The sequence below is a fragment of the Butyrivibrio sp. VCD2006 genome (genome assembly GCF_000423925.1).
Taxonomy (GTDB): domain Bacteria; phylum Bacillota; class Clostridia; order Lachnospirales; family Lachnospiraceae; genus Butyrivibrio.
Genome location: NZ_AUIX01000002.1, coordinates 230,685 through 288,355 on the forward strand (window position 1 = coordinate 230,685; position 57,671 = coordinate 288,355).

At 42.1% G+C, this 57,671-nt stretch carries 54 protein-coding genes and 1 other annotated feature (2 of these 55 cut by a window edge); of the genes, 49 read left to right on the forward strand and 5 right to left on the reverse strand.

The genetic code is table 11. The features are described 5' to 3' along the window. From G586_RS0102515 to G586_RS0102670, 29 genes are all read left to right on the forward strand, one after another. A protein-coding gene (locus tag G586_RS0102515) for a hypothetical protein (RefSeq protein ID WP_026526427.1) crosses the window boundary here: on the forward strand, positions 1 to 366 show its 3' portion. The gene continues 117 nt to the left of window position 1, outside the view; 366 of the gene's 483 nt are visible here — the last part of the coding sequence; its start codon lies beyond the left edge, outside the window; the stop codon is at positions 364 to 366. Positions 367 to 832: 466 nt separating this feature from the next. Further along, positions 833 to 1,792 carry a hypothetical protein gene (locus G586_RS0102520; protein ID WP_026526428.1) on the forward strand — a complete coding sequence of 320 codons (960 nt, stop codon included), beginning with the start codon at positions 833 to 835 and terminating at the stop codon, positions 1,790 to 1,792. 48 nt (positions 1,793 to 1,840) lie between these two features. Continuing rightward, on the forward strand, positions 1,841 to 2,377 hold the full coding sequence (locus G586_RS0102525) for an NUDIX hydrolase (RefSeq protein ID WP_026526429.1): 537 nt from the start codon (positions 1,841 to 1,843) through the stop codon (positions 2,375 to 2,377). A gap of 60 nt (positions 2,378 to 2,437) precedes the next feature. Then, entirely contained in the window at positions 2,438 to 3,001 is a 564-nt protein-coding gene (locus G586_RS0102530; protein ID WP_026526430.1) for an HD domain-containing protein, read from the forward strand. Positions 3,002 to 3,008: 7 nt separating this feature from the next. Continuing rightward, the gene (locus tag G586_RS25945) at positions 3,009 to 3,176 is read left to right on the forward strand and encodes a hypothetical protein (RefSeq protein ID WP_155834009.1); all 168 of its coding nucleotides are present in this window, start codon (positions 3,009 to 3,011) and stop codon (positions 3,174 to 3,176) included. A gap of 1 nt (position 3,177) precedes the next feature. Beyond that, a complete protein-coding gene (locus G586_RS0102540) occupies positions 3,178 to 4,074 on the forward strand; it encodes an ornithine carbamoyltransferase (protein ID WP_242831954.1) in 897 nt (298 codons plus the stop codon). A gap of 127 nt (positions 4,075 to 4,201) precedes the next feature. Next, the gene (locus tag G586_RS24545) at positions 4,202 to 7,765 is read left to right on the forward strand and encodes a hybrid sensor histidine kinase/response regulator (RefSeq protein WP_051204442.1); all 3,564 of its coding nucleotides are present in this window, start codon (positions 4,202 to 4,204) and stop codon (positions 7,763 to 7,765) included. Positions 7,766 to 7,843: 78 nt separating this feature from the next. Further along, positions 7,844 to 8,245: a DUF3237 family protein gene (locus G586_RS0102550; protein ID WP_026526432.1), complete on the forward strand. Its 402-nt coding sequence runs from the start codon at positions 7,844 to 7,846 to the stop codon at positions 8,243 to 8,245. A gap of 410 nt (positions 8,246 to 8,655) precedes the next feature. Further along, positions 8,656 to 9,210, forward strand: coding sequence for an AAA family ATPase (locus G586_RS0102555; protein WP_026526433.1), 555 nt, complete (start codon positions 8,656 to 8,658; stop codon positions 9,208 to 9,210). Between the two features lie 113 nt (positions 9,211 to 9,323). Continuing rightward, positions 9,324 to 10,154: a class I SAM-dependent methyltransferase gene (locus G586_RS0102560; protein ID WP_026526434.1), complete on the forward strand. Its 831-nt coding sequence runs from the start codon at positions 9,324 to 9,326 to the stop codon at positions 10,152 to 10,154. 73 nt (positions 10,155 to 10,227) lie between these two features. Then, complete coding sequence (locus G586_RS0102565) at positions 10,228 to 10,992, forward strand: deoxynucleoside kinase (RefSeq protein ID WP_026526435.1); 765 nt, start codon at positions 10,228 to 10,230, stop codon at positions 10,990 to 10,992. Positions 10,993 to 11,142: 150 nt separating this feature from the next. After that, positions 11,143 to 11,667: a GNAT family N-acetyltransferase gene (locus tag G586_RS0102570; protein WP_026526436.1), complete on the forward strand. Its 525-nt coding sequence runs from the start codon at positions 11,143 to 11,145 to the stop codon at positions 11,665 to 11,667. 612 nt (positions 11,668 to 12,279) lie between these two features. Then, positions 12,280 to 12,699: a hypothetical protein gene (locus tag G586_RS26865; RefSeq protein WP_242831955.1), complete on the forward strand. Its 420-nt coding sequence runs from the start codon at positions 12,280 to 12,282 to the stop codon at positions 12,697 to 12,699. 86 nt (positions 12,700 to 12,785) lie between these two features. Further along, on the forward strand, positions 12,786 to 14,009 hold the full coding sequence (locus G586_RS24550; protein ID WP_196811534.1) for a MutS-related protein: 1,224 nt from the start codon (positions 12,786 to 12,788) through the stop codon (positions 14,007 to 14,009). Between the two features lie 17 nt (positions 14,010 to 14,026). Beyond that, positions 14,027 to 14,698: a MerR family transcriptional regulator gene (locus tag G586_RS0102590; protein ID WP_026526440.1), complete on the forward strand. Its 672-nt coding sequence runs from the start codon at positions 14,027 to 14,029 to the stop codon at positions 14,696 to 14,698. A 270-nt stretch (positions 14,699 to 14,968) separates the two neighbouring features. Further along, positions 14,969 to 16,153, forward strand: a complete 1,185-nt coding sequence (locus G586_RS21535) for a haloacid dehalogenase-like hydrolase (RefSeq protein WP_196811535.1) — start codon at positions 14,969 to 14,971, stop codon at positions 16,151 to 16,153. A 48-nt stretch (positions 16,154 to 16,201) separates the two neighbouring features. Next, positions 16,202 to 16,450 (forward strand) — a binding site (T-box leader). A 138-nt stretch (positions 16,451 to 16,588) separates the two neighbouring features. After that, the gene (locus tag G586_RS0102605) at positions 16,589 to 18,331 is read left to right on the forward strand and encodes a proline--tRNA ligase (RefSeq protein ID WP_026526442.1); all 1,743 of its coding nucleotides are present in this window, start codon (positions 16,589 to 16,591) and stop codon (positions 18,329 to 18,331) included. A 1,057-nt stretch (positions 18,332 to 19,388) separates the two neighbouring features. After that, entirely contained in the window at positions 19,389 to 20,192 is an 804-nt protein-coding gene (locus G586_RS24555) for a hypothetical protein (RefSeq protein ID WP_051204446.1), read from the forward strand. 132 nt (positions 20,193 to 20,324) lie between these two features. Next, entirely contained in the window at positions 20,325 to 20,945 is a 621-nt protein-coding gene (locus tag G586_RS0102615) for a class I SAM-dependent methyltransferase (protein ID WP_026526443.1), read from the forward strand. Positions 20,946 to 21,004: 59 nt separating this feature from the next. After that, positions 21,005 to 21,658 (forward strand): HAD family hydrolase, encoded by a 654-nt coding sequence (locus G586_RS0102620; protein WP_026526444.1) that lies wholly within the window; start codon positions 21,005 to 21,007, stop codon positions 21,656 to 21,658. Positions 21,659 to 21,853: 195 nt separating this feature from the next. Then, on the forward strand, positions 21,854 to 22,390 hold the full coding sequence (locus tag G586_RS0102625; protein WP_026526445.1) for a GNAT family N-acetyltransferase: 537 nt from the start codon (positions 21,854 to 21,856) through the stop codon (positions 22,388 to 22,390). An 11-nt stretch (positions 22,391 to 22,401) separates the two neighbouring features. Then, positions 22,402 to 22,842, forward strand: a complete 441-nt coding sequence (locus G586_RS0102630) for a GNAT family N-acetyltransferase (protein WP_026526446.1) — start codon at positions 22,402 to 22,404, stop codon at positions 22,840 to 22,842. 7 nt (positions 22,843 to 22,849) lie between these two features. Next, positions 22,850 to 23,470, forward strand: a complete 621-nt coding sequence (locus G586_RS0102635) for a TetR/AcrR family transcriptional regulator (RefSeq protein ID WP_026526447.1) — start codon at positions 22,850 to 22,852, stop codon at positions 23,468 to 23,470. A 166-nt stretch (positions 23,471 to 23,636) separates the two neighbouring features. Next, positions 23,637 to 24,425, forward strand: a complete 789-nt coding sequence (locus G586_RS0102640) for a CPBP family intramembrane glutamic endopeptidase (protein ID WP_035772209.1) — start codon at positions 23,637 to 23,639, stop codon at positions 24,423 to 24,425. Positions 24,426 to 24,761: 336 nt separating this feature from the next. Next, positions 24,762 to 25,094 (forward strand): DUF3795 domain-containing protein, encoded by a 333-nt coding sequence (locus G586_RS0102650; protein WP_026526449.1) that lies wholly within the window; start codon positions 24,762 to 24,764, stop codon positions 25,092 to 25,094. Positions 25,095 to 25,243: 149 nt separating this feature from the next. Further along, complete coding sequence (locus G586_RS0102655; protein WP_026526450.1) at positions 25,244 to 25,708, forward strand: RNA polymerase sigma factor; 465 nt, start codon at positions 25,244 to 25,246, stop codon at positions 25,706 to 25,708. Between the two features lie 104 nt (positions 25,709 to 25,812). After that, positions 25,813 to 27,045 carry a hypothetical protein gene (locus G586_RS0102660; RefSeq protein ID WP_026526451.1) on the forward strand — a complete coding sequence of 411 codons (1,233 nt, stop codon included), beginning with the start codon at positions 25,813 to 25,815 and terminating at the stop codon, positions 27,043 to 27,045. A 503-nt stretch (positions 27,046 to 27,548) separates the two neighbouring features. Next, complete coding sequence (locus G586_RS0102665; RefSeq protein ID WP_026526452.1) at positions 27,549 to 28,808, forward strand: MFS transporter; 1,260 nt, start codon at positions 27,549 to 27,551, stop codon at positions 28,806 to 28,808. Between the two features lie 93 nt (positions 28,809 to 28,901). Then, entirely contained in the window at positions 28,902 to 29,246 is a 345-nt protein-coding gene (locus tag G586_RS0102670) for a phenylpyruvate tautomerase MIF-related protein (protein WP_026526453.1), read from the forward strand. 147 nt (positions 29,247 to 29,393) lie between these two features. On the opposite strand, the gene G586_RS0102675 is transcribed toward G586_RS0102670, so the two are convergent. The 3 genes from G586_RS0102675 to G586_RS21545 form a co-directional block, all read right to left on the reverse strand. After that, positions 29,394 to 30,431, reverse strand: a complete 1,038-nt coding sequence (locus tag G586_RS0102675) for a hypothetical protein (protein WP_026526454.1) — start codon at positions 30,429 to 30,431, stop codon at positions 29,394 to 29,396. Positions 30,432 to 30,516: 85 nt separating this feature from the next. Next, complete coding sequence (locus G586_RS0102680) at positions 30,517 to 31,950, reverse strand: MBOAT family O-acyltransferase (RefSeq protein WP_026526455.1); 1,434 nt, start codon at positions 31,948 to 31,950, stop codon at positions 30,517 to 30,519. Between the two features lie 82 nt (positions 31,951 to 32,032). After that, positions 32,033 to 32,731 carry a flavin reductase family protein gene (locus G586_RS21545; protein ID WP_051204455.1) on the reverse strand — a complete coding sequence of 233 codons (699 nt, stop codon included), beginning with the start codon at positions 32,729 to 32,731 and terminating at the stop codon, positions 32,033 to 32,035. 280 nt (positions 32,732 to 33,011) lie between these two features. Here G586_RS21545 and G586_RS0102690 point away from each other — a divergent pair, with 280 nt between their 5' ends. From G586_RS0102690 to lgt, 9 genes are all read left to right on the forward strand, one after another. Continuing rightward, positions 33,012 to 34,922, forward strand: coding sequence for a hypothetical protein (locus G586_RS0102690; RefSeq protein WP_207640715.1), 1,911 nt, complete (start codon positions 33,012 to 33,014; stop codon positions 34,920 to 34,922). After that, positions 34,919 to 35,371: a hypothetical protein gene (locus G586_RS0102695; RefSeq protein WP_026526457.1), complete on the forward strand. Its 453-nt coding sequence runs from the start codon at positions 34,919 to 34,921 to the stop codon at positions 35,369 to 35,371. The genes G586_RS0102690 and G586_RS0102695 overlap by 4 nt, the downstream gene beginning before the upstream one ends. 49 nt (positions 35,372 to 35,420) lie before the next feature. After that, positions 35,421 to 36,056, forward strand: a complete 636-nt coding sequence (locus G586_RS0102700; protein ID WP_026526458.1) for an endonuclease III domain-containing protein — start codon at positions 35,421 to 35,423, stop codon at positions 36,054 to 36,056. Positions 36,057 to 36,066: 10 nt separating this feature from the next. Next, positions 36,067 to 36,921, forward strand: coding sequence for a putative ABC transporter permease (locus G586_RS21550; protein ID WP_051204448.1), 855 nt, complete (start codon positions 36,067 to 36,069; stop codon positions 36,919 to 36,921). A 14-nt stretch (positions 36,922 to 36,935) separates the two neighbouring features. Then, a complete protein-coding gene (locus tag G586_RS0102710) occupies positions 36,936 to 38,228 on the forward strand; it encodes a M18 family aminopeptidase (RefSeq protein ID WP_026526459.1) in 1,293 nt (430 codons plus the stop codon). 87 nt (positions 38,229 to 38,315) lie between these two features. Next, the gene (locus G586_RS0102715) at positions 38,316 to 39,602 is read left to right on the forward strand and encodes an SseB family protein (protein ID WP_026526460.1); all 1,287 of its coding nucleotides are present in this window, start codon (positions 38,316 to 38,318) and stop codon (positions 39,600 to 39,602) included. A 137-nt stretch (positions 39,603 to 39,739) separates the two neighbouring features. Then, positions 39,740 to 40,627, forward strand: coding sequence for a chemotaxis protein CheX (locus G586_RS0102720; protein WP_026526461.1), 888 nt, complete (start codon positions 39,740 to 39,742; stop codon positions 40,625 to 40,627). A 31-nt stretch (positions 40,628 to 40,658) separates the two neighbouring features. Next, positions 40,659 to 41,021 carry a response regulator gene (locus G586_RS0102725; RefSeq protein ID WP_026526462.1) on the forward strand — a complete coding sequence of 121 codons (363 nt, stop codon included), beginning with the start codon at positions 40,659 to 40,661 and terminating at the stop codon, positions 41,019 to 41,021. 18 nt (positions 41,022 to 41,039) lie between these two features. Beyond that, the gene (gene lgt / locus G586_RS0102730) at positions 41,040 to 41,792 is read left to right on the forward strand and encodes a prolipoprotein diacylglyceryl transferase (protein ID WP_026526463.1); all 753 of its coding nucleotides are present in this window, start codon (positions 41,040 to 41,042) and stop codon (positions 41,790 to 41,792) included. Between the two features lie 59 nt (positions 41,793 to 41,851). Here lgt and ymfI read toward each other — a convergent pair whose 3' ends face one another. After that, positions 41,852 to 42,598 carry an elongation factor P 5-aminopentanone reductase gene (gene ymfI / locus G586_RS0102735; protein ID WP_026526464.1) on the reverse strand — a complete coding sequence of 249 codons (747 nt, stop codon included), beginning with the start codon at positions 42,596 to 42,598 and terminating at the stop codon, positions 41,852 to 41,854. Positions 42,599 to 42,800: 202 nt separating this feature from the next. Here ymfI and trxB point away from each other — a divergent pair, with 202 nt between their 5' ends. The 5 genes from trxB (at position 42,801) to G586_RS0102760 (ending at position 49,928) form a co-directional block, all read left to right on the forward strand. Next, positions 42,801 to 43,736 carry a thioredoxin-disulfide reductase gene (trxB, locus tag G586_RS0102740; protein ID WP_026526465.1) on the forward strand — a complete coding sequence of 312 codons (936 nt, stop codon included), beginning with the start codon at positions 42,801 to 42,803 and terminating at the stop codon, positions 43,734 to 43,736. Positions 43,737 to 43,952: 216 nt separating this feature from the next. Then, entirely contained in the window at positions 43,953 to 45,257 is a 1,305-nt protein-coding gene (locus G586_RS0102745; RefSeq protein ID WP_026526466.1) for a C40 family peptidase, read from the forward strand. Positions 45,258 to 45,907: 650 nt separating this feature from the next. Beyond that, positions 45,908 to 46,591, forward strand: coding sequence for a GntR family transcriptional regulator (locus tag G586_RS0102750; RefSeq protein WP_035772211.1), 684 nt, complete (start codon positions 45,908 to 45,910; stop codon positions 46,589 to 46,591). Positions 46,592 to 46,802: 211 nt separating this feature from the next. Continuing rightward, a complete protein-coding gene (uxuA, locus tag G586_RS0102755) occupies positions 46,803 to 47,876 on the forward strand; it encodes a mannonate dehydratase (RefSeq protein WP_026526468.1) in 1,074 nt (357 codons plus the stop codon). A 6-nt stretch (positions 47,877 to 47,882) separates the two neighbouring features. Continuing rightward, complete coding sequence (locus tag G586_RS0102760) at positions 47,883 to 49,928, forward strand: alpha-glucuronidase family glycosyl hydrolase (RefSeq protein WP_026526469.1); 2,046 nt, start codon at positions 47,883 to 47,885, stop codon at positions 49,926 to 49,928. 140 nt (positions 49,929 to 50,068) lie between these two features. Here the strand turns inward: G586_RS0102760 and hpf are convergent, their stop codons facing one another. Next, positions 50,069 to 50,599 (reverse strand): ribosome hibernation-promoting factor, HPF/YfiA family, encoded by a 531-nt coding sequence (hpf, locus tag G586_RS0102765; RefSeq protein ID WP_026526470.1) that lies wholly within the window; start codon positions 50,597 to 50,599, stop codon positions 50,069 to 50,071. A gap of 500 nt (positions 50,600 to 51,099) precedes the next feature. Here hpf and G586_RS0102770 point away from each other — a divergent pair, with 500 nt between their 5' ends. The 6 genes from G586_RS0102770 to G586_RS0102795 form a co-directional block, all read left to right on the forward strand. Continuing rightward, on the forward strand, positions 51,100 to 52,275 hold the full coding sequence (locus tag G586_RS0102770; RefSeq protein WP_026526471.1) for an acetyl-CoA C-acetyltransferase: 1,176 nt from the start codon (positions 51,100 to 51,102) through the stop codon (positions 52,273 to 52,275). 129 nt (positions 52,276 to 52,404) lie between these two features. After that, positions 52,405 to 53,199, forward strand: a complete 795-nt coding sequence (locus G586_RS0102775; protein WP_026526472.1) for an enoyl-CoA hydratase-related protein — start codon at positions 52,405 to 52,407, stop codon at positions 53,197 to 53,199. Between the two features lie 210 nt (positions 53,200 to 53,409). Further along, entirely contained in the window at positions 53,410 to 54,285 is an 876-nt protein-coding gene (locus G586_RS0102780) for a 3-hydroxyacyl-CoA dehydrogenase family protein (RefSeq protein ID WP_026526473.1), read from the forward strand. A gap of 180 nt (positions 54,286 to 54,465) precedes the next feature. After that, positions 54,466 to 55,626, forward strand: coding sequence for an acyl-CoA dehydrogenase (locus G586_RS0102785; RefSeq protein WP_026523489.1), 1,161 nt, complete (start codon positions 54,466 to 54,468; stop codon positions 55,624 to 55,626). A 113-nt stretch (positions 55,627 to 55,739) separates the two neighbouring features. Beyond that, entirely contained in the window at positions 55,740 to 56,531 is a 792-nt protein-coding gene (locus tag G586_RS0102790) for an electron transfer flavoprotein subunit beta/FixA family protein (protein WP_026526474.1), read from the forward strand. Between the two features lie 173 nt (positions 56,532 to 56,704). Further along, positions 56,705 to 57,671, forward strand: the 5' portion of a protein-coding gene (locus G586_RS0102795) for an electron transfer flavoprotein subunit alpha/FixB family protein (RefSeq protein WP_026526475.1). 80 nt of this gene lie beyond the right edge of the window; 967 of the gene's 1,047 nt are visible here — the first part of the coding sequence; the start codon lies at positions 56,705 to 56,707; its stop codon lies beyond the right edge, outside the window.

Here is a 57,671-nt window from a genome sequence, read left to right on the forward strand (position 1 = left end):
CTTTTATTAGCTGCTCCGGTCATAGTAGCTCTTATCTTCGCTGTGCTTTTTTGCACAGTCTTAAAAGGACGATTGATAGAGAGAACTTCGCATGCACTTATAGTTCTTTGCTTATGGCTTTATGGAAGCGCTTTTTATGTTAATGTCCTAAAATTCTTCAAAAACAAAAGCATATTGATTTTAAGTATCCTGTGGATGATCGTGTCAGTTGCATTTGCGATATTCCTTACACCTTTGGACAGATACTGCGATGTTATGTTTGCATCTATTCATGAGTTTACTTATGTTTTGGGCGGCGTAATGATCGCTCTTTGGTATTTTGCTATTGTTAGAAACCATGGGAGTCAAACCAGAGTGTGTGAATGAAGTTAAAGTTCAAAATTTACAAAAAGTCGTGCAGCCGGACAAGCTTCATAGAGTAAATGCTACACGACAAAGCTTGATATTTGTGAAAAGACGTGCAGCCGGACAAGCTTCATAGAGTAAATGCTACACGACAAAGCTTAATATTTGTGAAAAGACGTGTAGACGGACAAACTTTAGAGAGTAAAACCTACATGTCAAAATGAATAATTTGAAAAAAGACATGTAATCCTATATGCCCTATAAGAGGAATACTACTTGTCAAAGATAACAATCAGCAACAAGGCAAGTAGTTCGACACGCCCCATAAGAGGAATACTACTTGCCCAAAGATGAGAATCAGCAAAAAGACAAGTAGTCAGGCACGTCCCATAAGAGAAATACTACTTGTCCAAATTCAAACTTTATAGAAAGACAAGTAACCCACGAACTACAACATAGTTATTTAGAGGAAAATTGAAGAAACACCATGCTAGAAGATTCAATTTTTATAGAGGCAATTAAAAATGGCAATTTAGATGTAATTCGGCAATTCCCCAAGGCGGATCTTCATAATCACTTCGTCCTTGGCGGATGCAGAGAATTCATCCAATCTAAAACAGGCTATGAAATTAAACCTATATCAAAAACACTAAGCTCCATGAGCGAGATGGACGCCTGGAGTGCACAGTATATTGGCAATCGCTTTAACAGTACGGAGGGGCGAAGGCTCCTGATTGAGGCAACCTTCGAGCAGGCAAGAAAAGACGGAGTAACCATATTGGAAATCGGTGAAGACGTATGGGGACTTGGCGCTTTTTTCCATGACGATATAGAAGAGCTGATTGCGGCATTTCAGGAAGCAAACGCAAAAATCGCTTCTGAAATTGAATTGAGGTTACAGATCGGTCTATCCAGGCATTGCGGGATCGATTACCTGGAAGATTGCCTAAAGCACTTCTGGGGACATAAGGAGTTTTATTCCATTGACTTATATGGCGACGAAATGGCGCAGCCTATAGACAAGTTTATTCCAATCTATGAAAAGGCTGCTGAAAATGGCCTTGTTTTAAAGGCCCATGTAGGTGAATGGGGAACCGCGGAGGATGTAAGAACCGCTGTAGAATTGCTGCATTTACATGAAGTTCAACACGGCATAGCAGCAGTGCTGGATGAAAGTGTTATTGATTATCTTGCTGAGAAAAAAATCAGGTTAAATATTACTCCTACAAGCAATGTCCTCTTAGGCAGAGTTTCCGATATGAAGGACCATCCCATAGCACAGTTATACAGAAAAGGAGTAGACGTAACCATAAACTCAGACGATGTACTGATTTTTGATTCTGATGTTTCAAAGGAATATTTACGACTGTACCGGTCGGGGTGTTTGACAGCTGAGGAGCTGAACGACATTCGATTGAATGGACTTAAGGAAAGAGTGCTCGTATGAGTTAAAGATGAATGCCGGAAGAATTACGAGAATTAAAGAGGGAACAATATGGAAAAATGGAAACAATTGGGGCGGGAATACATTATAAACAACAAGTGGGTTAAGCTTGCTAAAGACAAAGTATTATTGCCGAATGGCCATAGCATGGATGATTTCTATGTTTTTGAAAAAAAGAATGTATCCATAATTGTGGCGATGGATGAGGACAATAATGTTCTGATTAAAAAGGAATATCGCTACCCTGTGGATGAATTTCTCTATGAGCTGCCGGGCGGAGTGATAGAGGATGGCAGTGCGCTTGATACTGCAAAAAGAGAGCTGCTTGAAGAAACAGGCTACGAATCTGACGATTGGACAAAGCTTCTTTCGGGATATGATTACCCCACCAAAGACACCAACATGGTAAACATATTTCTTGCAAGGAACATAAGAAAAGTGAGTTCCCAAAAGCTGGAAGAATCCGAGGACATTGAATTTAAACTTGTTCCGTTTGAAGAAGCAATTGATATGTGTATCTCAAACAAGATAAAAGTAAATGGGACAATTGCAGGACTTTTGCTGGCTGAAAAATGTATCGCCAAATAAGATTTTAGCCAAAAACAGAACAGATGATTATTTACAAAACTATGAGTTAGGAGGAGATGAATGAAAGCAAGGGAGTATTTGGATATTTTACATGTAGCTGAGAGATTAAAGGATACACCAAGGCATTGTACGACCACAAACCGCAGAACGGAGAGTGTTGCTGAACATAGCTGGCGTATTTCGCTTATGGCATTTCTTTTAAAACACGAGTTTTCGGATTTGGATATAGACAAGGTTGTGAGCATGTGTCTGATCCACGACCTTGGAGAATGCTTTACCGGAGATATTCCGACTTTTATAAAAACGGACAATGATAGAGAGGTCGAGGATTCCCTTCTGAATAAGTGGGTAAAATCTCTTCCTGAGGAATTATCAAAGGATATAGCTGAGTTATACGAGGAGATGGATGCACAGGAGACAAAAGAGGCAAAGCTTTACAAAGCTCTTGATAAGCTTGAAGCGCTCATTCAGCACAATGAATCTCCGCTTGATACATGGGCTGATAATGAGTATGAGCTCAACAAAACATACGCTTTTGATACAGTTGCGTTCTCCGACTGGCTCACAGAGCTGAGAAAAGAAATCTTGGATGATACGCTCAAAAAGATTGAAGCTGAAAAATAAATACACGATGGATAGAGGTTCAAAAATGGATGAGATAAAGCTTGCAGAGCCTACCGCTGAATATGCAGATGATTTGTGGGAATTCAGACAGGAAATTATAGAAGCTGATGCGGATAGCGATGATCTGTCTGAGATACCTGCTGTGATAAGGGATGCTGAGAGTTGCGGAAAATAATTTGAACATAATAATATACTCCCATGGTATTGAAACTGTAACCAGTGATTTGAAAATGAAAAGAGGTTGGGAAATGCAATCCTTCATAAGGCTAACGGATTTTAAGAAAGATGAACTGCTACAGATTTTCAAAATAGCGGACAATATCGAAGAGTATAGAGGCTCTCTCGAAGGAAAAACAATAGTGATGTTTTTCCCCGCAAGCAGCATAAGAACAAGAGTTACCTTTGAAAAAGGCATATATCTTCTTGGTGGTCAGACAATACTTTTTGACCCTTCGACTTTAGACAAGAAGGAAGATATCAAAGATGTATGCGGGTATCTTCAAAACTGGGCTGACGCTGTTATCGTGCGGTACAAGGACATCAATATGCTTGAAAAGATGTCCGCTGCCATGAATGTTCCCGTTATAAATGCCATGACTGACGACAATCATCCCTGCGAGATGATGTCTGATCTCTATGCTCTGTCGAAGCGGAGAACAAGCTATCTTGACGATGAATACTTGTTTGTCGGACCTTCGGGGAATATAGGAAAGGCATGGAAGGAAGCATCAGAAGTCTTCGGCTTTTCTCTATCCCAGTGCAGCCCTGACGAATACGCGGTTCCGGGTGTAAGGCACAGTAACTCTTTACAAGAGGCCATTATAGGAAAAGATGTAGTCTGCACAGACTCCCTTTCTCAGGCCATCCTTAATGATTTTGAAGATTATCAGATTACGAAGGGCGTCTTAGAGCAGGCAAACAAAGGAGCAATCCTTAATCCATGTCCGCCCTTCTATCGCGGCGAAGAAGTATCCGCAGACGCAATTGATTCTGACTTTTTTGTTGGATATGAGTTTAAAGATAGTCTTTTGAAGGTGCAGCAGGCAATACTTATTTATTGCATGTCAAAATAGCTTTAACCAAATGGCCGTTTGGTTTTCAATTTGGTTATGAAAAAGTTATGGAATTATCATAAAATACAGGTTTTCGATAAATTATAATTAACGTGTAACACTATGCGAAAGGAAACATATAGTTACAATGGATTTAGATCTTATCGAAAACGTCATAATGCTGATGGCGGCAATCATAGGATTGCTGCTTACTTTATATAAGTATCTAAAGATTCCTAAGCGCGGATGGTTCTACATTTCCGTGTTTTTCATGATGCACTTTTTAAGTGACTATTACTGGACTATTTATACCCTTGTTATTGGCAATAATCCGGATGTATCTGAGTTCATGGCCTATTTTGGCTGGAATGTGGGATATGCTGTTCTGTTGGTTGCGGTGCTAAATATGCGCCTTCCTGAGGTTAAGGGCTATTTTCATCCTCTGATGCTTATCCCTATTCCGATAAATTTTATTCAATTTCTGATATATATTCCCTATGGCGGACTGATTAATAATATCTGGGAGGGTGGTCTTGCGACAGCCATAGCCTGCACTTGTATGCAGTCTTTGCTTTACTGGTACACTCACAGAAAAGATGGCTTCAGTTTCCCCTGGACTCACGGAGCAGGCCTTCTTTTTATCACATTCGAATATGGAATGTGGACCTCGTCATGCTTTGACTGGCCATTTCTTCCTTTCAGCATGTATTACATTTTTGCATTGTGCGAATCAGTTGTTCTTGTGCTCATTTCAAGGGCGATTTCCAAAGACTATGAAAATCGGGGGCTTCTTAACTATGAGAAAAGTGCTCTTGAAGCAAAACTCCAGCGGTATCTTCAGATAATTGTTTCCTCGATTGTACTTTTTGGGTCAATCGGCGGCTATAATGTGGCTCTTCTTATGAAAAGAGCGTTTCCTGAGGGTGGTGGCGATAAGAATATCTATGGTTCGATTGCCATTACACTTTTTGGTATATCTATTCTTCTTGTCTCGCTGATTTTCATAGTGATAGTCATGACAGCAATGAAATACAAGAGGGATGAGGATCCGGCTAAGCACAATTCTGCTATAGGAAAAATGCGCAGTAGGTTTGATTTTGTTTTCACCATACTTATAACGCTGGGGTTGATGATTTTTTCCGTGATATATACTTCAAGGCTTTTCTATAGTGTCTCAGTTGATGGGCTTATAGAGGATGGAGAATCAAAGGCCGGATCAATCGCTACGGATTTGGAAAACTATGTCGGAGTGGCCAGATCTGTTCTATGGGTTACAGCGGATACCGTTGAGCTTATGGTGAAAAACGGTCTGTCCAATGAGGAGATACTCGATTATATTGTCAGGCAGACGCAAAATCAGTCCGAGCAGTTCGACGAGAATTTTACAGGACTTTATGCGTATATAGACGGCGAATATATGGATGGCTCAGGATGGATACCACCTGATGACTACAATGTTGAAGTTAGGGACTGGTATAAATCTGCAGTAGATGCAAAGGGTGAGACCATCATTGTTTCGCCATATGTTGATGCCCAGACTCATTCAGTTGTATTAACAATATGTAAGCTTCTTGACGATGGAGGAAAAGAGGGAGACTACCATAAAAGGCAGGTTGTGGCTCTTGACCTTGTGGTAAATCACGTTCAGGAAATTACAGATAATATCAATATAAGCGGAAAAGGCTATGGAATGGTTGTAGGAAGTGATGGCATGATAATTTCCCATCATGACCACGAAAACAATGGCCAGAACATAATAGATAAATATGGAGAGGATCTGTTTAACTTGATCTCCGGCGCTGACAATGCTTCCGTGGAGGCTTCATTTGAAGGTGAGGCATATACTCTTTTCATACATGATGTCATAGGGCAGTGGTATGTAGTTATAGTCGTAAGTGATGCTGAGTTATATAAAGAGGTCTACTCACAGCTTGCAGTGAATATTGTTGTTTCACTGATCATTTTCGTACTCATTTCATTCTTCTATTATCTGAGCTATAAAACCGAGCAGATAAACAGCATAAAGGTGGAAGAGCTTAACAGAAACAGGCAAAAGCAGGAATATGAAGCGCAGGTTCTGATGCTTGAAAAGCAGTCGGCAGATGAGGCCAATAAGGCTAAGAGTCGTTTCCTTGCGGACATGTCCCATGAAATCCGCACACCGATAAATGCAATACTTGGCATGAATGAGATGGTGCTGCGACAGGCAAGAGATAAGAGTATCGTTAATTATTCCAGAAATATCAGAATCTCAGGAAACAATCTGCTGCAGATAATAAACAGCATTCTCGATTTTTCCAAAATCGAAGACGGCAAAATGGAAATCATTCCGGTTCCTTATAGCCTTGGAAAAGAGATAATCTATTTAGAGAGCTCAATTCGTGAAAGAGCAGAGGGAAAAGGACTGGAATTTATAGTTGATGTGGATCCTTCACTCCCAAAGATGCTTTACGGAGATGACGCAAGAGTAAATCAGATCATCATGAATTTACTTACCAATGCTGTGAAATACACGCATGAGGGATCTGTCAGATTCTCTGTCAGCTCCAGGAAAATTGAGGGAGACAACATACTTCTATATGTTGAAGTCAGGGATACCGGTATTGGAATCAAAGAAAGCGATATGGGTAAGCTGTTTGAATCCTTCGAGCGTCTTGACCAGGTTAAAAACCGCAATATCGAGGGCACTGGCCTTGGAATGCCTATTACTACGAGCCTTCTTAAACTCATGGGAAGTGAGCTTAAGGTTGAGAGCGTATATGGAGAGGGCTCGGTTTTCAGTTTTGAATTATGGCAGAAAATCGAGGATGCTGCGCCTCTTGGCGATTACACTATCGCGGTAGTGGATGTGGCAGAGGATTTTGAGGAAGAGGATTATCTCTATGCACCTGATGCACGTATTCTCGTGGTGGATGATACCAGGATGAACCTGCTCGTGGTGACAAGTCTTCTCGAGCGTACAGGTATTGCTATTGATACTGCAATCAGTGGAAAGGATGCTATAGCGCTTGCAGATAAGAACAGGTATGATTTGATCATTCTTGACCAGCGCATGCCTGTAATGGATGGAACCCAGACCCTCGCTGCCATACGCTCCTTAGAAAATCATATGAATCTGGAGACACCTGTTGTCTGCTTCACCGCAGACGCTATAAGAGGTGCAAAGGAACGCATTCTTGCGGATGGTTTCCAGGATTATCTGTCCAAGCCTGTAAAGGGAATAGATCTTGAAAATATGATCCGCAAATATCTTCCTTCAGAGTTTATCAAGAGTCCGCCTGTGACAGAAGAAAATGATGAAGCCGTTATCGAGTTTGCCGGATCAACATCTATGGTTGAAAAACTGTCCGAAGCTGGCTGTGATACTGAAAATGCAATGGATTTTTGCGGCGGTGAAGAGGAGTTCTATCGTGAGATACTTGAAGACTATTTGAATTCTGCAGATGAACGCAAGGAAAAGATAGCTGAGGCTTACAAAGCAAAAGATTGGAAAAACTATTCCATATACATTCATGCGCTAAAGAGTTCCTCCAGGACTATCGGTTTTAACAGGCTTTCCGAATTCGCAAAGGAGCTCGAAGCTGCCGCAACTGCTAATGATGAAGATGAGATTAACAGGCAGCATGATACTGTAATGGCAATGTTTGATGAGGTTTTAGCTGTTATACATGATTGTTGTTATGACGATGCGGCATCTGATAAACTTAGATAGAACGTATCGCGATGATCGTATCTATCGTATTTGGCAGGACTAAGGAAGATATGAAACTGCGTTTATGGAGGAGGGAAAATGAAAAAGGAAGAATTGACGATAAACGTCAGAATTACAGGGGTTAACGAAGTAAAAGGACATGTGGGAACCGCAAGGATGATACTCTTTGACGGGGATGTCGACTGCGATAATTTTAAAGGGAAAATCCTTCCCGGAGGCGTAGACACTCAGAAAGAGATACCTGGAGAGACCTTTAAACTATCTGCAAGATATGTTCTTGAGGGCACCGATTTTGAAGGAAAGGAATGCCATATTTTTATAGAAAATAACGGCGAGCTTGGCGAAGACGGAAGCCTTCACACAGTTCCTAAAGTGTTTACAGACAGTGAAGCTCTTTCGTACCTTGAGAATAAGGATCTTTTCGGAACAATTGAGGATATTGAAGGTGGCGTGAGGATTCACATCTTTTCTGAGGGGTAAGAGTTAATAAGATTTATCTGGTAAGCAGGATTTATGAGATAGTTTGGATTTTAAGGTAAATTTTGCATATTTAGAGTTGACTAATTTACGTATTTTTGATAATTTTAATTTTGTGTTACAAATCTAAAAGAAAGCGAGGTTAATCAAGATGTTTGGTGTAGCAAATAGAAATTCAAATGAATACAGTATGATGACCTCGGTTTGTGCTTTCTGATTTTAGATTTTGATAAGCTGTCTTTAACCGTGGCTGATTGGCTGCGGTTTTTTTATCGGTTTTGATGCAGTCCTCAAGGGATAACTACTCTGTGAGTTAGTGCATTTTCTTTTAAGACAAAATCCCACAACTTAAGGTTCCCATACAAAGCAATAGGCCGATTACGGCATTAATACAATTTTTTGGAGGTGACAAAATGGCAAAAATAATATTCGTTTCAGGAGCTTGCGGCACCGGTAAATCAACATTTACGGATGCCTATGCAAGACACCTGGTAAATCAAGATAGAAAAACCGCATATGTGATTCATGGAGATGATTTCCATGCGGGATTTGTTGAGGTCGAAGATAAGGACGATTTCTTTGTGAACGGAGAGGCTTCCGATCAGGTGCAGTGGGAGGATATTCTTAAGTTCAACTGGGATTGCATAATTGCAACAGCTGACAGGGCACTTAAGGACGGGATGGATGTCCTGATTGACTATGTGATTGAGAACGAATTTTCCAGAGTTAAGGCACTTGCTGAATCGAACAATGCAGAGCTCTACTACATTGTCATTACTGCTGATGAAGACGAGCTTGAAAGAAGAATCCGCATCCGTGGTGATCTGGACATGATCGAGAGAGCTAAGTTTTTAAAAAGAGAACTTGATGCAATGCCGGAAAACGCAGGCCACATTTATGACAACACAGAGAAATCCACGGAGGATATGATTAAAGAAATTGAGCTGAAGAAATATAAAATTGTTTAATAATGCTCATCCGACAATATTGAAAAGATCTTAATGAATCACAGTTAATAGCATAAGAAATGAAAAATTCTAAACAAAAATAATTAGCACACAAGAATTACTTGGAGGAATTGATGAGTTATAACTGGATTAATGCAAAAGATTATAATATGAACTGCTTTTTATTATTTGACCGCTGGGCTTTAAAATGGATATTTACAGATTGTGGAGCAAACGAGTGGTTCTCCTATGGAGACAGAGACTATAAGCTGGACATGGCGAAGGCGCTTCACATGTATCCTCATGTGGAGTGGTATGTGAGAAATAAGGCGCCCGAATGCACAGTCTTTCTTGATGAGATTAGCAAGATCCCTTATGGAAACTGGACTGAGGCTGAGATGAAGGAAGCTGAGGCTGCCATACTTCAGGCCCACGAGACATTTGTGGTTTATGCTTTCCCTGAAGTTATGAATGAGGTTAATTATATTCGCAACTGGGATGAGAAATATTTGTATGAACTGGTTGACCTGACTGACAAGATCGTTCTGGACGTTGGTTCCGGTACGGGGCGCCTTGCCTTTGCCGCAGCGAAGAAAGCAAAGAGAGTCTACGCCAGCGAGCCCTGCGATTGCCTCAGGGAATACATGAGAGATAGGATAAAGGCTGAAGAAATCTCTAATGTTAAGGTACTGGACGGAGAGGTTTTGAGCCTACCTTATGAAAATGACACCTTCGATGTTGTTCTTAGCGGACATGTAATTGGCGATTTTTATGAGGAAGAAATTGCTGAGATTACCCGCATCACGAAGGACGGCGGCTGGCTTGTTATCTGCAATGGTGATGATGAGTTTAAGCGAAGCGGTCCTGATAGCGAACTGACATCAAGAGGCTTCGAATGGTTCTGCCATGAGAGCGTTGAAGGCGGGATTATCTACAACTACAGGAAGCAGGTAAATAAGAAGTAAATGCAATGAGCTATTGTGGCATGGGGAGTAATTGAATTAAATGCAACGAACGATTGGGGAAGGGGGACTTTTAATGAACTATTTTGTGGAAGGACTTCAGGGAAGCGGAAAGAGCACACTTGTAAGAAATCTGTCGGAAAAATATCCGGATTATAAAGCTGTATGTGAAGGCGATTATTCTCCGGTGGAGCTTGCCTGGTGCGCTTATGTGAACAAAGAGACCTACAATGCTATTCTTGAAAAATACAATGACATCAGGGATGAAATCGAGGAAAAAAGCTTTGCGGAAGATGACCACATGATTATCTGCTATACAAAGATTATTACGGACATTCCGGGATTTCATAAGGATCTTGAGAAGTACGAAATCTATAACGGGAATCTCTCGCCGGAAACTTTTAAGGAGATTATCCTAAGGAGACTTCGAAATTGGAACGGAGATAAGAATATTTTTGAGTGTTCCATTTTCCAAAATATTGTTGAAGATATGATCCTGTTCCAAAATTGCAGCGATGAGCAGATTGTAGATTTCTACAGAGAAGTAAGAAAAGCGCTCACAGGAAAAAAGTATCAGATAATGTATCTTCAGGCAGATGATGTCGCATCCAATATTGATGTCATAAGAAAAGAGCGGTCGGATGACAAAGGAAACGAGATGTGGTTTCCGATGATGATGCAATACTTTGACAACTCTCCTTATGCAAAAGAAAAAGGAGTGTCAGGCAGTGCGAGCCTTATTGAGCACTTCAGGCACAGACAGGAACTGGAGCTAAGGATCTGCAAGGAGATATTTGCCGGAAAATATACACTGCTTAAGTCGAAGAATTACAGTTTGTGAATTTCCTGGAAAATTTCAGCTTATAGAAAACTTGGGAAAAGGACAAATATACTACACTACACAATAGTCACAAATCTGCCGGATTGAATGTTTTCATGCTAAAATAACCTGTGAATCAATTCGAAGAAATTTGCGAGATGAGGAGCAGAGATGAAAAGCTTTGAAATTAATACCGGGAGGTTGACGCTAAAGCCTCTTGGCAGGGAATATCTTGAGACAACAAATGCGTATGCCCTCGACAGAGAAAGCGTAAAATACATGGAGTTTTTGCCCTACGATGATTCGAATGAAACGCTGGAATTCTTAAAGAGGGCTGAGGCAGAGTGGGCCAAGGATGTTCCGAATACCTATGAATTTGCCATAATCCATGAGGGCAGACACATAGGTGGGCTTAGCGTTTACTACTTGGGCGACATTGTGGAGCTTGGATGGATTTTGAATAAGGAAAGCAAGGGCCATGGATTTGCCGCCGAAGCCGCGCTTGGAGCAATAGATTATTTTTCAAAAAGCAGAGGAACAACTCACTTTATTGCCAGTTGCGATATAAGAAATGCCGCGTCCTACAAGACAATGGAAAAGATCGGAATGACAAGGAAGTGCCGTTATGAGGGAAGAAAAAACAGAGCCTCTGACGAAATCGCCTCCGGTTACAAGTATGAACTTATTTTGAATTAAGAATATGGGACCTTCAAAAGTCGCACTAAAAGCTGACTTTTGGAGGTCTCATTTTTTTCTGCAAGGCTACACGTCCTTTTAAGATTTAAGCCTTTTGCCGTGTATTGTTTTCTTCCAGAATTGGCCAAGGATACACGACCTTTTATAGAATTAAGCCATATGACGTGTATTGCTTCACCTTCAGAAAGGGCCTGTGATACACGGTCTTTATGGATTTTGACTATATGACGTGCCATACTCCTCTTCAGAATGAGCCGAGGCTACACGACTTTTATGGATTTGAAGCTTATGACGTGCCATACTATAAAAAATACCTGTCTACTTGCCTTTATGTTGATTCATTCCTTTGGACAAGTAGGAATCCCATTACAAATCTGTCTAGTTTACTTGCTTTTGCATTGATTTTTACCTTTGTATAAGTAGGAATCCCCTAAAAAATCAACCTAATCTACTTGTCTTTTCATTGATTTATGCATTTCGATAAGTAAAAATCCGCATAAATACTTGACTCTTCACTTGGTTCATAGTTTAGATTCATCGGTATAGAGAGCAAAATGACAGGAAAAAAAGTCATGAATAAGCCAAAAAGCAAAATACAAATCTTCGCACAAGATGACAAAAAACTATGATAAGGAAGGTACAAAAATGTTTGATCTGATTTGGGGAAAAAGAAATAATGCGGATACATTTGGAAAGGATCCGACTAAGGACGCAGTTCATTATATGAGGAAGGAGCGACTTAAGCAGATTGCAATTTACCACAACAGGATAGGTGAGGGTACATGCATCGACGACATAACCTGGAATGATCTTGATATGGATGATGTTTTCTTCAGGATAAATAATACGAAAAGCTTCATCGGAGAGCAGGTCTTATATCACCGACTCCATTTTATTGATGAATCCCATTTGAAGCCTTCTTCGGAAGATGCAAAAATAGATAATACAAAAAAGGATAATGCAAATCTTTACACACAAAATTCCAATGAAATAAGTAACCTGAAAAAACTCGAAAAATGGCTGATTTCCTAACTCTGAACCAGGTGCAGAGATGTGAAATAGAGAAAAAACTACGTAATATAGGCAAAAAGCAGACGGCATATTATATGATGCAGTTGATGTCATATTTTGAACCGTTTGGCAAATATCAGGTCCTTCTTTTTAAGATTCTGCAGCTGACACTTGTGGCATCACTGATCGGATGGCTAATTACGATGTCAGATATGCTGATGATTCTATTTATTACAACAGCCTGCGTGAACCTCGTCATCTATATGTTTGAGAAAAGTAGAGCTGAGGCCATGGTCGGTTGTCTTGAGGAAATCTGCATCCTTCTCGAGACCTGTGACAGCTTTAAGAATAAGGAAATTATTCCCGGGGACTGGATGAGTAAGGATGCGCTTATAGATATGAAGAACCTTCGGAGCCTTAGATTTTTCGCAGGGAGATTTGTATCAAAAAAGCTCGGCGCAGAACTTGGCTTTGAAGCAATGCTTGGTGATTATCTTCTTGGAGTAACGCTGTGGGACCTGACTTCATATAACAAAATAGTGAGACTAATCAAGGAAGATGAAGCCGCAATAACAAGACTCTTTGAGTTTGTGGGCGAGATTGACATGGCAATTTCCGTCGCGTCCTTCAGACAGAGCCTGGAAGTGTGGTGCCGTCCGACATTTGCAGAGGGCAAAGATAAAGCTTCATTTGAAAACAAATCCATGGAAATTCAGGGCCTTATCCATCCGCTCGTATCGGGAGCTGTTCCCAATTCGATTTTACTGGATCGCAATTCCTTCATCATGGGGGCCAATGCTTCGGGGAAATCGACCTTTATCAAAGCCGTAGCAATTAACATAATCCTGGCACAGACAATACACACCTGTACGGCAGAGAGTTTTGTGCTACCGCGAATGAAGGTCATGACTTCAATGGCAGTGCGAGATGATGTTCAAAGCGGAGAAAGCTACTATGTCAGAGAGGTTAAGTACTTAAAGCGCATGCTGGATGTGGCAGCCGATGACATGCCGGTGTTTTGCGCAGTCGATGAGATTTTAAAGGGGACCAACAAGAATGAACGACTGGCAGCATCGGAGGCTGTTCTGAGATATCTCTCTGATAAAAATTGTATAGTAATGGTCGCAACTCATGACTATGAGCTTATTGAAAGACTTCAGGGAGAATTCGACTGCTATCATTTCAGATGTATCCTTTCTGACGATGGCGTAGAATTTGAATACCTTATTCATGAAGGCATCGGCGGGGAAACTAACGCGGTAGCGCTGCTTGATTATTACGATTTTCCCAAATGTGTGGTAAACTTTGCAAAGAAAAAAATTATTGTTTAATGAGGAGAATTTAGGGTATGACAATAAGTGAAGTGGCGAATCTTTTAAATATAGATCAGAGTACGGTACGTTTTTATGAGAGAAAGGGACTGATAAATCCCGCAAGAAGAGAGGACAGTAAATATCGCGATTACTCAGGAGAAGATGTAATGAAGCTAAAGCACATCATGCTTTATCGCAAGCTGGATTTTTCAATCGAAGATATACAGACACTTCTCTCTGAGGACGCAGATGTTCAGGTAATGCTGATGGAACGCAAACAGAAGCTCGAAGACCTTAAGGAGCAGATTATGGGCTCTCTTGCTCTGTGTGAAAAAATGATAGCCGATAGTGCCGACGCGGACATGGAAGTTGATTATTACCTTTCCTACGTTCACGAGGAGGAGGAAAAGGGTCAGATCTTCCCGGAGATTGTGTCTACGATTGACCTGATTGCGGATAACATGAACATGGAGCGCTATCTGGGACTGCCTTTTGTGTCCTGGATGCTGCAGCATGATACCGTAAGAAGAATCATTGTTGTGGTGGCAATTTTAATTCTTGTGGTTTTCCATGTGGTCAATATTGTAAGGAGCATTATAGAAGTCGCAGCGGGAAGTGGCAGTGTTGCGAAGCTTATAATATGGTGCATTTATGGAGTGGCAATGGTTTCAGTATTTTTAGGACTCACAAGAAAGAATAGGACTTAAGAATAAGCCTGTATAGCTAAAAATTCATACAAGTAATTTATCAAATTATCATCGTGTCAGTACACTGATAATAGACGGAAGTAGTTAGCGGATAAGCTGATTGCTTCCGTTTTTTGTTTATATTTTTTTTATTTAAGGTTTATAAGTGGTTTTCTATTTGACACCCCTTTTTATGGGATAATAATTATTGTTTATGGGTTTCCTATAATGACAGATTTTTACGATTGCAAGGAAAAACTAAAACACATTTTTTATGAAAAGGGGAGAATGATGAACGAAAAAAGACAAACATCAACACTGGAAGTAATTACTATTATTTTGATTATCCTGATCGTGGTGGTTGGAAGTATTTACACCATAGCGATCAATCCGGTAAAACCTCAGCAGTCTGCTGCAACAAAGGCTTTCAAACAAGGAAACGGGGATCCGCTATCTTATTGGACTGATGATTCGGAGACCAAGAAGCAGCTGCTGTCTTATATGGAAGCTATTACGGATGAGAGCAGTCCGGACTTTATTCCTGTTGAGCGAAGGGTCGCAACCTTTGATCTGGACGGAACACTGTTTGGTGAGACGAATCCGATCTATTTTGATCACAGTCTGTTGCTGTATCGTGTACTTCAGGATCCTGATTATATTGACAAGGCTTCGGATACCGAGAAGGAGACCTGCTATGAGATGCTCGAGGGTATCCGCGAAGACACTTATCCTGAAGGAATGGATATAAAGCACGGACAGGGAGTTGCTTCTGCTTTTGCGGGAATGACAGTGGATGAGTTCGTTGATTATTGCGAGGAATTCAGAAAGCAGCCCGCACCGGGATATGACAATCTTCTGAGAGAGGATATGTTCTACAAGCCTATGCTGCAGATCGTCGAGTTCCTGCAGGCCTATGACTTTACAGTATATGTAGTCAGCGGAACTGACAGACTTATCCTCAGGGGAATTGTTGATGGAAAAATTGACATCCCTTACAGTCAGGTAAAAGGATCCTGTGAAACTTTAGTTGCGACGAACCAGAATGGCGAAGACGGACTTTCCTATGTATTTACAGGCGATGATCAGGTCATCCTTGGTGGTGATTTCATCATCAAGAATCTTAAGATGAACAAGGTTTCTCTCATCGTACAGGAGATTGGCGTTCAGCCTGTTCTTGCCTTCGGAAACAGCAGCGGCGATACCAGCATGCTCAACTATGCAGTATTTAACAACGATTACAAGTCAATGTCCTTCGCACTTTGCTGCGACGATCTTGACAGAGAGTACGGAAACCTTAAAAAGGCTGAAAAAATGCTCGATCTTTGCAATCAGTACGGATGGACTCCGATTTCCATGAAAAATGACTGGAGCACCATATACGGCGAAGACGTTAAGAAGAATCCCGATAATGGCCTTGATTTCTACTATGATTACGAGATAGATGAAGCGCTTGATGACGTTGCTGATGCAAGCTGAATTAAGAAAAGAGGGTTGATTTTTTCAGAATATGGATTAAAATATTTTTCAAATGCTAAGAACAGAAATAGTAGGTATCTTGAGACCTTCAGAGAGGAGCCGGTTGGTGAGAGGCTTCGGTTTTCGGATATTGAACCCGTCTGGGAGCAGCAGAAGGGGAAGCTGATTTTTATCAGAAAACTTCTGACGGAGGTCACCGTGATCATAGACATGTGAGTGCTGGCTCACAATGAGGTGCAGGCTTTTATGATAGCCTGAATTTAGGTGGTAACGCGGATATTATTATTCGTCCTAAGTATACAAAATAGTATGCTTAGGACGTTTTTATTTGCGTGAAAAGCAGAGTCATGCAGATTCAATTATCAATATGCTTGCTTAATTTGATAATCCTTAGCATACATAACCTCATTATTATTTCGAAAGGAGCTATGTATTATGAAACTTAGCAAATTAGTAGGAGTGAGATTTAAGGAAAAGCCCGCTTACTGCGTAATCGACAGCCACGCCTTCAGTCTTCGTGGCGGTTATGTAAAGCGTGTATCAAACGGTATTTTTTCACTTTACACTCCCATGAAAAAGGTTACTCAGAACATTGAGAAAATCTTAAGAGAGGAAATGGATGCTGTAGACTGTCAGGAAGTAATGTTTCCTGTAGTTCTTCCCGGTTCACTTTGGGAGGAGTCAGGACGCTATACAAGTGTCGGTGAGGAGCTCCTTAGATTCAAGGATCGTAATGATACACCCATGGTACTTGGTATGACTCATGAGGAAGCAGCTGTTCATCTTGCAAGAGAGTATGGCAGCACCTATGCAAACTATCCGTTTTCAATTTTCCAGATTCAGACAAAGTATCGTGATGAAGCTCGTCCGAGAGCAGGTCTTATCAGAGTGCGCGAGTTCACTATGAAGGATGCTTATTCCTTCCACACTTCTCAGGAAGACCTTGAGCAGTACTACGACAGAATGGCAAGAGCTTATGACAGAATTTTCGAGCGCGCAGGTGTTCCTGATGTTATCTCAGTTAAGTCTGACTCAGGTATGATCGGCGGTAGCGTATCTCACGAGTATATGCTTCTTACAGATGCAGGTGAGGACTCAATCGTTCTTTGCGATGACTGCGGATACAGCGCAAACATGGAAGCTGCCGACACTACAGTTGACAATTCCGGATGCACACCCGCTGCTGAGCTTAAGAAGGTTCACACTCCCGGCTGCAAGACCATCGAAGAGGTTTGTGCATTCCTTCACAGCAAGGTTGAGGAATCCTGCAAGGCAGTTGTTTACCAGATCAATGCTACAGATGAGTTCGTAGTAGTGTTCATTCGCGGTGACTATGAAGTAAACGAGACAAAGCTCACTAACTATCTTCACGAGGAGGTTCACCCCGGCGAGATCACTGAGGACTGCGGTCTTGTTGCAGGTTACTGTGGACCTTATCAGCAGAATGCTAAGTGCAGGATAATTTACGATAAGTCACTTGAGGGAATTGAGAACCTTTGCTGCGGTGGTAACGAGACTGACTACCACTACACAGGCCTCAACATTAAGAGAGATATCGGAGATGTTGAATACGTTGATGTCAGCAAGATCCGTGATGGCGATATCTGCCCCTGCTGCGGTAAGAAGACAATCAGAATCAGCCGTGGTATTGAGGTTGGTAACATTTTCCAGCTTGGTACAAAGTACTCAAAGAGCATGGAAATGACTTATACAGATGAAGATGGAACATCCAAGACTCCTATCATGGGTTGCTACGGTATCGGCGTTGGACGTCTTGCAGCAAGTATCATGGAAGCAAGTCACGATGAAAAGGGACCTATCTGGCCCATCACTGTTGCTCCCTGGAAGGTACACGTTTGCTGCATGAGAAGAGACGATGATGCCTGCAGAGAAGCTGCTGATAAGATCTACGAAGAGCTTACAAACATGGGGGTAGACGTCCTCTATGATGACAGAGATGTCCGCGCAGGTGTAATGTTTGCTGATGCTGACCTCCTTGGTGTTCCCGTTCGTGTGATCGTTGGACCCAAGGCCCTCGCAAATGGTGAGATCGAGCTTTGCACAAGAGACAAGAGCGTACAGCTTTCCGTTAAGAAGGAAGACATCATCGCTGAGACCAAGAAGCTGATGGATTCTCTTTATGAGGAGATTAACTCTAAGGTGAAGAGCAGAATTTAATTTGTGTTCATGTAACACTTATGAAGAAGAGCCCTGGCTTTCACTAATACTGCGAAAGTCAGGGCTCTTTTTATTTAATAAGAAATTCCTATTTTTATGGAATGCACTTCTGTACTGGATATCTTGTGAAAGGGGGATTTTTTGAAGGCTTGTTTGGGGTTATCACAATTTAATCTTTTGTTGACAATTCTTGGATTTGATAATATAGTGTTCGTTAGCCTTTAAGGCATTCTTGATTTATTCAATACGACATATGAAGTTTGATTTCGTCGTGAATTTCCATTATTTGTGAACTATGGCTGCTAGGTTGATTAGGGGAGAAGGAGCCTTGGTTTGCTATTTTACTTATGCTGTTGTGTACGCATAAACCTTGCTGTTATTTGTGCGCTAATCTGTAATGTCATGCAGATAGTGTGCGTAATATTCTGCTGGTTTGTAGTGAAGTGAACTGACTTATAGTCTGCTGGCTTGTTAAAGTCCGTTGGTTTGTGGAGAAGAAAGTTGGTTTGTGAAGAAAGTAGGTCGGTTTGTGAAGAAATCTGTTGGTTTGTGACGTGAAATCAATACCTGATAATTTAATTTGGGAAGGATTTGATTGGGATTTGATCAGGATACTGAATTAAGCGGGTAGAGAGCTAGGATTGCACGACAAAAGCAGGAAATTGTAAAAAGACGTGTATCCATGAGCAGTTCATGAGCTTAGGTTGATGCAAGGGATACACGGCATATGACGGAAAATTATAAAAGGACGTGTATTCATGAGCAGGTCAAGAGCTTAGGTTAATGCAAGGAATACACGGCATATGATGAAAAATTATAAAAGGACGTGTATCCATGAGCAGGTCATGAGCGTAGCGTGATACAAGGGATACACGGCATATGATGAAAAATTATAAAAAGACGTGTATCCATGAGCAAGTCAAGATCATAGCAGGATACAAGGAATACACGGCAAATAAAGGGAAATAGTAAAAGACGTGTAATTCCTATCAAGAACAAAAACGAAAATAGAAGAAAAACAATAAAAGTAATGAATTAAAGGAATGAAGTATAGGATATGGAGAATTATAAAGAAAAAATCGGCAACCAATTAAAGGAAGTAAACCAGTTAATTGTCAAGTCTGATAGGCGTTTAGCCAAACTAAAAGATCTTCCGGATCAGAGGATTATAACATGCAAGAGGGGCAATGGAAGTGATCAATATTACTGGATAGATAAAGCTTCTAAAAAACGAAGATATGCCAAGGTAAGTGAGATAGCCACGTTAAAGAAAATAGCTCAGAGAGACTATGATCAGAAGGTCAATGCTAAATTAAAGCAAATCAAAAAGAATCTCGAGAGCCTCTCAATGCAGGATGATATTTCAGAAATAGAAATGATATTCAAAAACATGGCAGAAGGCAGGAAAAAGCTTGTAGTCCCAATAATTGAAACAGATGAGCAGTTTGTAAAAAGATGGAAAGAAGTAGAGTATGAACCTATGGGATTCAAGGATGGCGCAGCAGAGTTCTGTTCGGATAATGGAATTTGGGTAAGATCAAAATCAGAACTGATGATAGCAAATGCGTTGGAAAAAGCAGGAATACCGTTCAGATATGAGTATCCGATCAAGCTTAAAAGTATAGGAAATGTCAGACCTGATTTCATGTGCCTCAATGTTAGGACAAGAAAAGAGATATTTTGGGAGCATTTTGGAAGAATGGATGATGAGGGTTATGTAAACAGGAATGTTCCGAAGATTGCTGATTATGCACATAGTGGATATTTTCAGGGAGAAAATATGATCATGACATTCGAGACTTCTCAGCATCCGCTCAGTTCCCGTACAATAAAACTTATGATAGAGCACTATCTTTATTAGTGATCGTGACATATTAGTAGCGGAATAATGAGCAAAACATGATATAATTTAGTTTGTTTTATATTGTGAGGCGAGGATTGGCTATTACGTATAAAAAGCCGATTAATTGCACTCGAATTGTTGGGAGGATAAATGTTAGATAATAAAGGTTTTAATTTGTGGGCAGATGAATATGACAAGGAAGTAGGTCTGTCAGAGGAGGATAACAGCTATCCATTCGCCGGATATAAAGACGTACTTGGTGGGATTTTCTCCGAGATAATGCAAAAGAAAAATGCCACAGTGCTCGACATAGGATTCGGTACGGGAACTCTTACTACCAAGCTCTACGAAAATGGATGCACGGTCTATGGACAGGATTTTTCGGAGAGAATGATTGAGCTTGCTTCAAAAAAGATGCCCGGTGCACAGCTCTATCAGGGCGATTTTTCGAAAGGTCTTGCGGAGCCGCTGACTCACAACACCTATGATTTCATCACGGCGACTTACTCGATACATCATCTAAATAATGAGCAGAAAGTGGTATTCCTGAATGAGCTTATGGCTCACTTGAATGATGGTGGCAAGATTCTCATAGGTGACGTTGCCTTTGAGACCAGAACGGAGCTTGAAAAGTGCGCTCAGTCCGAGGGTGATGACTGGGATGATGAAGAGATTTACTGCGTTGCAGAGGAACTTAGAAAAGAGTTTCCGCAGGTAAGCTTTAAGCAGATTACATATTGCTCCGGAATTATTGAGATTCCGAAAAAGTGATGCGCCTAATAGAGATTGCATGAGGAGATCATTAGGGTCTACCTTTGAGGAGGATTAGTATGAAAAATTTTGATGCTGTAGTTTTTGACATGGACGGAGTTATTTTCGACTCCGAGAGAGCAACGATGGATTGCTGGCTGGAGCTGGCTAAAAAGTATAACATTGAGAATCTTGAAGAGCCGTTTCTTGCCTGCACCGGCACAACCAATCAGAGAACAAGAGAGATAATGATGGAGGCCTATGGCGAGGATTTCCCTTATGATACTTTCGCAAAGGAAGCTTCAGTAATGTTCCATGAAAAATATGATGGCGGCAAGCTCCCTATGAAGAGCGGTGTTCATGCACTTCTTGACTATCTGCAGTATCAGGGAAAAAAGATTGCCCTGGCGTCATCAACTAAGAAGCAGACTGTAGTTAACGAGCTTAGAGATGCAGGAATCCTCGACTATTTTGATGAGATTGTAACAGGTGACATGGTTACGCACAGTAAGCCGCATCCTGAGATTTTCCTTCTTGCCTGCGAGAAGATTGGAGTGAAGCCAGAAAATGCCTACGCTATAGAGGACTCTTATAACGGAATAAGATCAGCAAATGCCGGCGGACTTCGTCCAATAATGGTGCCTGACCTTCGTCCCGCAGACGATGAGATGAAAGAACTTGCTGAGGTCGTTCTGAAGAGTTTGGATGAAGTAGTGAAGTACTTTGATGAGTGAAGTTTTGGATGAAGTGAGATGTATCTAAGATGCGGAAATTGGATGAAGTGAGATGTACCTAAGATGTGGCAATTAGGATAAAAACAAGATGTAACTGAGCTGTGAAAATTATAAAAAAGAAGCAGGCTCATTATGCCAAGTGTATAGTGTTTTCTTGTGGGAAATGAGAAATTATATAGATATGGGGGATATTGTATGGATTTTAGTTTAAGAAAAATCACAGATGCTGATGAGAAGAAAGCTATCGTGCGCCATGTACTTGAGGCGCTTCCTGATTGGTTCGGGGTTCCTGAATCAAGAGAGAACTACATTGCTGAGAGCGTTGAAGAGATAATGGTTGCAGCTGAGGTTGATATTACCGAGTCAGGCTCAGACAATACATCTGCTACAAATGATAATGCTCCGTATATAACAACTACCGGCAAAAAGGCAGCAGGCTTTCTATGCCTTAAGGAGACCGGCAAGGCCACAGTTGAAATCGCTGTCATGGGCGTTCTTATGGAATATCATCGCAGCGGAATGGGACGCGCGTTGTTTGAGGAGGTCCGCAGGATTGCGATTGAAAGCGGTTACGAATTCATGCAGGTGAAAACTGTTGAGATGGGTCATTACGATGACTATGATGCAACGAACAGATTTTATCAAAGTCTTGGCTTCAAGGAGCTTGAGGTCTTCCCGCTCCTTTGGGATGAGCTTAATCCTTGCCAGATTTATATTATGTCATTGAAATGATGGGGACTGAAATGGAATTTAGAAAATTGGCAGGGCAGGATCTACAGTCACTTCTTGAATTATACAAACAGCTTCAACCGGATGATGACTTTTCGTCTGTAGAAAACAGTCAAATCATCTGGCAGGAAATTGAGAATAATTCGGATATTCAGTATTTTGGAGCGATTGATAATGGTAAGGTGGTATCTACTTGCTTTGCAGTATACATACCGAACCTTACAAGAAACAATCATGGTATCTGTTTTATTGAAAATGTAGTAACAGATAAGGATTACAGGAATCAGGGATTGGCCTCAAAAGTTATTGATATGGCAATATCTTTCGCGAGAGAAAAAGGCTGCTATAAAGCTATTCTTCAAAGCGGTAAATCGCGAACGGAGGCCCATCGGTTTTACGAAAACAAAGGATTTGACGGGGATTCAAAAAAGGCATTTGATATGCGTCTGATTTGATAAAGCTATGAGAATTGTAAAAACTGCCGAGGAAAGAAAAAACGAAATACTGGATGTCGCTGAGGAGCTTTTTGCTGAAAAGGGGTATGATAACGCGAGCACAAACGATATCATAGCCAGGATCGGCATCGCTCGAGGGACGCTGTACCATCACTTTGGTTCAAAGGAAGAAATCCTGGATGCGATAGTTGACAGGATGACCAGAGAGGGGATAAACAGCGCCAAAGGCATTGTAAAAGACAGTAGTCGTCCCATCCTTGAGAGGCTCACAGGTGTGCTTGGTTGCCTGCAAGCAAAAAGTAGCGGTAAAGAAGCAGTAATGGAGCAGATGCATAAGCCTCAGAATGCTCTTTTACATCAAAAGATGCAGGAACGCCTGATAAATGGTGTTGTCCCACTTATCACCCAACTGATTATTGAAGGAAACGAGAGTGGCATCTTTGACACAAAGTATCCAAACGAAGCTGCTGAGATGATCATGGTATATGGGAATATCGCCTTCGATGATAATGAAAATCTCACACCGAGGCAGAAGAAACAAAAGGGCAAAGCATTCATTTATAATATGGAAAAAATGCTTGGAGCAAAGTCAGGAAGTCTTGAAAAAACACTGCTGCAATTTTTCTAGGTAAAGACAACATCCGTGCATAATCACACCTTATAAGTGTAACGAGAGGAGCACAAAAACCAAATATGTATTATAGAGTCAGGTAACAAGTGGGACTTACAGGCAAAAAGGTAGGTCCCAATTATTTGATAATTCAACCGACAATCTGTCGGTAAGGAGGGATCGAATGGAAAAGCAAGTAAAAAGGTATGTAGCCCTGAGCTATATTGTGTTCTGGTTTATGGTGCTGGGACTTTGCGGAACGGCGAGTATGGTGTTTCACTGTCCGCCGGTTGTAATGAGGATTTTGTCGAATGTCTGCGCATGGGCACCGACATTTGTGCTGCTTGCAGGATTCAAATATTTTTGCAAAGGTCAGACAATCGTAGGCTTTTACAAAAAAGCCTTTGGCGGAAGAGTCAGCTTTGTGACTCTCGCAGCTGCAGCAATTATAACTCTCTGCGCGACACTTATAACGGTGCTTATACTGTCCTTGCTTCAGGGAAAACCATATGCCGAATACTGGAGCCTTGGAGCTTATCCATTCTGGGCATCATTTCTTTTCTCAATAACAACAGGACCTACAGGAGAGGAATCCGGCTGGAGAGGGTACCTTCGTCCGCACCTTAATGAAAAGTACACCTTTTTTAAAGCATCTGTGATCCAGGGAGTTATATGGGCATTCTGGCATACAGTACTCTGGTTTGTGGATTCTGATTACATGGGAATCCAGATGATACCCTATGTCTTGTCCAATGTCATTGTAATGACGGGACTTTGCTTTATCATGAACTATTTTATGGAAAAGAATGACAACCTGATTTATGGCATAGTGATCCATTTCTGTTTTAATTTCCTGTATTGCTTTTTGCAGGTTGACATATGGTTCTACGTCGTTTTGTCAGCTATTTACATTTTGATAATTGCATTGATTACTTTAATAAAGAAAACTGAGAGAGGTCATGATGAACATTGAAGAAAAAATTGAAATATTCAAAAAGGAGCTTATCAGCCTTCTTTCGGAAACTGAGGAAATTTGCGGCATTGGTCAGACCGGTGATATATGAAGATGCGATCGAAGCTTCTATATTGGAATTACGTGCTTTGGCGGAGGAACTTAAGTCCTGCTGGAAAAGTAAACCTGTGTAAAACTAAGTGACTTTAGTGTAAATGCGCATAGTCTTTATTTTGTATGATATCTTGAATGTCAAAATAGGAATCCGTATTGGCTGCGGGTTTCGCAAGAAAATGATTGAGAATGCAATTATTTTTAGAAGGAAAAACTTTATAATTTTATGGTAGGAGGCTTATGATGAAAGAACTGATAGCGTATTGTGGACTGGACTGCGGGGCCTGTGAAGCCCGCAAAGCAACTCTTGAAAGTGATGACGAGCTGCGAAGCAAGGTTGCAAAGGAGTGGACTGAACTCAACCAGGTTGAAATCACTCCTGAGATGATCAACTGCACGGGCTGCCGCGTTGCAGGAGCTAAGACACCGTTTTGCGATAAGCTCTGTCCTATAAGACAGTGTGCAATGGGAAAAGGCTATGAAACCTGCGGTGATTGCAGTGAGATGGAAGGCTGTGAGAAGCTTTCAATGATTACAGGCAATAATGCAGAGGCTAAGAATAATTTGAAGAAATAAAAAATTTATAATTTTTCCCAACACTTTCATGATCTCAAACGTTATATATTCAGAAGCGCGTATTTAACGGTATACAGAATGAACTGATAACCACGCTGCGCTTTTAAGAAGTGTGGAGGAGAGGGCTGCTGAGCTGGGCCGGAACTTAAATGTACAGGGAAATTTCAGATTTATATGAAAAACTGAATGATGAACTGATCCGTTGGTGCAGCTACATGACAGGAGACCGATATGCGGCTGAGGAGCTTGTCCAGGAAGGGTTTGTCAGGGCGATGAAAAATGAGGATACGCTCAAAACCATGGATGATGCCAGGAAGAGAGCGTGGATGTATCAGACAATCAAGCATCTTTTCATCGATAAAACAAGAAAAGAGAAGCATGAAAATCTGACGGATGAAGCACCTGATTCCGGAAAGCTTGTACAGGAATATACAGAGGCCGAGTGGATTCAGCTTATTAATTCACTTCCAAAGGATGAGGGAAAAGTGCTTGTCCTAAGATACTTGGAAGACATGACCTCGGGGCAAATAAGTCAGATTTTAGGAATGCCACCGGGGACAGTCAGGAGCAAGCTTCACGACGCACGAAAACACCTGCGGGAACTTCTCGAATAAGTATACGAAACACCTCGGGAACTTCTTGAATAGGTATGCGAAAACACATTCTTGAACTTCTCGAATAAACACGCGAAACGTCTGAAAAATGAAAGGGGAAAATTATGAGATTAAAGATCAACTGTGATACATGTGATGCCAGAAAAATAAATGAAGACAACTACAAGGGATACGAGGAAATCATCGTTAATGCTGACGAGATGATCGTGGATGAGCGAAGCAAGAACATACTACACAGACTGCCCTTCAGCATTAAGGCCGATGAGGTCAGAACTGTGGAGCTTGGTGATACAGTTAAAAATGTACAGAGCATTAACGGAGTTTATGAAATCGGTCCTGAAACGATGGTTCAGGAAGGAACAGTTCTTAGCATTAATGGTTTTCTCAAGATAGCTCCGAATTCGGATGAGGTACTGAAGAGATTCGAGAAAATCAACATCAACGGCGTTATACTTTGTCCCAAGAGCCTTGCGGGAAGGCTTCCCATGGATAAGATTTCAATGAACGGTATGACCAAGGCTTATCCGGACGATTATGTGCTTCTCGACAACAGATACAATCTGGACAGATATTTTCCCTTTAGGGCAGTTGAGAACAAGGGCTATTTTGCTGCATCCTGCATCTATGATGTGGACTTGGAGACAGATTTTGGAAAGCTCATGGAGAAGAATGTAAAGCTTTATACAGATAAGTTTTATGTGAGAAAAGAGCACCTTGAAAAGGCACTTCCTATAGTGAACATCGAGGCGAAAATTGTGGAGATACCGGATGAGTGTGCACTTATTGTAAAGGATCTTTGCGAGCTTAATGAGTCACTGATTACAAACTACGGTGATAAGCTTTATGTGACCGGTGTCACTGTGATCAAGAAGGAGAACCTTTCTGCACTGGAGAAAGTAAAGACACTTGTTGTTGATGGTATGGTCAGAATCGACAGAGAATGTGTTGATAAGTTTAACGAGATAAATGCCGCATGCGACCAGCTTGTAGTTATGGAAGGTCACACTATCACAGACCAGACATTCGCAACAATCGACAGGGAAACTCTTGAGAACCACCCGGAGGGTGTGAGTGTAAGAGATGTCGCTATGCTTAATATAAGTGCTGATGTTCCGCCTGCACTTATCCGCGAAAGGCTTAAGATAACTGACTGTGCAAAGATCAGTTGCTCGGAACAGCAGAAGGCAGCATTATCAGAGGTTTCCACAGATGTTGCTTTGATCGGAAGCTCAACTCTTAAGAATGTATTTGGTTCACTTTTTGGAAAAATTGGAGATAGTGATAACGGCTCATATGGTGATACAAAGTTTGTAAATGCCGACTATTATGAACTATAAGATAGAAAAAACTGTTGACGATATTTAGTTAGGATGATAAAAAGGAATAGTGCTTTGTTTTAACGTATAAGTTTTGGAGGTTAAGGGGAATGAGTAATAGGTGATATTGATTCAGATGCATAATTACAACCAGAGGGGTTGAATCTGCGTTACGTTTTTTCGTAAGGTTTATTTGGTGGCGTGATTTTGCCGGACATTAAGCTTTATGGAATGATGAATCATATCAATCTATAGCATTTCGGTATGAAACTTATACTGACATAATATATGCTTGCCATGAGTTAATTTATGCTATCGTGGCTCTAATAGATTGTAGGATCCGTCTGTGTAACGCAGGCGGATTTTTTCTTTACCGGGTTTGGAAAACTATAATAAAGGATGACAAGTTTATGAGAAGTATATTTATTAAAGGAGAGCCTTAAAAACTGTAGCATTTATAGCACAGTAAATTTTGATAGTATCCCGAAGGATGGGAGTTTAAATGACAGTTTTTGGAGGACATCATGGAAGAGAGAACAACTAAAAATCCCTTATGGACCAGGGATTTTACAATAATTACACTTGGCACGGTGGTTTCCATGTTTGGAAACAGCATGGCCGGTTTTGCCATGAGCCTTATGGTTCTGGACTATACAGGTTCGACGGTTTTGTATGCGATATATCTTATGACATACACAGTTCCGCAGCTCATTGTGCCTATCATTTCAGGTGCGTTGCTTGATAGATTTTCAAGAAAAAAGATGATATATACGCTGGATTATTTCATGGGTGCACTGTATCTTTTTGTGGGAATAATGATGACTACAGGGTGGTTTAGTTTCCCTATTTTCGCGCTGTTTACTTTGACGATGGGAACTGTATCCAGCATTTATATGGTTGCATATGACAGCTTTTATCCGCTTCTGATCACAGAGGGGAATTATTCCAAGGCGTATTCGATAGCCAGCGTACTTGAGACCATGTCGATGATGATGGTCCCTGTTGCGACCTTCCTCTATAACCATTTTGGAATCGCACCGCTTATGTTTGTAAACGCTGTATGCTTTATTATTGCAGCGACCTTGGAAAGCATGATCCGCAAGGAAGAGGACTATATCGATAAGCAGAAGAAGAGCATCGAAGGAGAAAATATGGGACGCTTAGGCCGAATGGTCACCGATATAAAAGAGGGCTTTATGTATCTTGCGTCAGAGAAGGGACTTCTGGCTGTAGCCATCTATTTCTTCTTCAGCGCCATGGCAGGCGGTGCTTCAAATGTAATATGCCTGCCCTATTATAAGAGTAACTTTGAAAACGGCGAATATCTTGTACAGCTTGTGTTTGGAATGGCATTTATCGGACGAGCTGTTGGCGGATATTTTCATTACAGAAGAAAGCTTCCGACAAAATTCAAATACTACATTGCAATCGGAGTGTACGTAATTATCGGAGTGTTTGAGGGACTATATCTCTACGTTCCTGTTGGCACAGCTATGAAGCTTGCGTTTATTGTGGGAATAGGCGGAGTTACCAGCTACACCATCAGAATTTCTTCGACCCAGAGCTATGTCCCCGATGAGAAAAAAGGAAGATTCAACGGTGCTTTCCAGGTGCTTAGCACATCGGGAACCCTTGTGGCTGAGCTTCTTGCCGGAGCGTTGGCTACGCATTTTGACGAGAGGGCGGTTTTGCTTGCGTTTGAACTACTGGCAGTGTGCTCTGCGCTTATTATCATCGGCGGAAACAAAAAGTATGTTAAGCCTCTTTACAACAGAGAGATGTAATTTGTTGAAATGTCTCCATGGGTCGGCTAGTATAGAATATACAAGCTTTGAGCGATTTAACTGATTTTTAGCGAGACTAAGGAGGAAAATGATATGCCATTTATTGATTCTAAGGTAAGCGTAAAGACAACTCCCGAGCAGAGAAAAGAGCTTAAGGAGAGACTCGGACAGGCGATTGCACTTATCCCCGGAAAGAGTGAGAGCTGGCTCATGCTGGACATTGAGGATGAGCACAACATGTATTTCAGAGGCGAAAATGATCAGCCTACAGCGTTTATAGCAGTTAATGTCTATGGAGATCCAAACCCTGCTGCATTCAGTAAGATGACAGCTGAGGTTACCAAGATCTATGGCGAAGTACTTGGCATCGCTCCTGATCACATGTATATCAGATATGCTGCTACAAAAGACTGGGGCTGGAACGGAAGCAACTTTTAAATATATGCCCGGTTTCTGTATTTTAGTAGGTATTTTGGCATGTTACAGAAGGATTTTGAGGCAAGTTTTTAAATTAATAGCTGATTAAACAGATTTGGTAGGTACTTTTCATAAAAAGATACCTACCAAATTTTATATTATGGATGTTTATTTATTTTTGTTTTTCTCTAAATTCTTTTCCTTTGCATCAAGCATCATTTCTTCCGTAACTTTGATGCTCTCATCCCATGAGCTGTAGCGCTCATCACCTCTGTGATCTTCAATTCTGTCACTATATCTCTCAAAAAGCTGAGCGGCAAAAAACTCTGTAAACTTGCAGCTTCCTTCATAATTTAAGTGAGAGTAGTCATTGAAATCAGTTTCAAAATCAAGTCCTATGTCATCGTAATTGAAATTCATGTTCATGAATTCAATCCCATTTTCATCAGCAATCTGGCTGATTCTGTTGTAGGTCAGCATGTCCTTATCATCTGCGATATACGGTGCGACTATGAAAAAAAGCTCAACATCGTTTTTCTTTGCTAGGTCGATGATCTTCATAAGATATTTTTCTGACTTAGGTGTGAGGTCATCGGCGATGGTTTCGGTGAGCACAGGTCTGTCCTGGGGGAGAACTGCGCAGTAAGGTGTGTAGCCCTTAAAGGATGCGAGGTCTTCCTTTCCAAATAACGCCGCAAAATCTTCATCTGTAAGCTCTTCATATCTGTTGTGATAGGTGAAAAAATCAGGAGTGTAATCATCCATCCGGCCAATGGCACAGCTTGTCACAAAGAGCTTAAGCTTGTTTAGCGAAGGGCGAAGTCCCTGCAGATTCTCATATAAAAAGTCGTACTGGTAGTCATCCTTATAGCGGGCAACAGAGTAAAAATCCAGAACAGCAACCTTGGGTTTCTGGGTTTTCAATGCTTCCCTGAAGTAGTAATAGGTCTGCCACATGGTCTGCTCGGCAGCGCTGAAATCAAATGTCGCCATGCCATAGTTTTCCCACAAAAGCGCAGTGTTCACATCGCAGTGAATATGGCTTGAGCCGAGCATGAGGACATCAATGGAATCCTTTGGCTGCTCGTAGAAGCTCCTTGCCTGATTGATGCCGTGTATGGACTTTTCTGAAAGCAGTCTGTCAAGAAACACCATGGTGATGATGAAGAGGATGACAAACGCTGCATAGGTTAGTATTTTTTTCATTATGGTTAAAACCTCAAAATTCGTTATGAAAAGCACAAGCAGTTTAGGCCGGTGCAAACCTTACAGATAGTACAAATCAAATAAATCAGAAATCCATATACATGAATCCGATTACCTGCTCCGACGATCCGTAAACACCGTATACGAGAAGCAGTACAAGCAGAACGTAAAATAAGAGGAGTCTTATAGGAAGTGATAAGTTTGCCAGAAGCACCGGGAAATCCTGCTTTTTAACACTTGAAAATACATCCATGACTATCATGACGATTACGGCAATGATCATTATATATAGCTGGAAATTGCTCATTTCAAGAAGCTCCAGCTCTTTAGTCCAGCTGTAATCAATGTCGTTTCCAAGGAACATGTACTTTATATATCTAAGTGCACTTGAGAGACTTCCTGAACCGAACAGAACCCAGGCCAATGAAACGCTGCAGAAAACCAGAATCCTTCTGACTATTTTCATTACCCTGGCATCCCATACATGGAATGTGTCTAAAAGGTTATCAGCAACCGAGAGGAAACCGTGCATTAGTCCCCATGCCACAAAATTAAGACCATTTCCATGCCAAAGTCCGCAGACAAGGAAAACCACCACGGTGTTTAAGTGCTTCCGCAGAGTACCTTTTCTGTTTCCGCCAAGAGGAATGTAGATATAATCCTTCAGCCAGTTGCTAAGAGAAATGTGCCATCTTCGCCAAAAGTCAGACATACTTTTTGCTGTGTAAGGCGCTTTGAAATTCTGCGTGAGTTTTATTCCAAACAGTGATGCGAAACCGATAGCAATTGAAGAATATCCTGCAAAGTCAGTGTAGATCTGCAGGGTATACATGAGACTTCCAAAAAGGAGTGCTTTTCTTGAATGAAAGTCGGGATTCTCAAGAAGTATAGCGGTATATTTTGCAAATCTGTTTGCGAGAATAAGCTTCATACAAAATCCGTAGAGGATGTAGGAAAAGCTGAGGGTCAGACTTTCCTCATTTATAAATTTCCTGTTACATACATACTCTTTTTGTGAAAAGAAGTCTTCAGCCCTTTCGATAGGTCCGCTGATAAATTTCATGAAAAGTGACTGGTAAATAATGAAATCCACAGGAGAAGGAAAATGCTTAACTTTTCCTGTTTTTACATCAACTATGAAGCTGATTGACTGAAAAACGTAGTATGAAAAACCAAGAGGGAGTACCAGAAAGAAAAGACTTCCGGGGAGCTTGCCTCTTGCATTTAAGAGATCTCCGAATTTGAAAACAGTAAGAGACAGTGCACAAACAAGCACTCCGAAAACTGTAAGAGCAAGGGAAAGCTTACTGTTTTTTTCTCGATTAGAGTGGATAACTTTGCCAATGATATAAGCAAAAGCTGAAGTGGCAAGCATTACTGCGGCAGCAAAACCGCTGATATGTGTCACATAGAAAAGGCTTACGAAAGCGAGGACCAGGGGCCTTAGCTTTGGCGTAGCAAGATAAAAAAGTATAAGTGAACCTACTAGAAACACAAGCGTTGTGAATTCAAATGTCATACCATCTCCCCAAACATTTTTGTGACTTTAAGTATATAAAGTAGCTGCAAGTTTGTTTGAATATGCCTCCCCCAAAAAAGGATTACTTTCTGCGTTTGTTTGTCTTGGTGCTTTTTCGTGCAGTAGGCGCCTTTTTTGATCCGGATTGCTTTTGGGTTCTGGATGCTTTTGAAGCTTTAGTGGCTTTTGCTGCGGACTTCACTTTTTTATCTGAAGCTTTCTTTTTCGCTACGCTGTAGCCGAATTTTCCAAGCTTTTCACCCAGTGAGAAATACTCGCCGTGGGAGTATGCGATAAGGTCGGCCTTCTTAAGGTCGAATCTATTCCTTTCGTCCAAATATCTGTCATCGACATCGACACACATTACCTCTGCGATGAACAAGTCGTGAGTTCCAAGTTCAACTATCTGCTTTACCTTGCACTCTATATTTACAGGGCTCTCGAGAATTCCGGGTGCACTGATCTTATTTGACTTCTGAGGTGTGAGATTCATCTCTTTGAATTTGTCAAAATCTCTGCCGGATCTGACACCGCACCAGTCAGTAGCTTTCACAAGTTTTCTGTTTGTGAGGTTTACAACAAATTCACCTGTCTCCTTTATGATGTCATAAGAATAGCGCTCTTTTCGTACGGAAATAGAAAGCATGGCCGGAGAACTGCAGATGTTACCTGCCCATGCAACTGTTATGATATTTGGAACTTCACCTTCCCTTTGGCAGCTTACCATCACTGCGGGAATGGGATAGAGCATGTTTCCGGGTTGCCATATTTCTTTTGCCATGATTACTCCTGTCTTATTTCTCATAAAGTTGAAACAGGGTTCAATAGATAATCGTTTTTTACTGATAGAATGAACCGCTGTACTAACAAATATACCATTTCTTGACACCATAAGGAAAGGAAAAATCTGCTGTGGTCACGGAGCACCTCATAATAGCTTTTTTGGTTGCTTTTAGGGCTAAAAACCTTTAAAATTAAAGTGTTTTAGTTTTGCTTTTTGTATTCTTTATGAGGGATTTGTTTTGAAGGGGCATATATTAGAAAAAATAAGCAGTACAGCTGTGATACTCAGTATCATTACGGCTACCGTTACAGCAAGTGCGGCAGACATTTTGCCTGCATGTGCAATGGAGGTATCTTCTGGGGATTCTGAAAGTCAATTTGAAACTCCGGAGGAAGAGATTGCAAGCGAGCCTGTGAGTGCTGAGGTCGATGAAGTGAAGACGGAAGTTGAGACAGCTTCTGAGACGCAGACAGAGATTGTTGCGGATTCTCCCAGGGAAGCCGAAGCACCAACAGAAGCAGAAACACCGGCAGAAGTCGAAGCACCGGCAGAAGCAGAAACACCGGCAGAAGTTGAAGCGCCTGCAGAAGCAGAAACACCTGCAGAATCCGAAGCACAACCGGATGTGCAGATTGCTTCGCCTGTAATCGTTTCAGCAATCAATGTCACGGGTACAACTTCACCCGTCGTTTATGACGGACAGGAGCACAGCTTTGTGGTGACACTTGCTACTGAGGGCGCGGATGCTGATGGAAAAGTCTATAGTATTTCCGGAGCTGAAGGTGCTGCAACTGTAAGCGTTACTGCTAAAAATGTATCTCAGAACACTTTTGAGATCACTGATTTAACAGGAATAACTGTGACTTCGGATGGGACAACAGCGGTTACTCCTGCATCGCTTATTGTAAGTGCTGACGTCATCACTAAGAGAGACGTCACATTACAGTCAATGAACCTTGTAAAAACATACGATGGAAACCCGCTTGAGAATGGAGAGACTCCACTGGCAGATGAGACCGGATGGGTCAGTGGTGAAGGCGCTTATTACACCTTTACAGGCAGCAGAACAGCCATCGGAACAGGAATAAATGAGTTTACGATCGTCTCTGCAAAAGAGGGTACCGATCTTAACAACTACAATATCAATTACATCTTCGGCGCGATCACTGTTGTTGAGAGACTTGATGCTCAGAAATACATCATCACGGTCGAGGCAGTGAGCACTACGGCCAAGTACTCGGGAAAAGATCAGACAGTCACAGGATACGTCCTTGAAGGAAGAAGTGATTCCGAGTTTCGGGTAAACGGAAGCGGAGATGCCTCACAGGTTCTCTCTGTAATAATCGGCAATGCGACCTTTACGGTAACCGGCATTGCTGCAACTGCTACCGGTAAAAACGCCGGGACGTATTCGGTTAATATAACAGGGACACCTGTAATCAGAGATGCTGAGGGCAATGATGTTACAAACCAGTTTGTGTTTGAATTTAAGCCCGGCAAATTTGAGATTGAAAAGAGACATGTAATTCTCACTTCTGCAAGCCTTACTAAGAAGTATCACAATAAGACAATCAAGAAGCACAGCGTTACCGTTTCAGGTGACGGCTTTGCTGAAGGGGAAGGCGCGACCTACGAGTTTACAGGAAAACAGAAAGAAGTAGGACAGAGCTACAATTATTTCACATACAAGCTTAATGAAGGTACACTCGCAGATAACTACGATATTGAGAAGGTTCCCGGAATTCTTAAGGTTAAGAAGCCTGATGATATAGCTATAAATGAGACAGGTAATAATAATTCTTCAGGCAATGGTAGCAGTAATGAGTCACAGGCCTCTAATAATACGCAGACTACAGAATCTGAAAATAATAATGCTGCAGGCACAAATCATGTGACTGACAGTAGTTCGGCAGCAAGTAGTGCTTCAGGTGGAAATGCAGCTGTTTTACCTACTCCTGCATCCACTATAGAAGGCGCTGGTCAGGCTGACGGACAGAGCGTTCTCGGTGCCAAAAGAGGTGATGTTACAGTAGATATTGCCAATCCTCAAAAAGAATCCGTTCTTGGAGCCAGAAGGGCATCTACGGATGATGAGACTAATATTGAAGGCCACATAATGATATTTGCCGCTGCAATAGCTTTTATGGCAGCGCTAAAAATAAAAAGGAACAAGAGAATTAAAAGATGACTGATTCAGAATCACGTATTTATGGGAAAAATTTAATTTGTGTATGTGTCAATGAAGCATCGGAGAGAGATATAAACGGTGTTTTATGGACACCCTATGAAGAGGATCCGCTTCCGTTTGCCAGCGGCTTTGAAATGATAATGCTGATGGACAGACTCTATGACAACTGGGACTTTCCGCAGCGTACTACCTCTTACAGAACCTTTGGACAGAAGGACAAGACGAGGGATTATCACAATCCCAACTCTATCAGAAAGAGAGAACCGATAAGAAGCCTTAAAACATACAGAGGCGAGAAGGCTACATTTTTAGTACAGGTTAAGTTCAGACAAAACAGTACCTGGCAGGGTCAGATATTGTGGTCTGAAAAGAAGAAGAACGTTCATTTCAGAAGCGCACTTGAGCTGTTAAAGCTTATGAACAGTGCACTTGAACAGGTTGGGGAATAAGAATTAGTCCGGGAGGCTTTTGCTTTTCGGACTTTTTGGTGTGTGTTTAATGACGAAAAAACAACTTGCCCTTGAAGTAATTGAGAGATTGAAAAAAGAATATCCGGATGCGGACTGTACGCTCGACTATAGTGAGGCATGGCAGCTACTTGTGAGTGTAAGACTGGCAGCACAGTGCACTGATGCCAGAGTCGATCAGACAACTCCTCTTTTGTATGAAAAATTTCCCACGGTCGAGGCTCTTGCAGCTGCAGATCCAAGTGAGATAGAGGAAATCGTCCGTCCCTGCGGCCTTGGCAAATCCAAGGCAAGGGACATAAGTGCGTGCATGAAGGTGCTGCATGAGAAATATAACGACAATGTCCCGGATAATATGGAAGAGCTTCTTGCACTTCCGGGAGTTGGCAGGAAAAGTGCCAACCTTGTACTTGGTGATGTTTTCGGAAAACCGGCTATTGTCACGGACACCCATTGCATAAGACTGTGCAATATGATCGGACTTGTTAATGACTTAAAGGACCCGGCCAAGGTAGAAAAGGAACTTTGGAAAATAATTCCTCCTGAGGAAGGAAACAGCCTTTGCCACAGATTTGTGTGGCATGGCAGAGCCGTATGTGTTGCCAGAAGACCTGCATGTGACAAGTGCTGTCTCAAGGATATCTGCAAGTACGGTAAAAAGATATAGGAGCTATTTTATGTTTATTAGTAAGCTATTTATTGAATTTATGGTATTTAGCTTTGTGGGATGGATATATGAGTGCATCTACTGCACTGTCAAAGAGGGACACTGGAGAAACAGAGGATTTTTATTCGGGCCTCTGTGTCCTATTTATGGGACAGGTTCTGTAGCATGTGAGCTTGTATTTGGATATCTTCCGATTTTCAGAGATACACCTTATAACATGATTCCACTCTGGAAGATATTCCTGATATGTGCAGTCGGTAGTGTTTTTCTTGAGTATGGAACATCATATTTTCTTGAAAAAAGATTTCACGCAGTCTGGTGGGAATATAATGACATACCGCTTAACATTAACGGACGTGTATGTCTCCCGGCAACTCTCGGCTTTGGCGTGGCGGGTATCATGGTTACAAGATTTGTACTGCCTGCAGCCGATACAGTAAAGGCGATGATTCATCCTCTGGTTGCGGAGGTTATAGCGCTTCTGCTCATGGCTTATCTTGCAGCGGATATTGTTCTTACTGTTTCAAGTCTTGTTCACCTTCTCGATATTGTTGAGGGTGCAATGACTCAGTTTGATGAGAGAATGGAAGATGTCTATATGACCGCGGCGGCAACACCTGCCAAGGCGAAGGAAGCAATCACATCCATGCCTTTGAAGGCGAAAGAAGCTATCACGACAACGCCGCCTATAAAGGCTATAGCCCAAGCGGCAGAATTACTTGATATCAGGCAGAAATATCAGCTTATCAATATTAAGAATTTCAGGTTCAAGAGACCTGTACTTCGAGGTGGCAAGAGCCTCAACACTGAAAGAATGTCAGAGTTCTATAAAGGACTTCAGGATAGAATAAGGACAGGAAAGTAAGAAGGTAAAGAGTTATGAAAAAATCAGTAAAAGGCTTAACGGATTTTATATGGAAGAGCCCGACGGCATATCACGCAGTCGACAACTTAAGAGCAAGACTTCTCGATGAAGGTTTTACGGAGCTTTCCGAGAATGAAAACTGGAAACTTAAAAAGGGCGGGAACTATTTTGTGACAAGAGGAGGTTCCTCAATCATTTCTTTTAAACTTCCGAAGGATGATTACAAGGGATTCTACATGATCGCCAGCCACAGTGATTCTCCGTCATTTAAGATAAAGGAGAACCCTGAGATAGAATCAGCGGGAGCATATGTCACGCTCAACGTCGAAAAATATGGCGGCATGCTTTGTGCACCTTGGTTCGACAGACCGCTCTCAGTAGCAGGAAGAGTTATTGTAAAAAAGAATTCTAAGGATGGAGCAATCGGATTTGACTCCAAGCTTGTTGATGTAGGAAGGAATCTTGTGATGCTTCCCTCACTTGCCATTCATATGGACAGAGAGGCAAACGACGGTCATAAGTATAACGCCCAGAAGGACATGCTTCCTATTTTCGGCGATGAGAAGAGCAAGGATAAGTTCATGACCCTCATTGCAAAGGCAGCAGGAGTTAAGGAAAAGGATATCATTTCTCATGATCTTTTCCTGTATAACAGAGTAGAGCCCACAGTGTGGGGCGCAGCAGACGAGTACGTATCAGCCGGAAGACTCGATGACCTTGAATGCTGTTATGGCTCCTTCGAAGGTTTTATTGGTGCTGAGAACAAAAAGAATGTTATAATGCACGTTGTATTTGATAACGAAGAAGTGGGAAGCACTACAAGACAGGGTGCTGCTTCCACCTTCCTTAAGGATACACTTGAGAGAATCAGTGAGAGCTTTTCAAAAACAAAAGAAGACTACCTTGTTTCAATAGCAAATAGCTTTATGGTATCTGCTGACAATGCTCACGCGGTTCATCCCAATTACGTGGAAAAAGCCGACCCCGTGAACAGACCTCAGATGAACAAGGGTATTGTGATCAAGTATAACGCTAATCAGAAATACACCACAGATGCTGTATCGGGTGCTATTTGCAAGATGGTTTGCGAGAAGGCAGGCGTTCCTTATCAGACCTTTACAAACAGATCTGATGTTGCAGGCGGTTCAACACTTGGCAACATTTCAGGAACACAGGTCGCGTTAAGAACAGTGGATATAGGTATGGCACAGCTTGCAATGCACTCACCCTATGAGACTGCAGGAGTGCAGGATGTTGATTATCTTATCGACTTTTCAAAAGAATTTTATTCAAGTGATTTACAGTAATTTGACAACAATATCCGCCTTCCCCTTGGGGGGAAGGTGTCGCCAAAGGTGACGGATGAGGGGAATTATCAGATTGGAGATTTAGCAATGGGACTTTTTAACTTTTTAGGCGGAAAGAAAAACAAGGAAGACGAGGCGGCTCTTCTTGAACAGCAGGAGGCTGAGAGAAAAGAGCAGGTGATAGCTGAGCTTAAGGAAAAGCACAAGGGGCTTGGCTGGCCTGTTCCCGGAAGACTCAATCCTATTAAGATTGATGGAATGGAAGAGATGGTCTTTGAAGATCCTATTTCCGAAGAGAGAAAAGATGAGATAGGTGAACTTATCTACGAGGAGGATTTAAGCCTCGAGACTTTAAAATTCCTTTCACTTCAGGAGCTTTTATTCCTTCTTACAGTGCAGGAAAGATTCCAGAAGGAAGCACCTATCCCCGGTTACGAAGCTAACCACAGAAAGGTATATAACGAGATCCTTTCAAGGGTTCGTGATGCAAAAACACTTTATGTATTATTTGATCTAAATACCGGTTATCCTTTCATCGATCACGGATACATCAATATTTACTCATGCGAGGAGTATGCGCAGGAAGCAGTTAAGGTTTTTGAAAAGCAGTTCAGAAAGCTTCAGGTGCGCCCCTGCAAGGCAGATAACGAAGCAGAATCTGCCAGTGAGAGAAGAACATTTTTCGACTATCTCTACTACCTTGGAATTGAGAATTTCATAGTTGATAACGGATATTACAGAGCTCACTTCAAGAGAAACGAGATCGTTGCAGCTCCCGGAGACTGGGGCGGAGCAGGCGATAAGTCACCCAAGAATCCTGCTCTTGTATTCGCTATGCTTGATTTCCTGGGTGAGGCAAGATGGCCTGTTAAGTATGAGAAGAGAGAACAGGTTCTTACAGTAAAAGAGATGCGCATGGCACAGGCAGCACAGGCTGCAAAGTATATCGTACCCATGCAGCATGAGGGTCCTGTTGAGGTTCTCGACGACGGAAGATTTAAGTTTACTGCAGATACAAAGATTCGCTTCCCTGAAATAAAGAGCTCTGATGAAAAACACTTCCTTCCTATTTTTACGGACGGCGTGGAGTTTTCAAAGATGTTCAGAAATTCAGAGTACAGAGGAGCAGTGTTCGGCTTTAGTGATATCTTGAAATTCGTAGGAGATAAGCACGGTGTTATCATCAATCCTGCGGGTCAGAAGATCATGATCCCCAGAGAGAGAATGCTGGCGCTTCACATGGCTTCTCAGGTAGCAGCTGCCAAGAACGGCACAAATAAGCCTCAGAAGAGAAAGCTTTCCGAGACAGAGGCTGCTGTACAGTCAGCTATGAGCGGAAAGGGAATCGCAGCTAAGAATACTGAAGAGGAATAATATAACGCAAAATATTTGCGGCATTTAATAGTCTTGTGATATATCGTGTAAATTATAATTGTGGTATCATGTATATAGCGTGATTTTATTTTCTTGAATCATAGATACTTTTGTTTCCATAATTATGGAGGATTATTATGTTTGACCGAATCATTGGAAAGTACTTGCTTGATAAGGGCAGACTTACAAAGGATCAGTTGTCGGCAGTTTATGACGTCCAGGAATCAAAACGTGCTAAGCTCGGGGTTATAGCTGTTAGTGAAAAGCTGATGACCGTTGCGCAGGCTGAGGAGATAAATGCTCTTCAGGCTACAATGGACAAACGCTTTGGAGATTTGGCAATTGAGCGTGGATATATCACAGAGATACAGCTTGGATATCTGCTTTCTCTTCAGCTTAATGAGTTTATGACCTTTACTTCCGCTCTTGTGGAGAAGGGGCTTATGACTCTTGAGGAAGTGGACGTCATGATAAAGGAATATCAGCAGGAGAAGCAGTTTACCGATGATCAGATGACTATTCTTAAAAACTGCGATGTAGACCTGATAGTTCCTCTTTTCACCGGCTCAGATGATGAAGAGTATAATGCGATTTTCAGATATGGAATAAAAAACATATACCGATTAGTGGATGCACATCTTTATATAGGTAATGTTTATACCGTCAGGAATATTAAAGAAAAGTGCATTGCGTATCAGTCCTTCGAAGGCGACATTAAGGCTACAGTTGCTCTTTTGGGTAAGGATGTTGATCTGCAGAAAATGGCCAAGAGCTATACCAAGGAAGAATTCATTGAAACTGAGGAAGATGCTCTTGATGCTATGTGCGAGCTTATCAATTGTATAAATGGGTTGTATGCAACAGACAGGAGCAAGAAAGGCAAGAAAATCGACCTTGAGCCTCCATACTTTATAACGAAGTTTGGAGAGATAGCCGGTCAGGAAATAAGAGTCATGCCTATTTATTGTTCCGGAGCGGAAGTACTTCTTGTTGTTTCAGTGGGTAGTGACGTTACTGTAAAGTAATCACAGCACAGTGCTTATGAGGAGAGGGAAAATGGCAAACATACTTATTGTTGATGATTCAAGAACTTCCAGACGTGTTTTGAGAGACATGCTTGAAAAGCACGGTCATGTTATTGTAGATGAAGCTACGAACGGCCAGGAGGGATTTGACGATTATGGCAAGTTGAATCCTGACATTGTAACTATGGATATTACTATGCCGGTTATGGATGGAATTGAGAGCCTTAAGCTTATCCATAAGGCATATCCTGAATCAAAGGTAATAATGATAACCGCTGCGGGGCAGAATGAAAAGGTGAAGGAAGCACTTGAGAATGGTGCGACCGAATTCATTACAAAGCCTCTTGATGAAGATAAGGTAATATCTGCAATCGAGAAAGTAATGAAAAAGTAATACCGGAAATGAGGAATTATGTTTAATGATATTAAGATAGGTCCTGTTACATTACACATGTATGGGCTTATGATTGCTGTGGGGTTTCTCACAGCACTCATGATTGTACTTAAGAGAGGAAAAAAGAAGGGCCTGTCGGAGGATACCATTTATGGTATTTTCTATTGCGCAATTATCGGAGGCCTGCTTGGATGCAGGCTTCTGTTTTATATTGTGGAGATACCCAATATAATGAAGGATCCTTCAATATTATGGGATTTCAGAAATGGCTATGTCGTATACGGCGGAATTATAGGCGGTATTCTTACAAGTTTTATTTACGTAAAGACAAGGCATGAGGAGTATGGAAGATATTTCGATGTCGTTATGCCTGCAGTTGCAATAGCACAGGGCTTTGGCAGAATAGGATGCTTTTGTGCCGGATGCTGCTACGGAGCAGAGACGACAAGTCCTTTTCATGTAGTGTTCACGCACTCTGATTTTGCACCAAACGGCGTTCCGCTTTTGCCGACACAGCTAATGTCGTCAGCAGGTGATTTCCTTATCGGAATTTTCCTTATATGGTTTTCCGGTAAGACCGAGGTAAAATACAGAACCGGTGCGATGTACCTGATGCTCTACGGCGTTGGAAGATTTATCATCGAGTTCTTCCGTGCGGATTATAGAGGAAGCATTGGAGCTTTCTCAACATCACAGATTATTTCAATGGTGATGGTAGCTATTGGAGCCTGCATGTTTGCTATCGCTCCAAAGTTTGATATGAAGTTTTAAGAAGTATACGATCTTGAAGCTTTGAACCAACAATGTTTGTTTAGTTAAAAAACGGTGGCTTATATAAAGCCACCGTCAATTGTTATTATCTGACCTGTAAGGTATTTAGGGGACGTCGCAAGACTAAGAGCAAGCTCTGCTACTTCTTCAGGTCGTCCTAATCTGTCAGCGGGAATTTCGGAAGCAAGTTCTTTTAGCTCATCCTCGGACAGATGTGCTGAATTCATTTCAGTATCTATTACGCCACATGAGATGGCATTTACAGGTATTCCACTCGGAGCCAGTTCCTTAGCCAGGGCTTTGGTAAAAGCATTGACGCCGCCCTTCGACGCTGAGTAAGCTACTTCACACGAGGCTCCGACATTTCCCCATATCGAGGAGATATTTATTATTCGTCCCTCACCTTTTTTAACCATATAAGGAACGGCATTTTTACATATATAAAAAACAGAATCAAGATTGGTGCCGATAAGACTGTGCCATTCGTCTGCCGACATATCGGTCATAAGACCATACCAGGCAATGCCTGCATTATTTATAACAATGCTTGGGCTATTTCCCGGCAAGGCTGCTATTTCTTTAAACATTGAGATGACGCTATTTTCATCTGAAACGTCGCATGCAAAGGCTTTGGCGCTTATACCGTTTTCCTTAGAAAGCTCATCTGAAAAGGCTCGCAGGGAATCAATATTTGTTTTGCAGCACAGATAAAGGTCATAACCTTCCTTTGCAAAGGCAGTAGCTATAGCTTTTCCTATACCTCTTGATGCTCCTGTAATAAGTACCGGACCTTTGTGTGAACTCATGTAAGACTCCTTATGTCGGCTATCAGCCTGAACTCCTTTAATATGAATAATCGGGTACAGACAGATCAGTTAATTGTTTTTTTAATATTATATTAGCATAAAAGGTATTTACAAACCGAAATGAACGGATTATTATTTAGAATAAATAAAGATTGCACACAATTTAATTTTAGATACCAATTCTGAATAGGAGGTTATTAACATGAAAGATCTTATTATTGTAGGTTCCGGCCCTGCAGGCCTTTCTGCAGCAGTATATGCAAAGAGAGCAGGACTTGATACTCTCGTAATTGAAAAGGACCCTGTATCAGGGGGACAGATACTTATAACATATGAAGTAGACAATTACCTTGGACTTCCCGGAATCAACGGATTTGATATGGGAATGAAGTTCCGTGAGCATGCTGACAAGCTCGGTGTTGAGTTTGCAGAAGGATGTGTTTCTTCTATATTAAGGGAAAAAGAAGGAAGTGACACAGAGACTCCTGTATTCAAAATCGTTACAGATCAGGGAGAATATGAAACAAAATCAGTGATCCTTGCAACAGGTGCCGCTCACAATAAGCTTGGCATTAAGGGTGAAGAGGAATTCACAGGACGTGGTGTTTCATACTGTGCTACCTGTGATGGAGCATTTTTCAGAAATAAAGTTGCCGTTGTTAACGGCGGCGGAGATGTTGCAGTTGAAGATGCAATTTTCCTTGCAAGAGGATGCAGCAAGGTTTATCTAGTTCACAGAAGAGATGAGCTCAGAGCTGCCAAGATTCTTCAGGATGAACTGTTTGCCCTTGATAATGTAGAAATGATCTGGGACAGTGTTATCGAAGAAGTTAAGGGAGATAACAAAGTTTCTTCAGTTTTGGTTAAGAATGTTAAGACAGGAGAAACAAAGGACGTAGAAACTGATGCACTTTTTGTAGCAATTGGTATACATCCCCTCACCGAGAGTTTTGCCGGACTCTGTGATATGGACGATAGCGGATATATTATAGCTGATGAGGGCGGAGCGACATCCACACCCGGTGTTTTTGTAGCCGGAGATTCCAGAAAAAAGAGACTCAGACAGATCGTTACTGCAGTAGCTGATGGAGCAAATGCCGTAACATCAGTTCAGGATTTTTTCGTTGGAAAAAAATGATTTGGAAACGGACTGAAAAAATCCGAGTATCCGCATAAATACTGGGTTCGCGGGCATCGGTAAAATGACTTAATAAATTGCGCAATTCCAAAAATGGCTTATTTAAGCCTTGCAATTTTACTCTTAAAACTTCAAGAAAGGTTGACAAAACAAGCCTGACAGAGTATATTGTTAAAAGATGTAACAAATTTGTAACAAATGATTTGGAGGTTTGTTTTGCGAAAGACTAAAATGCAGCTCATAGCGATGGGGATTGCTGCTGCCGTAACTGTTGGAGGAAATGGTATTGATGTAAGTGCTTCAGCATCCAAGGTGACGAATGTATTGCCTTCCGCAGGTATCAGCTACGCGCTTACAGGAGATTCAGTATCTCTCTCCAATCTTGCAGGTGATAGTACAGATGATAAGGTTGCAGAGAGTGAAATTAAAGATTCTGCAGTAACTATAACAGAGACAACTCCTCTTGCATCTACATTGCAGGAGAACATTCTTAACGATATTCAGAGGGCTACGGGAGCTACAATTCCCGCTGAGGAACCCGGAACAGGAACACCTGAACCCACACCGGAGGAACAGGAAGAGGAACGTTTTAGATCACTCGTTATCGCTCAGGTTAATGATTACGTAAATGTTCGTGATAACCCGAGTGAAGAGGATGGCGAGATCATCGGTAAGCTTTATGATGATTCTGTAGGAACATTTATTGAAGAGACTGACGGATGGTATAAGATCAAATCCGGAAGAGTTGAAGGTTATGTTAAGGCTGAGTACTGTGTAACAGGTGAAGATGCCGTAGAACTTGCTAAGCAGGTTGGTAAGCGTATCGCTACTGTTACAACAACAACTCTTAAAGTAAGAAGTGGCCCCAGTACTGATGATGAAGTACTCGGACTTGTACCGATAGAGGACGAACTTGTAGTAACCGAAGAGCTTGATGGCTGGGTTAAGGTAAGCATCGAGGAAGGTGACGGTTACGTATCAATGGATTATGTAGAGCTTTCTACAGAGTTCGTTGAGGCTGAGTCCAAGGAAGAAGAGGAAGCACGTCTTAAGAAGGAAGAGGAAGCACGTCTTGCTGCTCTTGCTCAGGCTAAGAAGGGAACTAAGAAGTCATCAGATGGTGGTTCAAGTTCCAAGAGCTACAATTCAGCAGGAAGTTATACAACACAGTCAAGTTCAATCGGATCTGCAGTTGCATCCTTTGCAACACAGTTCGTTGGTAATCCGTATGTATATGGTGGATCCAGTCTTACAAACGGAACAGACTGCTCAGGTTTCGTTATGAGTGTATACGCTAATTTCGGTGTTAGCCTGCCTCACTCAAGTGGTGCTGACAGAAGCGTTGGTGCAGCTGTTGACGGTCTTGCTAATGCACAGCCCGGTGATATCGTATGTTACTCTGGTCACGTAGGTATCTACATCGGTGGCGGACAGATCGTACATGCATCTACAGCTAAGACAGGTATCAAGATTTCTGATGCAAGCTACAGACAGGTCCTTGCAGTAAGGAGAGTATTCTAACCTGAGAGCCAAGCGAATAAGAATTTAAAAGGTCAGCGGAATGCTTGCATTCCGGCTGACCTTTTTAAATTCTTATTCATTCGGCGAACAGCCGAAACGAGGAAATGCGTTAGCATTTTCGAGTCTGGCTCTCAGGGTTCCAATGTTTTTGATTTTCTTGTAGCGAAGCGATGTGCAGGTCACCTGACGAGGTATTTTCGAGTCTGGTGAAATGTCATACAGAGTAGAGCGGAACTTCATTGTGAAAAGTGGATTGACACATAAAAGGTCAGCGGAATGCTTGCATTCCGGCTGACCTTTTTCATTTTACGTGGTCAAATAAATGAGATGGCAACAAATTTGTTTGTGGGTAACATTTTTGTTGCCGACAACGTTAAAATGGGTAACCTGAAATCAGTCTAAACACAGGAACATAGCCTCGCAATATGCGGCGACAAGTCCGCAATAAAGTGACTTGACTGGTATACAAGCATATACGGTATACTAGATATATCGGTATATGTGGATTCTCAAGTGACTTCGCACAAAGAGATAGATGCTTTGGGCTTAGCGAAATGGTTGGTTCAACACGTGCAAATAATTCGTATTTAACGAGACAAAAACATATATTGACGATTGAGTAGACAGACAACTGAGAGGGAAACATCATTATGAAACAGGTAGAAAGACTTGCTACTGAGACAGCAAGAGAATATGCCTTCCGGGCAATCATGGAAAATATTATTTCACTTGATCTGGCACCGGGAACTGCTATCAGTGAGAATGAGATAGCGGGATTCCTTGGAATCAGTAGAACACCTGTGAGAGAGGCTATACAGGAACTTCACAAGGTTGCAATAATTGAGATTTATCCCCAAAGAGGAAGCTATATTTCACTTATAGATTCTAAGTTCGTTGAGGAAGCGGTTTTTCTCAGAAGAGTTCTGGATGTGGCTGTTATTGAAGAAGCCTGTGATCTGGCAACTGATGAGGACATTATGAAGATGGAGGAGAACCTGGCACTTCAAGAGTTTTACCTTCAAAACATGGCTACGGAGAAGATATATGAGCTCGATAATGAATTTCATCGCATCATATATGTGGCCGCCAGAAAAGAGACAATACACAAGATGCGAGGAACAATGATGATCCATTTTGACAGAGTAAGAGCGCTTTCAATGCTCACTGTCAAGGATACTAATATAGTAGGTGATCATAGGGAGATGCTTGAAGCAATTAAAAATAAGGATAAGGAAGAAGCCGGAAGGCTCGTTGAGAAGCATCTTAAGAGATACAAGATAGATCATGATGCACTGCTTGAAGCTCATCCCGAATATTTTAAGACAGATAATTAAGAATGGTTTCATTCAAGATGTCACAAATTGTTAAGAAAATATGACCAAATTCGCACCTGCGAATTTGGTTGTTTTTTTGTGTGGACAGGGCTGGACAAATATTCTAATATACTTGTATACAAGTAGAGAAGCTAAAGCGACTTACGGCACCTAAAAATAGAAAACAAACATGGGTGTCTATTATAGAAACAAGTATAGGAGAGTTTTAGATATGGAAATGACATTTAGATGGTTTGGAACAGGATTTGATACTGTAAGCTTGAAGCAGATCAGACAGATTCCCGGAGTGACAGGAGTTATTACTACTCTTTATGACACCACTCCCGGTGAGGTTTGGTCAAGAGAGAGAATCCGTGCACTCAAGGATGAGGTAGAAAGTGCAGGACTGCATATTGCAGGTATCGAATCTGTAAATATACATGATGCTATTAAAATAGGAAGCCCCGACAGAGATCAGTATATTGATAACTACATTGAGACTCTTAAAAATCTGGGCGAAGAGGATATTCATCTTGTATGCTACAACTTCATGCCGGTTTTTGACTGGACGAGAACTGAGCTTGCAAGAGTAAGACCTGACGGATCAACAGTACTTGCTTACACTCAGGCTGCAATTGATGCACTTGATCCTGAGGCTATGTTTGATTCAATAAGCAAGGATGCCAACGGTGCAGTACTTCCCGGATGGGAGCCTGAGCGTATGGCTATTATAAAGGAACTCTTTGAAAAGTATAAAGATGTAGATGAGGAGAAGCTCTTTGATAACCTCAAGTATTTCCTTGAGAAGATCATGCCTGTCTGCGATGAATATGATATCAATATGGCTATTCATCCTGATGATCCTGCATGGTCAGTATTTGGACTTCCTCGTATCATCATCAACTTAGAGAATATTCAGCGCATGATGAAGATGGTAGATAACCCGCACAATGGTGTTACATTCTGCGCAGGTTCCTATGGTACCAACAGAGAGAACGATCTTCCCGGAATGATCAGAGCACTTAAGGGTCGTATTCATTTTGCACACGTAAGAAACCTTAAGTTCCATTCTGATGACAACTTCGAAGAGGCTGCTCATCTTTCCAGTGATGGTGATTTCGATATGTACGAGATCATGAAGGCACTTTATGACATCGACTTTACCGGCCCTATCCGTCCTGACCATGGTCGTATGATCTGGGATGAAGTGGCAATGCCCGGATATGGTCTTTATGACAGAGCTCTTGGAGCAACCTACCTCAATGGATTATGGGAAGCAATTAAGAAAAATGCAGAAAGGAACTGATGACCTATGTGGACACAGTGTTGGCTAGATTATAAGGAAGGAAAAGAGAAGGCAGCAGAGTTTGAAAAGCTTTTTAGTGGTGTAGCTCTGCCGGAATCTTCTGAGGTCACAGCCGCTTTTGACGAAATAAATAAGGTATCCCGAATTTGGTTTGATAAGGATGTAAGGAAAGCTGATGAGAAGGACGCAGCAATAGTTCTTAAGCTTATATCAAAAGACGAATTTGCCGGATATGTAAATAAAGAAGGAACAGACCTCCAAAAGAAGAGCGTTGAGGATGCGGACATTTTAAGGGACTCCTATCGCATAAGCTATGATGACAATAGACTGGTAGTTGAGGCTACTTCCAGAGAGGGGCTTATTTTCGGTACCTTCAGGATGATAGCACTTATGAGGCTTGGCAAGCTCGAGGAAGGAAAGAGCTGCCTTGAAGTACCTTCAAATCCCATACGTATGCTTGATCATTGGGATAACATGGATGGCTCTATTGAGAGAGGCTATTCAGGCAGATCATTTTTCTATGTTAATAATGAAATCATTATTGATGACAGAACCAGAGACTATGCAAGATTACTTGCTTCAATGGGCATAAATGCAGTAGCTATAAATAACGTTAATGTTAAGGATGCTGCATGTGAGCTTATTGGTGACAGATTCCTTTCAAAGGTTAAGGAACTTACTGATCTCTTCGATTTTTATGGCGTTAAGATGTATGTGTGCATCAACTTCGCGAGTCCTATAGATACGCCTATCGGCTCCGCAGATCCTCTCAATGAGGAAGTGCAGGCTTGGTGGAACGCCAAGGCAAAGGAAGTTTATGACAGGATTCCTAATCTTGGCGGATTCCTTGTTAAGGCAGATTCTGAGGGAAGACCGGGTCCTATGACCTATGGCAGGACTCAGGCTGACGGCGCCAATATGCTGGCGAAGGCTCTGGCACCTTTTAATGCAACAGTTATTTGGAGATGCTTTGTATACAACTGTCAGCAGGACTGGAGAGATCTCACTACAGACCGCGCCAAGGCAGGATATGACTACTTTAGTCAGTTGGATGGCAGCTTTGCTGATAACGTAATTTTACAGATAAAAAACGGTCCCATGGATTTTCAGGTAAGAGAACCTGTATCACCGCTTTTCGGTGGTCTGTCTAAAACCAGACAGATGCTTGAGGTACAGATAGCTCAGGAGTATACAGGACATCAAATTGATCTTTGCTATCTCATGCCGTGGTTTAAGGAGATACTTTCTTTTGAGACATACCTTCCTGATGTGGAGGATTCCACTGTTGCCGGAATTATAAGCGGAAGAGCTGATAAGAAGCTTCGTGGTGGTATGGTAGCCGTAACCAATACAGGTAATGATGAAAACTGGACAGGAAATGATCTTGCAGCTGCAAACCTTTATGGATTTGGAAGACTTGCTTGGAATACAGAGCTTTCAGCAGAAGAAATCGTAGAGGAGTGGTCTGAGCTTACATATCCTATGATAAGTGCTGAGGACCAGAAGACTATATGCGACCTTGAGCTTGGATCCTGGAGAACCTATGAGAATTATACTTCTCCTCTTGGAATCGGCTGGATGGTAACTCCTCATGACCATTATGGTCCCTGTGTTGACGGATATGAGTATGACAGATGGGGAACATATCACCGCGCTGACTGGCAGGGAATAGGTGTTGAGAGAGGTCCTGAGGGAACAGGTTTTGCACTTCAGTATCGCTCGCCCAATAAAGAGAATTTCTCTGATCCTGCTACTACACCTGAGGAGCTCCTTCTGTTTTTCCATAAGACACCTTATACACATGTATTGTCATCCGGAAAAACCGTGATACAGCATATATACGATACTCACTTTGCAGGCTATGAAGAGGCAAAGGAGATGCTAAAAAAGTGGGAAAGCCTCAAGGGTAAGGTTCCCGCACGCGTTTATGATAATGTGTCTGAGAGATTTGAAAGACAGGTAAGAAATGCGAGAGAGTGGTGTGATATCGTAAACAGCTATTTCTATCGCAAGTGTGGAATTCCTGATGATCAGGGCAGAACTATATATTAAAATAATAATCAGAGAAGAGCATTAAAATAATAATCAGAGAAGAATATATTTATGCCTTCCCCCTTTTAGGGGGAAGGTGTCAGCGAAGCTGACGGATGAGGGAAATATAAAAGGCCGCCATTTGGCGGCCTTTACTGCGCTTATTCTTCCGGCTCGATCAAGCCATAGGTATTTCCTTTTCTCTTATAGACTACGTTAGGCTGGTCTGTCTCAGCATTGATGAATACGAAGAAGTTGTGTCCGAGAAGCTCCATCTGAATTGCTGCATCCTCAACATACATGGGTTTAAGATCAAACTTCTTAACACGCTCGATTTTGATTTCCTCATCATCGAAGTCTTCGTTCTCGATATATTCCTTCTTGAAGTTGCTGATCTCAGTCTGATGCTTGTTTACAAGCTTACTTCTGTATTTTTTCAGCTGGCGTTCAATGATCTCCTCCACCAGATCTATTGAAACATACATGTCGTTACTGACCTGTTCGGATCTGATGATCTTACCCTTAACGGGAATTGTAACCTCGATCTTATGGCGATCCTTGTCAGCGGTTAATGTTACATTGACGTTAGTCTCGGGTGTGAAGTACTTTTCAAGCTTTCCGATTTTCTCCTCCACAGCGGATTTAAGTCCGGGTGTTACATCGATGTTTTTTCCAATAATAGTGAATTTCATGCGATCATCCCCTTTGCAGTTTATTAACATTAGAATTTTGTCAGACAAAATTCTAAATTTATTAAACAAATTATATCATTCTTATGTTCGAATGTGCAATTTAATAAAAGGTTGTTTACAAATCTTTAACTTTTGTGAAAGTCGCACAAAAAATATGTTCACTTTAAATGGTGGAAAAATAATTTTTTGGTGTGGATTAATGTGGATGATGTGGATAACTTCGTGCATAACTGTCTGTTGAGCCATTTTATTTTCAAAAATTGTGGATAACTTTTTAAAACTTTCTTAATAATCAATGAATTTTTTATATTGACTTTTCAATTTATGTGCAATTAGAACAGCTTTATTAAAAATTCTAAAAAATATATATATTGACAGTGCTTTTCCTTGCAATAAAAATCGCACACATGCTATAATATATTCGTTGTGACAAAAAAATAACAAGCAACAGAAAACATAAAATTTGCGGACATAAAAGTCCCGAAACGGAGGTAGCATCTATGGCACAAAAGGTAGTATTAGCAGGCGCTTGCAGAACTGCAATCGGCAAGATGGGCGGAGCCCTTTCTAACACACCGGCAGCAGAGCTTGGATCAATTGTAATCAAGGAAGCACTTAACAGAGCAGGCGTTAAGCCTGAACAGGTAGACGAGGTTCTCATGGGCTGCGTTATTCAGGCAGGTCTTGGACAGAACGTAGCACGTCAGGCATCAATCAAGGCAGGTCTTCCTGTTGAGGTACCGGCAGTTACTATCAACGTAGTTTGCGGCTCAGGTCTTAACTGCGTAAACATGGCTGCTGAGAAGATTCTTTCAGGCAGCGCTGATATCGTTGTTGCTGGTGGTATGGAGAACATGTCTATGGCTCCTTTCGCACTTGATAAGGCACGTTTCGGTTATCGTATGAATAATGGCGTATTAAAGGATTGCATGGTTAACGATGCTCTTTGGGATGCATTCAATGACTATCACATGATCAAGACTGCTGATAACGTAGCAGAGCAGTGGAAGCTCACAAGAGAAGAGCTTGATGAGTTCGCACTCAAGAGCCAGCAGAAGTGCGAGGCAGCACAGAATGCAGGAAAGTTCAAGGATGAGATCGTTCCTGTACCTGTAAAGGTTAAGAAGGAAACAGTTATGTTCGATACAGACGAGGGTCCTCGTCCGGGTTCTACAATCGAAGGTCTTGCAAAGCTTCGTCCTATCAACGCTGATGGCGTAACAACAGCAGGTAACGCTTCAGGTATCAACGACGGTGCTGCAGCTATCGTTGTTATGAGCGAAGAGAAGGCTAAGGAACTTGGCATCACACCTATGGCTACATGGGTTGCAGGTGCTCTTGGCGGCGTTGATCCTTCAATCATGGGTGTTGGCCCTGTTGCTGCAACTAAGAAGGTTCTTGACCGCACAGGTCTTAAAATCGAGGATTTCGATATCTACGAAGCAAACGAAGCTTTCGCAGCTCAGTCTGTAGCAGTAGGTAAGGATCTTGGCTTCGACCTTGACAAACTTAATGTAAACGGTGGTGCAATTGCACTTGGACACCCTGTAGGAGCTTCAGGATGCCGTATTCTTGTTACTCTCCTTCATGAGATGCAGAGATCTGACAAGAAGCGTGGTCTTGCTACTCTTTGTATCGGTGGCGGCATGGGTTGTGCAACTATCGTTGAGCGCTAAAACTAAATGCAAAAAGGAAACGGTTTGTACCGTTTCCTTTTTATAACGAAAAAAGAATAAAAGGTATTTAGTTTTGCTTAAGCATTTACTGATACCTTTATTATAGAAACGAACAAGGAGGCAAAGAAAATGGGATTTGTAAATGTTGAAGTTAAGGATAAAATTGCTGTCCTTACAATCAACCGCCCTGAGGCACTCAATGCTCTTAACAGCCAGGTTCTTGACGACCTTAGCGCTGCTCTTGACAGCATTGATGTTAACACAGTAAGAGCTCTCGTTCTTACAGGTGCAGGGGAGAAGTCATTCGTAGCAGGTGCTGACATCGGAGAGATGAGCACACTTACCAAGGCTGAAGGTGAGGCTTTTGGTAAGAAGGGAAATGATGTATTCAGAAAACTGGAGACATTCCCTATTCCTACAATCGCAGCAGTTAACGGCTTTGCTCTTGGTGGCGGCTGCGAGATTTCCATGAGCTGTGATATTCGTATCTGCTCAGATAACGCTATGTTTGGTCAGCCTGAGGTTGGTCTTGGAATCACTCCCGGCTTCGGCGGCACACAGAGACTTGCTCGTCTCATCGGCGCTGGAATGGCTAAGCAGCTTATCTACACAGCACGCAATATCAAGGCAGACGAGGCTTTCAGAATCGGTCTTGTAAATGCAGTTTATACTCAGGAAGAGCTTCTTCCTGCAGCTGAGAAGATGGCAAACACAATTGCAGCACAGGCTCCTATCGCAGTTCGTGCATGCAAGAAGGCTATCAACGATGGACTTCAGCTTGATATCGATAAGGCAATTGAGCTTGAGGAGAAGATCTTCGGTGATTGCTTCGAGACAGAGGATCAGCGTGAAGGTATGGCAAACTTCCTTCGCAAGAAAGATGATCCGAAGAAGGTTAAGGTTGTAGACTTCCAGAATAAGTAATTCAGATAATTAGTTTTGAATAATCGATTTTTTGGATAGTTAGATTTGAATAATCGATATTTGGATAATTGATTGAAAAAAGTATAACATGATCCCTGCCTTCCCCTTGGGGGGAGGTGGCGCAAAGTATAACATAATCCCTGCCTTCCCCCTGGGGGGAAGGTGTCAGCGAAGCTGACGGATGAGGGGTAATAAATAGGAGGAATTAAAATGAAAGTAGCAGTTATTGGTGCCGGAACAATGGGCGCAGGCATCGCGCAGACATTTGCACAGGCAGATACAGTTGATAAGGTATATCTCTGTGATATTAAGACAGAGTTCGCTGAGGGCGGCTTTGCAAAGATTAAGAAGAGCATCGACAAGATGGTTTCTAAAGGAAAGATCGATCAGGCTAAGGCTGATGTTATCATCGGCAAGATCCAGACAGGTCTTAACGACATCTGTACAGATGCTGATCTTGTAGTTGAGGCAGCTCTTGAGGTTATGGATATCAAGAAGAACCTCTTCAAGGAACTCGAGGAGAACATCGTAAAGAATCCTGATTGCATTTTTGCATCTAACACATCATCTCTTTCAATCACAGAGATCGGTGCAGGTCTTCCTAAGCCGGTTATCGGTATGCACTTCTTCAATCCCGCTCCTGTTATGAAGCTGGTTGAGGTTATCCAGGGTGCTAACACACCTGAGTCTGACGTTGAGAAGATCAAGAAGATTTCTGAGGATCTTGGCAAGACTCCCGTTCAGGTTAACGAGGCAGCTGGTTTCGTTGTAAACCGTATCCTTGTTCCTATGATCAACGAAGGTATCTTCGTATATTCAGAAGGCGTTTCCGATATCCAGGGCGTAGACACAGCTATGAAGCTTGGCTGCAACCATCCTATGGGACCCCTTGAACTCGGTGACTACATCGGACTTGATATCGTTCTTGCAATCATGGACGTTCTTTACAAGGAGACAGGCGATTCCAAGTATCGTGCTTGCCCTCTTCTTCGTAAGATGGTTCGTGGTAAGAAGCTTGGTGTTAAGACTGGTATCGGTTTCTACGATTACAGCGACGGCGGCAAGGTGCCCACAGACAAAAAGTAATCACTTGGCGGCGTCCTTTGGCGCCTAGTGTACTACTTTGTTCGATCGAACGAAGTGAGAAGTCGAACTTCCTTTTTAAGGAATAAAAAATGCCCATATAAAGCCTTCTCCCTTTAGGGAGAAGGTGTCAGCGAAGCTGACGGATGAGGACTTTAAGAATACGAATGGAGGATTTTTTTCATGGATTTTCAGTTAGATCAGCAACATGAAATGGCGAGAGCTCTTTTCAAAGAGTTCGCAGAAAAAGAAGTTAAGCCCCACGCAATTGACGTGGATGAGACAGAGGTATTCCCGATGGAGACCGTTAAGAAAATGCAGAAGTACGGCTTCATGGGTATCCCGATTCCGAAGGAATACGGCGGACAGGGATGTGATCCTCTTACATATGCTATGTGCGTAGAGGAGCTTGCAAAGGTTTGCGGAACAACAGCAGTTATCGTTTCCGCTCATACATCACTTTGCTGTGATCCTATTCTTACATACGGTACAGAGGAGCAGAAGCAGAAGTTCCTCGTTCCCCTTGCAAAGGGTGAGAAGCTCGGTGCTTTCGGTCTTACAGAGCCCATGGCTGGTACAGATGCTCAGGGCGTTCAGACCAAGGCTGTTCTTACAGAAGATGGTAAAGAGTGGGTTCTTAACGGATCTAAGTGCTTCATCACAAACGGTGAGGTAGCTGATACTTATATCATCATTGCTTACACAGATATCGTTGAGGATAAGAGAGGCAGAAAGACAAAGAAGTTCTCAGCATTTATCGTGGAGAAGGGAACACCCGGATTCACATTCGGTACTAAGGAAAACAAGATGGGTATCCGTGGATCATCCACATACGAGCTCATTTTCCAGGATTGCCACATTCCTGCTGAGAACCTTCTTGGCGCTAGAGGAAAGGGCTTCCCGATCGCTATGCACACACTTGATGGTGGACGTATCGGTATCGCTGCACAGGCTCTTGGTATTGCTGAGGGTGCTCTTGATCGTACAGTTGAGTACGTTAAGGAGAGAAAGCAGTTCGGTCGTTCAATCGGTCAGTTCCAGAATACACAGTTCCAGCTTGCTAACATGGCTACTCAGTGTGAAGCAGCTAAGATGCTTGTTTATGCAGCAGCTGATGCTAAGAAGAACAAGGATCGTTACTCTGTAGAAGCAGCTAAGGCTAAGCTTTTCGCAGCAGAAGTTGCTATGGACGTAACAACAAAGGCTGTTCAGCTTCACGGTGGTTATGGTTACATCAGAGAGTACGAAGTAGAGAGAATGATGCGTGACGCTAAGATCACAGAGATCTACGAGGGTACATCTGAAGTTCAGAGAATGGTTATCTCTGGTGCTTTATTAAGCTAAGCTTATTAGCAATAATTATTAAACTTAGCGGATTAGCACGTTCTGCAAAAGTCGAAAGACGATTAGCAGAACTTCCTAAATGATCATTTACATTTTGTAAAAGGAGAATACAAATGAAAGTAGTAGTTTGCATAAAGCAGGTGCCCGATACAAAGGGCGGGGTTAAGTTTAAACCCGATGGAACACTCGACAGAGGAGCAATGCTTGCAATCATGAACCCTGATGACAAAGCAGGTCTCGAGGCAGCTCTTCGTCTTAAAGATGAATACGGCGCAGAAGTTACTGTTGTAACCATGGGTCTTCCCAAGGCTGAAGCAGTTCTTCGTGAGGCTATGGCTATGGGTGCTGACAAGGCAATTCTTGTTACAGACCGCGTACTTGGTGGTGCTGACACATGGGCAACATCTTCAACAATCGCAGGCGCACTTAGAAACCTTGAGTATGATCTCGTAATCACAGGCCGTCAGGCTATCGATGGTGATACAGCTCAGGTTGGTCCTCAGATTTCTGAGCACCTTGGTCTTCCTGTAATCTCTTACGCTGAAGAGATCAAGGTTGACGAGAAGGCTAAGACAGTTGTTGTTAAGCGTCAGTTCGAGGATCGTTATCACATGGTAGAGGCTAAGATGCCGTGCCTTATCACAGCTCTTGCAGAGCTCGGCGAGCCCAGATACATGACACCCGGCGGAATCTTCGATGCATTCGATAAGGAAGTTACCGTTTGGGGAAGAGCAGACCTTAAGGATGTTGAGGATTCTAACCTTGGTCTTAAGGGATCACCTACTCAGATCGCTAAGGCATCTGATAAGGTTAAGAAGGGCGCTGGTGAGAAGATCGTTGCTGATTCAGCTGACGAAGCAGTTGATTATCTGTTTGGTAAGCTCGAAGAGAAGCATGTAATCTGAGAACCTGCGAGCCGCGCAGTAATTTTTTGAAAGACAAAATTCTGTGCTTGCACAAAGAATTTTGGATTGAGAAAAATTGATATGTGGCGAACAGCCACAACGAGGAAATGCGTAGCATTTTCGAGTCTGCGCGTTCCAAGATGTGAATTAATAGATTAAAAGGAGAACAAAACATGTCTTTAGAAGAATATAAGGGTGTATTTATATTTGCTCAGCAGGTAGACAATGAGCTCTCAGGTATCGCACTTGAGCTCCTGGGCAAAGCAAAAGATCTTGCAAATGATCTTGATGAGAAAAAAGTTACAGCAGTTCTGCTTGGTGACAAGGTTGGTAACCTCGTAGACACACTTGCTGAGTACGGCGCTGACCGTGTCATCGTTGTTGATGATCCTGAGCTTAAGGATTATCGTACAGAGCCTTACACACACGCACTTGCATCAGTTATCAATGAGTTCAAGCCTGAAATCCTTCTGGTTGGTGCTACAGCTATCGGTCGTGACCTTGGTCCTCGTGTATCTTCACGTGTTCACACAGGTCTTACAGCTGACTGTACACAGCTTGATATAGGTGATTTCCCGCTTAACGCTGTTGAGGGTCAGGAGCAGAAGCATAAGCAGCTCCTTATGACTCGTCCTGCATTCGGTGGTAACACAATCGCTACTATCGCTTGCCCTGATTTCCGTCCTCAGATGGCAACAGTTCGTCCCGGCGTTATGCAGAAGATCGCTCCTGTAAAGGGCGCTAAGGCTGAGGTTGTTGAGTTCAATCCCGGCTTCGAGGAGAATGCTTGCTATACAAAGATCCTTGAGATCGTTAAGGCGGTTTCAGAGGTTGAGGATATCCAGGAAGCTAAGATCCTTGTATCTGGCGGACGTGGTGTTGGAAGCCCTGAGAACTTCAAGATCCTTGAGGACCTTGCTAAGGTTCTTCATGGAACAGTATCTTGCTCACGTGCAGTTGTAGATTCAGGCTGGAAGCCGAAGGATCTTCAGGTAGGTCAGACAGGTAAGACTGTTCGTCCTAAGGTTTACTTCGCAATCGGTATCAGCGGAGCTATCCAGCACGTTGCAGGTATGGAAGAGTCAGATCTCATCATCGCTATCAACAAGGATGAGAACGCTCCTATCTTCGACGTAGCAG

What these genes read in the sequence shown, in the direction of transcription:
- G586_RS0102590 (WP_026526440.1), top strand. Translation starts at nt 14,027, where the DNA reads ATGACAATAAGTGAAGTGGCGAATCTTTTAAATATAGATCAGAGTACG.
- G586_RS0102665 (WP_026526452.1), top strand. Translation starts at nt 27,549, where the DNA reads ATGGAAGAGAGAACAACTAAAAATCCCTTATGGACCAGGGATTTTACA.
- G586_RS0102780 (WP_026526473.1), top strand. Translation starts at nt 53,410, where the DNA reads ATGAAAGTAGCAGTTATTGGTGCCGGAACAATGGGCGCAGGCATCGCG.
- G586_RS24545 (WP_051204442.1), top strand. Translation starts at nt 4,202, where the DNA reads ATGGATTTAGATCTTATCGAAAACGTCATAATGCTGATGGCGGCAATC.
- G586_RS0102560 (WP_026526434.1), top strand. Translation starts at nt 9,324, where the DNA reads ATGAGTTATAACTGGATTAATGCAAAAGATTATAATATGAACTGCTTT.
- G586_RS24555 (WP_051204446.1), top strand. Translation starts at nt 19,389, where the DNA reads ATGGAGAATTATAAAGAAAAAATCGGCAACCAATTAAAGGAAGTAAAC.
- G586_RS0102630 (WP_026526446.1), top strand. Translation starts at nt 22,402, where the DNA reads ATGGAATTTAGAAAATTGGCAGGGCAGGATCTACAGTCACTTCTTGAA.
- G586_RS0102785 (WP_026523489.1), top strand. Translation starts at nt 54,466, where the DNA reads ATGGATTTTCAGTTAGATCAGCAACATGAAATGGCGAGAGCTCTTTTC.
- G586_RS0102570 (WP_026526436.1), top strand. Translation starts at nt 11,143, where the DNA reads ATGAAAAGCTTTGAAATTAATACCGGGAGGTTGACGCTAAAGCCTCTT.
- G586_RS0102675 (WP_026526454.1), bottom strand. Translation starts at nt 30,431, where the DNA reads ATGAAAAAAATACTAACCTATGCAGCGTTTGTCATCCTCTTCATCATC.
- G586_RS0102650 (WP_026526449.1), top strand. Translation starts at nt 24,762, where the DNA reads ATGAAAGAACTGATAGCGTATTGTGGACTGGACTGCGGGGCCTGTGAA.
- G586_RS0102670 (WP_026526453.1), top strand. Translation starts at nt 28,902, where the DNA reads ATGCCATTTATTGATTCTAAGGTAAGCGTAAAGACAACTCCCGAGCAG.
- G586_RS0102625 (WP_026526445.1), top strand. Translation starts at nt 21,854, where the DNA reads ATGGATTTTAGTTTAAGAAAAATCACAGATGCTGATGAGAAGAAAGCT.
- G586_RS0102710 (WP_026526459.1), top strand. Translation starts at nt 36,936, where the DNA reads ATGAAAAAATCAGTAAAAGGCTTAACGGATTTTATATGGAAGAGCCCG.
- G586_RS0102660 (WP_026526451.1), top strand. Translation starts at nt 25,813, where the DNA reads ATGAGATTAAAGATCAACTGTGATACATGTGATGCCAGAAAAATAAAT.
- G586_RS0102565 (WP_026526435.1), top strand. Translation starts at nt 10,228, where the DNA reads ATGAACTATTTTGTGGAAGGACTTCAGGGAAGCGGAAAGAGCACACTT.
- G586_RS0102695 (WP_026526457.1), top strand. Translation starts at nt 34,919, where the DNA reads ATGACTGATTCAGAATCACGTATTTATGGGAAAAATTTAATTTGTGTA.
- G586_RS0102525 (WP_026526429.1), top strand. Translation starts at nt 1,841, where the DNA reads ATGGAAAAATGGAAACAATTGGGGCGGGAATACATTATAAACAACAAG.
- G586_RS0102620 (WP_026526444.1), top strand. Translation starts at nt 21,005, where the DNA reads ATGAAAAATTTTGATGCTGTAGTTTTTGACATGGACGGAGTTATTTTC.
- G586_RS0102750 (WP_035772211.1), top strand. Translation starts at nt 45,908, where the DNA reads ATGAAACAGGTAGAAAGACTTGCTACTGAGACAGCAAGAGAATATGCC.
- hpf (WP_026526470.1), bottom strand. Translation starts at nt 50,599, where the DNA reads ATGAAATTCACTATTATTGGAAAAAACATCGATGTAACACCCGGACTT.
- G586_RS0102700 (WP_026526458.1), top strand. Translation starts at nt 35,421, where the DNA reads ATGACGAAAAAACAACTTGCCCTTGAAGTAATTGAGAGATTGAAAAAA.
- G586_RS0102520 (WP_026526428.1), top strand. Translation starts at nt 833, where the DNA reads ATGCTAGAAGATTCAATTTTTATAGAGGCAATTAAAAATGGCAATTTA.
- G586_RS24550 (WP_196811534.1), top strand. Translation starts at nt 12,786, where the DNA reads ATGTCATATTTTGAACCGTTTGGCAAATATCAGGTCCTTCTTTTTAAG.
- G586_RS21545 (WP_051204455.1), bottom strand. Translation starts at nt 32,731, where the DNA reads ATGGCAAAAGAAATATGGCAACCCGGAAACATGCTCTATCCCATTCCC.
- lgt (WP_026526463.1), top strand. Translation starts at nt 41,040, where the DNA reads ATGTTTAATGATATTAAGATAGGTCCTGTTACATTACACATGTATGGG.
- G586_RS0102725 (WP_026526462.1), top strand. Translation starts at nt 40,659, where the DNA reads ATGGCAAACATACTTATTGTTGATGATTCAAGAACTTCCAGACGTGTT.
- G586_RS26865 (WP_242831955.1), top strand. Translation starts at nt 12,280, where the DNA reads ATGACAAAAAACTATGATAAGGAAGGTACAAAAATGTTTGATCTGATT.
- G586_RS25945 (WP_155834009.1), top strand. Translation starts at nt 3,009, where the DNA reads ATGGATAGAGGTTCAAAAATGGATGAGATAAAGCTTGCAGAGCCTACC.
- G586_RS0102715 (WP_026526460.1), top strand. Translation starts at nt 38,316, where the DNA reads ATGGGACTTTTTAACTTTTTAGGCGGAAAGAAAAACAAGGAAGACGAG.
- G586_RS0102720 (WP_026526461.1), top strand. Translation starts at nt 39,740, where the DNA reads ATGTTTGACCGAATCATTGGAAAGTACTTGCTTGATAAGGGCAGACTT.
- G586_RS0102555 (WP_026526433.1), top strand. Translation starts at nt 8,656, where the DNA reads ATGGCAAAAATAATATTCGTTTCAGGAGCTTGCGGCACCGGTAAATCA.
- G586_RS0102775 (WP_026526472.1), top strand. Translation starts at nt 52,405, where the DNA reads ATGGGATTTGTAAATGTTGAAGTTAAGGATAAAATTGCTGTCCTTACA.
- G586_RS0102550 (WP_026526432.1), top strand. Translation starts at nt 7,844, where the DNA reads ATGAAAAAGGAAGAATTGACGATAAACGTCAGAATTACAGGGGTTAAC.
- G586_RS0102680 (WP_026526455.1), bottom strand. Translation starts at nt 31,950, where the DNA reads ATGACATTTGAATTCACAACGCTTGTGTTTCTAGTAGGTTCACTTATA.
- G586_RS21535 (WP_196811535.1), top strand. Translation starts at nt 14,969, where the DNA reads ATGAACGAAAAAAGACAAACATCAACACTGGAAGTAATTACTATTATT.
- G586_RS0102640 (WP_035772209.1), top strand. Translation starts at nt 23,637, where the DNA reads ATGGAAAAGCAAGTAAAAAGGTATGTAGCCCTGAGCTATATTGTGTTC.
- G586_RS0102635 (WP_026526447.1), top strand. Translation starts at nt 22,850, where the DNA reads ATGAGAATTGTAAAAACTGCCGAGGAAAGAAAAAACGAAATACTGGAT.
- G586_RS0102790 (WP_026526474.1), top strand. Translation starts at nt 55,740, where the DNA reads ATGAAAGTAGTAGTTTGCATAAAGCAGGTGCCCGATACAAAGGGCGGG.
- G586_RS0102655 (WP_026526450.1), top strand. Translation starts at nt 25,244, where the DNA reads ATGTACAGGGAAATTTCAGATTTATATGAAAAACTGAATGATGAACTG.
- G586_RS0102760 (WP_026526469.1), top strand. Translation starts at nt 47,883, where the DNA reads ATGTGGACACAGTGTTGGCTAGATTATAAGGAAGGAAAAGAGAAGGCA.
- G586_RS0102530 (WP_026526430.1), top strand. Translation starts at nt 2,438, where the DNA reads ATGAAAGCAAGGGAGTATTTGGATATTTTACATGTAGCTGAGAGATTA.
- G586_RS0102605 (WP_026526442.1), top strand. Translation starts at nt 16,589, where the DNA reads ATGAAACTTAGCAAATTAGTAGGAGTGAGATTTAAGGAAAAGCCCGCT.
- G586_RS21550 (WP_051204448.1), top strand. Translation starts at nt 36,067, where the DNA reads ATGTTTATTAGTAAGCTATTTATTGAATTTATGGTATTTAGCTTTGTG.
- G586_RS0102615 (WP_026526443.1), top strand. Translation starts at nt 20,325, where the DNA reads ATGTTAGATAATAAAGGTTTTAATTTGTGGGCAGATGAATATGACAAG.
- ymfI (WP_026526464.1), bottom strand. Translation starts at nt 42,598, where the DNA reads ATGAGTTCACACAAAGGTCCGGTACTTATTACAGGAGCATCAAGAGGT.
- uxuA (WP_026526468.1), top strand. Translation starts at nt 46,803, where the DNA reads ATGGAAATGACATTTAGATGGTTTGGAACAGGATTTGATACTGTAAGC.
- trxB (WP_026526465.1), top strand. Translation starts at nt 42,801, where the DNA reads ATGAAAGATCTTATTATTGTAGGTTCCGGCCCTGCAGGCCTTTCTGCA.
- G586_RS0102770 (WP_026526471.1), top strand. Translation starts at nt 51,100, where the DNA reads ATGGCACAAAAGGTAGTATTAGCAGGCGCTTGCAGAACTGCAATCGGC.